Annotated in this window: 64 protein-coding genes, 2 tRNA genes and 1 pseudogene (1 of these 67 running past the window's edge); 16 read left to right on the plus strand and 51 right to left on the minus strand. The window is 72.9% G+C overall.

Features of this window, described 5'->3' with window-relative positions:
- Positions 1-226 precede the first annotated feature (226 nt).
- Positions 227-727, minus strand: a complete 501-nt coding sequence (locus ACFXMG_RS34665; RefSeq protein WP_383814193.1) for a hypothetical protein — start codon at positions 725-727, stop codon at positions 227-229.
- On the minus strand, positions 724-1,158 hold the full coding sequence (locus ACFXMG_RS34670; RefSeq protein WP_383814192.1) for an ATP-binding protein: 435 nt from the start codon (positions 1,156-1,158) through the stop codon (positions 724-726). Before ACFXMG_RS34670 ends, ACFXMG_RS34665 begins: the two co-directional genes overlap by 4 nt.
- Before the next feature lie 136 nt (positions 1,159-1,294).
- Between ACFXMG_RS34670 and ACFXMG_RS34675 the strand changes: the two genes are divergently transcribed.
- A complete protein-coding gene (locus ACFXMG_RS34675; protein WP_383814190.1) occupies positions 1,295-2,341 on the plus strand; it encodes a helix-turn-helix domain-containing protein in 1,047 nt (348 codons plus the stop codon).
- On the opposite strand, the gene ACFXMG_RS34680 is transcribed toward ACFXMG_RS34675, so the two are convergent.
- The 47 genes from ACFXMG_RS34680 to ACFXMG_RS34910 form a co-directional block, all read right to left on the minus strand.
- The gene (locus tag ACFXMG_RS34680; protein ID WP_383814188.1) at positions 2,338-2,586 is read right to left on the minus strand and encodes a hypothetical protein; all 249 of its coding nucleotides are present in this window, start codon (positions 2,584-2,586) and stop codon (positions 2,338-2,340) included. The genes ACFXMG_RS34675 and ACFXMG_RS34680 overlap by 4 nt on opposite strands.
- Before the next feature lie 92 nt (positions 2,587-2,678).
- Positions 2,679-2,945, minus strand: coding sequence for a hypothetical protein (locus ACFXMG_RS34685; RefSeq protein ID WP_383814186.1), 267 nt, complete (start codon positions 2,943-2,945; stop codon positions 2,679-2,681).
- Complete coding sequence (locus tag ACFXMG_RS34690) at positions 2,942-3,175, minus strand: hypothetical protein (RefSeq protein ID WP_383814184.1); 234 nt, start codon at positions 3,173-3,175, stop codon at positions 2,942-2,944. Before ACFXMG_RS34690 ends, ACFXMG_RS34685 begins: the two co-directional genes overlap by 4 nt.
- A gap of 37 nt (positions 3,176-3,212) precedes the next feature.
- A complete protein-coding gene (locus tag ACFXMG_RS34695) occupies positions 3,213-4,145 on the minus strand; it encodes an N-acetylmuramoyl-L-alanine amidase (protein ID WP_383814182.1) in 933 nt (310 codons plus the stop codon).
- A gap of 71 nt (positions 4,146-4,216) precedes the next feature.
- Positions 4,217-4,939 carry a hypothetical protein gene (locus tag ACFXMG_RS34700; protein WP_383814180.1) on the minus strand — a complete coding sequence of 241 codons (723 nt, stop codon included), beginning with the start codon at positions 4,937-4,939 and terminating at the stop codon, positions 4,217-4,219.
- 13 nt (positions 4,940-4,952) lie between these two features.
- Entirely contained in the window at positions 4,953-6,083 is a 1,131-nt protein-coding gene (locus tag ACFXMG_RS34705) for a hypothetical protein (RefSeq protein WP_383814179.1), read from the minus strand.
- Complete coding sequence (locus tag ACFXMG_RS34710) at positions 6,080-7,162, minus strand: hypothetical protein (RefSeq protein ID WP_383814177.1); 1,083 nt, start codon at positions 7,160-7,162, stop codon at positions 6,080-6,082. The genes ACFXMG_RS34705 and ACFXMG_RS34710 overlap by 4 nt, the downstream gene beginning before the upstream one ends.
- A gap of 14 nt (positions 7,163-7,176) precedes the next feature.
- Positions 7,177-8,073: a phage distal tail protein gene (locus ACFXMG_RS34715; RefSeq protein WP_383814175.1), complete on the minus strand. Its 897-nt coding sequence runs from the start codon at positions 8,071-8,073 to the stop codon at positions 7,177-7,179.
- A 6-nt stretch (positions 8,074-8,079) separates the two neighbouring features.
- Complete coding sequence (locus ACFXMG_RS34720; RefSeq protein ID WP_383814174.1) at positions 8,080-10,497, minus strand: phage tail tape measure protein; 2,418 nt, start codon at positions 10,495-10,497, stop codon at positions 8,080-8,082.
- A 259-nt stretch (positions 10,498-10,756) separates the two neighbouring features.
- Entirely contained in the window at positions 10,757-11,227 is a 471-nt protein-coding gene (locus ACFXMG_RS34725; RefSeq protein WP_383814172.1) for a hypothetical protein, read from the minus strand.
- Positions 11,224-11,697, minus strand: coding sequence for a phage tail tube protein (locus ACFXMG_RS34730; protein WP_383814170.1), 474 nt, complete (start codon positions 11,695-11,697; stop codon positions 11,224-11,226). Before ACFXMG_RS34730 ends, ACFXMG_RS34725 begins: the two co-directional genes overlap by 4 nt.
- A 12-nt stretch (positions 11,698-11,709) precedes the next feature.
- A complete protein-coding gene (locus ACFXMG_RS34735) occupies positions 11,710-12,123 on the minus strand; it encodes a minor capsid protein (RefSeq protein WP_383814168.1) in 414 nt (137 codons plus the stop codon).
- Positions 12,116-12,466, minus strand: a complete 351-nt coding sequence (locus ACFXMG_RS34740; RefSeq protein ID WP_383814167.1) for a hypothetical protein — start codon at positions 12,464-12,466, stop codon at positions 12,116-12,118. Before ACFXMG_RS34740 ends, ACFXMG_RS34735 begins: the two co-directional genes overlap by 8 nt.
- A complete protein-coding gene (locus tag ACFXMG_RS34745) occupies positions 12,463-12,783 on the minus strand; it encodes a hypothetical protein (protein WP_383814165.1) in 321 nt (106 codons plus the stop codon). Before ACFXMG_RS34745 ends, ACFXMG_RS34740 begins: the two co-directional genes overlap by 4 nt.
- Positions 12,780-13,196 (minus strand): hypothetical protein, encoded by a 417-nt coding sequence (locus ACFXMG_RS34750; protein WP_383814163.1) that lies wholly within the window; start codon positions 13,194-13,196, stop codon positions 12,780-12,782. The genes ACFXMG_RS34745 and ACFXMG_RS34750 overlap by 4 nt, the downstream gene beginning before the upstream one ends.
- A gap of 3 nt (positions 13,197-13,199) precedes the next feature.
- Complete coding sequence (locus ACFXMG_RS34755; protein WP_383814161.1) at positions 13,200-13,430, minus strand: hypothetical protein; 231 nt, start codon at positions 13,428-13,430, stop codon at positions 13,200-13,202.
- A gap of 20 nt (positions 13,431-13,450) precedes the next feature.
- Positions 13,451-14,305, minus strand: coding sequence for a N4-gp56 family major capsid protein (locus ACFXMG_RS34760; protein ID WP_383814159.1), 855 nt, complete (start codon positions 14,303-14,305; stop codon positions 13,451-13,453).
- 41 nt (positions 14,306-14,346) lie between these two features.
- A complete protein-coding gene (locus ACFXMG_RS34765; RefSeq protein WP_383814157.1) occupies positions 14,347-15,075 on the minus strand; it encodes a hypothetical protein in 729 nt (242 codons plus the stop codon).
- Positions 15,076-15,186: 111 nt separating this feature from the next.
- The gene (locus tag ACFXMG_RS34770) at positions 15,187-15,351 is read right to left on the minus strand and encodes an Rmf/CrpP fold protein (RefSeq protein ID WP_383814155.1); all 165 of its coding nucleotides are present in this window, start codon (positions 15,349-15,351) and stop codon (positions 15,187-15,189) included.
- Between the two features lie 3 nt (positions 15,352-15,354).
- Entirely contained in the window at positions 15,355-17,370 is a 2,016-nt protein-coding gene (locus ACFXMG_RS34775) for a phage minor capsid protein (protein ID WP_383814154.1), read from the minus strand.
- A 16-nt stretch (positions 17,371-17,386) separates the two neighbouring features.
- Entirely contained in the window at positions 17,387-18,865 is a 1,479-nt protein-coding gene (locus ACFXMG_RS34780) for a phage capsid protein (protein ID WP_383814152.1), read from the minus strand.
- Positions 18,862-19,095, minus strand: a complete 234-nt coding sequence (locus ACFXMG_RS34785; protein WP_383814150.1) for a hypothetical protein — start codon at positions 19,093-19,095, stop codon at positions 18,862-18,864. Before ACFXMG_RS34785 ends, ACFXMG_RS34780 begins: the two co-directional genes overlap by 4 nt.
- 12 nt (positions 19,096-19,107) lie before the next feature.
- Positions 19,108-20,346, minus strand: a complete 1,239-nt coding sequence (locus ACFXMG_RS34790; RefSeq protein ID WP_383814149.1) for a PBSX family phage terminase large subunit — start codon at positions 20,344-20,346, stop codon at positions 19,108-19,110.
- A 3-nt stretch (positions 20,347-20,349) separates the two neighbouring features.
- Complete coding sequence (locus tag ACFXMG_RS34795; RefSeq protein WP_383814147.1) at positions 20,350-20,883, minus strand: helix-turn-helix domain-containing protein; 534 nt, start codon at positions 20,881-20,883, stop codon at positions 20,350-20,352.
- An 89-nt stretch (positions 20,884-20,972) separates the two neighbouring features.
- Positions 20,973-21,389, minus strand: a complete 417-nt coding sequence (locus tag ACFXMG_RS34800; RefSeq protein ID WP_383814145.1) for a hypothetical protein — start codon at positions 21,387-21,389, stop codon at positions 20,973-20,975.
- 250 nt (positions 21,390-21,639) lie between these two features.
- Positions 21,640-22,077 carry a hypothetical protein gene (locus tag ACFXMG_RS34805; RefSeq protein WP_383814566.1) on the minus strand — a complete coding sequence of 146 codons (438 nt, stop codon included), beginning with the start codon at positions 22,075-22,077 and terminating at the stop codon, positions 21,640-21,642.
- Positions 22,078-22,161: 84 nt separating this feature from the next.
- Complete coding sequence (locus ACFXMG_RS34810) at positions 22,162-22,917, minus strand: hypothetical protein (protein ID WP_383814143.1); 756 nt, start codon at positions 22,915-22,917, stop codon at positions 22,162-22,164.
- A 65-nt stretch (positions 22,918-22,982) separates the two neighbouring features.
- A complete protein-coding gene (locus tag ACFXMG_RS34815; RefSeq protein ID WP_383814141.1) occupies positions 22,983-24,650 on the minus strand; it encodes a hypothetical protein in 1,668 nt (555 codons plus the stop codon).
- Positions 24,651-24,867: 217 nt separating this feature from the next.
- On the minus strand, positions 24,868-25,701 hold the full coding sequence (locus tag ACFXMG_RS34820; protein WP_383814139.1) for a hypothetical protein: 834 nt from the start codon (positions 25,699-25,701) through the stop codon (positions 24,868-24,870).
- Positions 25,698-25,934 carry a hypothetical protein gene (locus ACFXMG_RS34825; RefSeq protein WP_383814137.1) on the minus strand — a complete coding sequence of 79 codons (237 nt, stop codon included), beginning with the start codon at positions 25,932-25,934 and terminating at the stop codon, positions 25,698-25,700. The genes ACFXMG_RS34820 and ACFXMG_RS34825 overlap by 4 nt, the downstream gene beginning before the upstream one ends.
- The gene (locus ACFXMG_RS34830; RefSeq protein WP_383814135.1) at positions 25,931-26,713 is read right to left on the minus strand and encodes a hypothetical protein; all 783 of its coding nucleotides are present in this window, start codon (positions 26,711-26,713) and stop codon (positions 25,931-25,933) included. The genes ACFXMG_RS34825 and ACFXMG_RS34830 overlap by 4 nt, the downstream gene beginning before the upstream one ends.
- Positions 26,710-26,964, minus strand: coding sequence for a hypothetical protein (locus ACFXMG_RS34835; protein ID WP_383814133.1), 255 nt, complete (start codon positions 26,962-26,964; stop codon positions 26,710-26,712). Before ACFXMG_RS34835 ends, ACFXMG_RS34830 begins: the two co-directional genes overlap by 4 nt.
- The gene (locus ACFXMG_RS34840; RefSeq protein ID WP_383814131.1) at positions 26,961-27,101 is read right to left on the minus strand and encodes a hypothetical protein; all 141 of its coding nucleotides are present in this window, start codon (positions 27,099-27,101) and stop codon (positions 26,961-26,963) included. Before ACFXMG_RS34840 ends, ACFXMG_RS34835 begins: the two co-directional genes overlap by 4 nt.
- Positions 27,098-27,778 carry a hypothetical protein gene (locus ACFXMG_RS34845; RefSeq protein ID WP_383814129.1) on the minus strand — a complete coding sequence of 227 codons (681 nt, stop codon included), beginning with the start codon at positions 27,776-27,778 and terminating at the stop codon, positions 27,098-27,100. The genes ACFXMG_RS34840 and ACFXMG_RS34845 overlap by 4 nt, the downstream gene beginning before the upstream one ends.
- A gap of 80 nt (positions 27,779-27,858) precedes the next feature.
- Positions 27,859-28,341: a single-stranded DNA-binding protein gene (locus tag ACFXMG_RS34850; RefSeq protein WP_383814127.1), complete on the minus strand. Its 483-nt coding sequence runs from the start codon at positions 28,339-28,341 to the stop codon at positions 27,859-27,861.
- Positions 28,341-28,853, minus strand: coding sequence for an HNH endonuclease (locus ACFXMG_RS34855; protein ID WP_383814126.1), 513 nt, complete (start codon positions 28,851-28,853; stop codon positions 28,341-28,343). The genes ACFXMG_RS34850 and ACFXMG_RS34855 overlap by 1 nt, the downstream gene beginning before the upstream one ends.
- 295 nt (positions 28,854-29,148) lie before the next feature.
- Positions 29,149-29,709 carry a hypothetical protein gene (locus ACFXMG_RS34860; RefSeq protein ID WP_383814125.1) on the minus strand — a complete coding sequence of 187 codons (561 nt, stop codon included), beginning with the start codon at positions 29,707-29,709 and terminating at the stop codon, positions 29,149-29,151.
- Positions 29,706-30,419: a cell surface glycoprotein gene (locus ACFXMG_RS34865; RefSeq protein WP_383814123.1), complete on the minus strand. Its 714-nt coding sequence runs from the start codon at positions 30,417-30,419 to the stop codon at positions 29,706-29,708. The genes ACFXMG_RS34860 and ACFXMG_RS34865 overlap by 4 nt, the downstream gene beginning before the upstream one ends.
- Positions 30,416-31,321, minus strand: coding sequence for a hypothetical protein (locus ACFXMG_RS34870; protein ID WP_383814121.1), 906 nt, complete (start codon positions 31,319-31,321; stop codon positions 30,416-30,418). The genes ACFXMG_RS34865 and ACFXMG_RS34870 overlap by 4 nt, the downstream gene beginning before the upstream one ends.
- A complete protein-coding gene (locus ACFXMG_RS34875; RefSeq protein WP_383814119.1) occupies positions 31,318-31,602 on the minus strand; it encodes a hypothetical protein in 285 nt (94 codons plus the stop codon). Before ACFXMG_RS34875 ends, ACFXMG_RS34870 begins: the two co-directional genes overlap by 4 nt.
- 67 nt (positions 31,603-31,669) lie before the next feature.
- Positions 31,670-31,906 carry an aromatic ring-opening dioxygenase LigA gene (locus ACFXMG_RS34880; RefSeq protein WP_383814117.1) on the minus strand — a complete coding sequence of 79 codons (237 nt, stop codon included), beginning with the start codon at positions 31,904-31,906 and terminating at the stop codon, positions 31,670-31,672.
- Entirely contained in the window at positions 31,903-32,547 is a 645-nt protein-coding gene (locus ACFXMG_RS34885; RefSeq protein WP_383814116.1) for a hypothetical protein, read from the minus strand. The genes ACFXMG_RS34880 and ACFXMG_RS34885 overlap by 4 nt, the downstream gene beginning before the upstream one ends.
- Positions 32,544-33,635, minus strand: a complete 1,092-nt coding sequence (locus ACFXMG_RS34890; protein WP_383814114.1) for a Rad52/Rad22 family DNA repair protein — start codon at positions 33,633-33,635, stop codon at positions 32,544-32,546. Before ACFXMG_RS34890 ends, ACFXMG_RS34885 begins: the two co-directional genes overlap by 4 nt.
- Positions 33,632-34,165, minus strand: a complete 534-nt coding sequence (locus ACFXMG_RS34895) for a hypothetical protein (protein WP_383814112.1) — start codon at positions 34,163-34,165, stop codon at positions 33,632-33,634. Before ACFXMG_RS34895 ends, ACFXMG_RS34890 begins: the two co-directional genes overlap by 4 nt.
- Complete coding sequence (locus ACFXMG_RS34900) at positions 34,162-34,548, minus strand: hypothetical protein (RefSeq protein WP_383814110.1); 387 nt, start codon at positions 34,546-34,548, stop codon at positions 34,162-34,164. The genes ACFXMG_RS34895 and ACFXMG_RS34900 overlap by 4 nt, the downstream gene beginning before the upstream one ends.
- A gap of 60 nt (positions 34,549-34,608) precedes the next feature.
- The gene (locus tag ACFXMG_RS34905) at positions 34,609-34,794 is read right to left on the minus strand and encodes a hypothetical protein (RefSeq protein WP_383814109.1); all 186 of its coding nucleotides are present in this window, start codon (positions 34,792-34,794) and stop codon (positions 34,609-34,611) included.
- A complete protein-coding gene (locus ACFXMG_RS34910) occupies positions 34,791-35,009 on the minus strand; it encodes an XRE family transcriptional regulator (protein ID WP_383814107.1) in 219 nt (72 codons plus the stop codon). The genes ACFXMG_RS34905 and ACFXMG_RS34910 overlap by 4 nt, the downstream gene beginning before the upstream one ends.
- A gap of 260 nt (positions 35,010-35,269) precedes the next feature.
- On the opposite strand from ACFXMG_RS34910, the gene ACFXMG_RS34915 reads away from it, so the two are divergent.
- The 4 genes and pseudogenes from ACFXMG_RS34915 to ACFXMG_RS34930 all read left to right on the plus strand — a co-directional run.
- On the plus strand, positions 35,270-35,734 hold the full coding sequence (locus tag ACFXMG_RS34915) for an XRE family transcriptional regulator (RefSeq protein ID WP_383814105.1): 465 nt from the start codon (positions 35,270-35,272) through the stop codon (positions 35,732-35,734).
- Between the two features lie 25 nt (positions 35,735-35,759).
- Entirely contained in the window at positions 35,760-36,149 is a 390-nt protein-coding gene (locus ACFXMG_RS34920) for a hypothetical protein (protein WP_383814103.1), read from the plus strand.
- Positions 36,146-37,945: a recombinase family protein gene (locus ACFXMG_RS34925; protein WP_383814102.1), complete on the plus strand. Its 1,800-nt coding sequence runs from the start codon at positions 36,146-36,148 to the stop codon at positions 37,943-37,945. The genes ACFXMG_RS34920 and ACFXMG_RS34925 overlap by 4 nt, the downstream gene beginning before the upstream one ends.
- A 22-nt stretch (positions 37,946-37,967) precedes the next feature.
- Positions 37,968-38,933 (plus strand): annotated as a pseudogene (locus tag ACFXMG_RS34930) (AMP-binding protein); the annotation flags it as partial.
- A gap of 72 nt (positions 38,934-39,005) precedes the next feature.
- Here the strand turns inward: ACFXMG_RS34930 and ACFXMG_RS34935 are convergent.
- Positions 39,006-43,001, minus strand: coding sequence for a PAS domain-containing protein (locus tag ACFXMG_RS34935; RefSeq protein ID WP_383814100.1), 3,996 nt, complete (start codon positions 42,999-43,001; stop codon positions 39,006-39,008).
- A gap of 150 nt (positions 43,002-43,151) precedes the next feature.
- Entirely contained in the window at positions 43,152-43,607 is a 456-nt protein-coding gene (locus ACFXMG_RS34940) for an SSI family serine proteinase inhibitor (RefSeq protein ID WP_383814098.1), read from the minus strand.
- A gap of 285 nt (positions 43,608-43,892) precedes the next feature.
- Between ACFXMG_RS34940 and ACFXMG_RS34945 the strand changes: the two genes are divergently transcribed.
- The 11 genes from ACFXMG_RS34945 to ACFXMG_RS34995 all read left to right on the plus strand — a co-directional run.
- Positions 43,893-43,983: transfer RNA gene (locus ACFXMG_RS34945), tRNA-Ser, on the plus strand.
- 324 nt (positions 43,984-44,307) lie between these two features.
- Positions 44,308-44,380: transfer RNA gene (locus ACFXMG_RS34950), tRNA-Arg, on the plus strand.
- A gap of 137 nt (positions 44,381-44,517) precedes the next feature.
- The gene (locus ACFXMG_RS34955) at positions 44,518-44,883 is read left to right on the plus strand and encodes a PH domain-containing protein (protein WP_360315850.1); all 366 of its coding nucleotides are present in this window, start codon (positions 44,518-44,520) and stop codon (positions 44,881-44,883) included.
- A 151-nt stretch (positions 44,884-45,034) separates the two neighbouring features.
- Positions 45,035-45,856, plus strand: a complete 822-nt coding sequence (locus ACFXMG_RS34960; protein WP_383814096.1) for a BRO family protein — start codon at positions 45,035-45,037, stop codon at positions 45,854-45,856.
- Between the two features lie 57 nt (positions 45,857-45,913).
- Entirely contained in the window at positions 45,914-46,798 is an 885-nt protein-coding gene (locus ACFXMG_RS34965; protein WP_383814547.1) for a DUF2797 domain-containing protein, read from the plus strand.
- A gap of 227 nt (positions 46,799-47,025) precedes the next feature.
- The gene (locus ACFXMG_RS34970) at positions 47,026-47,907 is read left to right on the plus strand and encodes an amidohydrolase family protein (protein ID WP_383814094.1); all 882 of its coding nucleotides are present in this window, start codon (positions 47,026-47,028) and stop codon (positions 47,905-47,907) included.
- 100 nt (positions 47,908-48,007) lie between these two features.
- Positions 48,008-48,763, plus strand: a complete 756-nt coding sequence (locus ACFXMG_RS34975) for a response regulator transcription factor (RefSeq protein ID WP_383814093.1) — start codon at positions 48,008-48,010, stop codon at positions 48,761-48,763.
- 6 nt (positions 48,764-48,769) lie between these two features.
- Entirely contained in the window at positions 48,770-50,386 is a 1,617-nt protein-coding gene (locus tag ACFXMG_RS34980; RefSeq protein WP_383814091.1) for a sensor histidine kinase, read from the plus strand.
- A gap of 26 nt (positions 50,387-50,412) precedes the next feature.
- Positions 50,413-51,696 (plus strand): glycosyltransferase, encoded by a 1,284-nt coding sequence (locus tag ACFXMG_RS34985; protein ID WP_383814090.1) that lies wholly within the window; start codon positions 50,413-50,415, stop codon positions 51,694-51,696.
- The gene (locus tag ACFXMG_RS34990) at positions 51,693-53,834 is read left to right on the plus strand and encodes an ArnT family glycosyltransferase (protein ID WP_383814088.1); all 2,142 of its coding nucleotides are present in this window, start codon (positions 51,693-51,695) and stop codon (positions 53,832-53,834) included. The genes ACFXMG_RS34985 and ACFXMG_RS34990 overlap by 4 nt, the downstream gene beginning before the upstream one ends.
- A gap of 73 nt (positions 53,835-53,907) precedes the next feature.
- Positions 53,908-54,020, plus strand: the start of a protein-coding gene (locus ACFXMG_RS34995) for an MFS transporter (protein ID WP_383814086.1). The gene runs 1,396 nt beyond the window's last position; 113 of the gene's 1,509 nt are visible here — the first part of the coding sequence; its start codon is at positions 53,908-53,910; the stop codon falls past the right edge of the window.

The following is a 54,020-nucleotide window of genomic DNA, read 5'->3' on the forward strand; positions in this document are numbered from 1 at the left end:
CACGACAGTGAACCTAAAGGGGTACGACCACCATCGGTGGTCGTACGAGAACGGCCCCGGTACCTACCTCAGGTACCGGGGCCGTTCCATGTGGCCCGCCGTGTCTCGGGGGATGACGACGGCGGGCCCTTCCCGCCCCTACCGGTGTCGGCTCGGAGGGGGCGGGGCGTAGAGGACGCACGCGACGGCGCGGGCGGGCGTCCAGTGGTCTACAGGGGGCTGGCCGTCACCGCGCCCGAGCGGTCGTCGCGCCCATGTACGCGCGGCCCGTGGCAGTGACGCGGTCGAGGTACGACGAGATCGCATCCGGGCCCGCCCCGGGCGGGATCGGGTCGAGCCCCACGGTTACGCACACAGGCCCGCCCCGGCCGACGTGGGCCCGCCACTCTGCCCCGGTATTCGGTAGCCGCAAAAGGTACTCGGGGTGCCCGTAGTCGAGGGCCACAAGCGGCCCACGCAGAACTACGCGCGCGCCTAGGATCGGCACCCGCTCGGCGGCCGGCCGTAAGGCCATCCCGTCGACCAGGCCCATCAATCCGTCCTCGACCGACTCGGCGGTCTCCCCCGTGCGCCGCGGGGGCACGTGCCCAATCAGGATGTACGCGATCCGGACCTCGAAGAGCCCTTCGTCAACCCACGTGATCACGGAGCACCCGGCGGCGAAGCCAGGGCCGGGCACTGCCCGGAAGGACAGACCGGCGGAAGGCGTCGCGGAATCGGTCGTCACCGCGCCACCTCCACCCACACCGCTTTACCCATCGGTCGCTCGTCGACGCCCCAGCGCGTCGCGAGGGCGTCAACGAGGTTCAGGCCGCGTCCGCGGGCCCGCTCCCCCGACTCAACCCGGATCCGGGGGAAGGTGCGGCACGGGTCGTGCACCTCGACGCGCACGACGTCGGGAGTCGTCAGGACGACGACGAGAATCGAGTCGCCCGGTTCGGTCCCGTACCTGTAGCTATTCGTCACCAGCTCCGAGACGATCAGCAGGACGTCGTCGAGCTGGTTGTCGCCGAGGTGTTCGTCGTCGTGCACCAGGACGTCACGCACGTACACGCGGGCCGCGGCCGGCGCATCCGGGCCCTTGGGGAAGATCGCTTGCGCCGGGGGCCCGCTGGGCGGCGCGCAGCAGAGTGTCGTCGAGACCTGTAGAGAGTTCATGCCAACCTCTTTCGCGGGCGGGAGTCAACACCTCGAAGGGGCGCCCCCTTCCTCGTCTGCGGAGACGACGCCATCGTCTGGGCGGAATCCGGCCGATCCCATACCGTCTTGATATGGGCGGCCGTATGGTCGGGGCATGAGTCGTCGGGAACTCTGGACAGACGGCAGGCTTCGCGCGGCGGCTGCGTGCCAGGACTGGGCTGCCGTCTTTCGCCGGTATCGGCAACTGTCGGATCTGTCTCAGCAGGGGTTGGGCGAGCTGGTCGGACTGACGCAGGGACACGTTTCGAACATCGAGCGTGGCTTGCGGAAGGTCACAAGCTCCGAGGTCGTCGCGCGCATCATGCGTGGTCTTGACGTACCGACGGAGGTAGGACAGGCAGTGCACGACCGAGCGCTCTCCGAGTGGGGCCCCGACCCCGAACTGCGCGACCGTGTCGCCCGGGCACAGACGTTGGGGCGTACGGACTTGCGGACCGCCGAGCGGCTGCAACGCGTCCTCACAGAGCACCGACGAACCGAGGATGAGGTCGGCGGGCGCGTGCTCTGGCCCGTCGTACGGTCCCAACTCGACGCGATCACCCGGCTTATCCCGGAGTCGTCGGGCGAGACTGCCGACACTCTGCTACTTCTGGCGGCTGAACACGCGCACTGGCTGTCCTGGGTGGCGTGGCAGGAACGGCAGGGCACGGTCGGGCCGGCCCTTGCCTGGGCAGACACGGCGCACGGCTGGGCCGTCGAGGGCGGTCACGCCGACATGGCGTCCTGGGTGCTGCGCCTGCGGTCGTACTACATGCTGCAAGGCGGCGACCCTGTCCGGGCGCTGCGCACGGCTGAGGGGGCCCGGGCAGGCGGCGACCTGTCCCCGGCGGCGAGGGCCGCGGCCACGCATCAGACGGCCATGGCGGCGGCGGCCGTCGGCGAGCGGGACCGGGCTCGACGGCTCGCCCACGAAGCGCTGCGTCTGGCGCGGTTGGCTCCGGACGAGCAGGACCGGCCTGGGTGGCTGTACTTCCTCGACGAGACGCGGGCACAGCTCCAGTACGCCGCGACGGCCTACGCGTGCCGCCGCTGGGCGGACGCGGTGGACGGGTTCCGGGCGGCGCTTCCAGCACTGGAGGGGTACCCCAGGGACCACGCGCACTACGCGGCCCGTCTGGCGGACGCTGAGCGGCGGGTCTAGTCGTCGTCCGGGCGGCGCACCTTCAAGATGATGCCTTCGGCGCCGTTCCCCAGGTGCGTGCGGAGTGCTGCCTTCATGGCGCCGACCGTCGGGCCTACCTCGTGCACTCGGCCGTTGATGTCAGTCACCGGCTCTTCGGCGGGGAAGTCGAACAGGTCGGTTCGGGTTTCGAGGTCGCTCGACTCGTAGTCGTCCGGGCCGACGTGGGCGGGGAGGACTTGGTACGTGATGCGGTAGGTGGGCATAGCGGGGATCGTAGCGAGGCGTAGTGACGGCCCTGCCGAGGACGACGAAAACGCCCCCCGCAACGGCCGTGTGGCCGTGCGGGGGGCGTTGGTCATGGGCGGGCAGCGAACTGCCACAGGCTGAGTGCGAGGCCGACCAGGGCGACCAGGGCGGCGAGGGACGGCAGGGGCCACCGTGCGCGTTCGAGCTGGTCGAGGCGGGCCTCGTGGTCGGCGATCTGGCGGTCGGTCTGGTCGCCGCGCTGTACGAGCAGGGCGAGGGAGCCGTCGACGCGGGCGAATCCGGTCTCCATCGTGCCGCGGAGCCGCTCCAGCTCGACGGCGACGGCGGCCGGGTCGGACGGGGTGGGGATGGTCACCGGCCGTCCCCGTTGTCGTCGACCAGGCCGAGCCCGACGCGGTCGAGGAGGGCCTCGACGGACGGGAGCGCCATGACGCGGGCGAGGCCGCCGGCGACGGCGAGGGCGCCCGCGACGTACGGGAGCGAGGCGGGGATGCCGGACGCGGCGATGATGCCGGGGGCCGCGAGCGCGAGGGCGGCGGCGGTCTGGAGCACGGTGCGGACGGTGCGCTTGGTGGCGGCGGACATGCGGGGTTCCTCCTGTGGGGGGGGTGGGCGGAGCAAGTCAGGCGGTGACGGTGAAGCCTCGGCGGCGCGCGAGGGCGTCGAGCGAGGCGCGGCCGGGGATGCCGTCGGCGTCGGCGCCGCGGTAGCCCTGGCGGGCCTGCCACCGGCCGTAGGCGGTGCGGGTGGCGGTGCCGAAGTGCCCGTCAACGAGCGTGCGGTCGAGCAGGCCCTCGGCGGCGAGGGCCTGCTCGACGACGCGGGCGCCGGCGTACGAGACGGGGGTGCCCTTCTTCGCGGGGTCGCGGCGGGCGGCGGCGATCAGTCGGGCGAGGGATACGGCCGGCTTCTTGGGCGGGGTCGGCTTCGGCTTGGCCGGCGGCTTGGGCTTGGGCTTGGGCTTGTTGGCGAGGCGGGCCTCGACGCGGTCCCGCATCGCATCCATGGTGAAGCCGCGCGGGTCCGGCTTGCCGGGCTGCCACTCAAGGTGGCCGATCACGGAGCGCGGGCCCCATCCGTGCAGTCGGCAGACGGCGGCGGACGCGCGGGCGATGGCGTCGAGCTGGGCCTCGGGCCACGGGTCGGAACCATCGCCGAGGTTCTCGCACTCGAACCCGTAGAAGTGCCGGTTGCCGTCGGTGGTCGCCTCGTTGCCGGCCGGGGCCGGGCGCTCGGCGATGACGGCCCGGAGCACGTCCGGGTCACCGGATCCGGCATGGTTGGTGCGGCCGTAGCCGATCAGGTGAACGGTGCCGTCCTTGGCGATGACACCGTGACACAGCGGGCCCGGCAGGGTGCTGTGTCCCTCGCGGCAGATCCGCACCGTGGCGGCGGTGCCCCGGGTGACGGTGTGGTGCACGAGGACGCCGTGCACGGGGCCCCACGGGCCCTTGTGGTTCCTGTTGTGGGTCTCCCACCCCGGGTAGGTGACGACGGTCAGGCCCTCGGCGCGGAGCGCGGCGAGGAAGCGGGCGGCGGACGCGGGCGCGGCCATGGAGTACCTCCGAGAATGCAGGAGGGCCGCCCGGCGCGGTGCGCGGGACGGCCCTCGGGTGGGGGGTGGGGTTAGGACTGGATGCCGTACAGGTAGCGGGTCATCGCGCGGACGACACCGGTGCCGGCGGTGAGGCGTACCTGTAGTTCGAACTCGACCGCCTTGCTGAACGAGTAGCCGGGGACGTTCGCGCTGCCCGTGAGGTTCGCGTTCGCAGCTCCGACAATGGCGGGCGTGCCGTCGACGAGTAGCTGCATCTGCGCGGTGACGCCGGCCGGGCGGGTCATGACGGCGTAGACCCGGATCTTCGGGTGCTGCACGATTCCGCGGGAGCGGCCGATCGTGGTCCATGCGGTGGACGCGGTACCCGGCCACGTGGCGGTGTTCTCGTCCTGGGGAATCGGCAGGGGAAGGTACGGGCGGGCGAGGCCGCCCTCGGGCGAGACGGTCTCTTCGGAGACGATCTCGTTTCCGGCCGCGTCCATCATGCGAACGGCCTGCGCCTGCGAAGGGTCTGCGAGAGGGGTTCGGGCGACGTTGAAGGCGGTAGTGCCGTCGTCGCGGCGGATCCATGTCCCGAACTCGCCGGTGCTGGCGAACAGTTCCCCCACGCGGAAGGTTGTGTGCCCGTTGCTGGGGTCAAGGACCGACAGGGCGCCGCCCTCGCCGACCACGACGTCGCCGCTGTGGATTTGGTCCATGGCCGGGCGGATCTGTGCACGCCCCTCCACCATGCGCAGACGGTTTTCCAGGCTCCGAATGCGGTCGAGGAGGTCTTGTGGGATTGCGGCCATGCGGGAGGGCCTCCTAGGCGGAGAGGGCCGCGGGGGCGGCGCTGGGTTCGAGGAGTAGATCGGCGGTCTCGGGCCGGCCGCGCTCAGCCGGGGTGGTGGCAAAGCCGATCAGGCGGTATCGGGCGTCGAGCCCTTCGGGGTGCCACTCGTCCCGGATCCGGAGCCGGATCGTCGAGCCGAGCAGGCCCGGGGAGATGCCGGATCCGTCGAGGCGCACGACCACGGTGGGGACCTGCGTTGTGGTCCATGCGCGGGTGAGGTCGGCGCGCGCGTGCGCGTCGAGCGTCGCCTGTTTCTCGACGCTGGTGTAGTCGCTGGTTCCGTCGAGGCGGGGCCATCCGCCCGGGTCGACGGCCCCGTCGATGGACACGGGGGCGGACATGAGCGGGTACGACGCCTCGGTCTGGTTGCGGTTGGTCGAGGCGCCGCGGGAGTGCCAGTGCGTTGCGCGAGCGCTGCCGTCCTCGGGCAACCGATAGTCGATGACCGGGCCCGGCGAGGAGAGAACCAGCTCGGTACGACTGCTCCGGATGATGGGGTATCCGAGCTGCAAGCCCTTCACGCGTCGGCCCGACGCGTCGCGGTACGCCCTGATCCTCCACTCGAACCCGCCTTCGACGTTGGCGAGTTGGTCGAGGACGTCGCGCACGACGTACAGGTCATAGCGGGAGTACGCGCGGTCGCGGAGCACTCCCGATGTCTGCGACCAGTCCAGTTCGATGCCGATGTCGCCGCCCTTCGTCGACTGCGTCCAGTCGACGAGCTGCCGGGCGATGTCGAACTGGTCGACGCCGGTCCCCGTCCATCCGTCCGTGAGCAGGCGGTGAGCGAGGTACGAGTCGAACGTCGCAGCCTGGACGGCGAGGCTGCCAGCACGGCCCCGGGACGGCGGGGTGATTTCCCGCGTCCATACGATGCCGCCCCACCACACCTCGCCGGCGCGCTCGATCCAGACGGCCGTACGGGCCGGTAGGACGGCGGCGCGGGCCCGGCGCGCCATGGTCGCGTCTGTGACCGGAATGGAGAACTGGGCGGCGCCGGTCCGGCCGATGTAGTCGTCGCACGTGATGCCCTGCGCGGGCAGGACGTCGAGCACCTGGTCGGAACGCAGGTCACAGAGGATGACGCGGTACAGGCCGCTCACGCGGGCCCCTGCCAGACCATGGCGGCCGTGGTGCCGGCCGCGGGGATACCGGACATGGCCGCGCTCGTGTAGACCTCCATCTCTACGAAGTCGCCCGCGGCGAGGACCAGGGCGACGGCGTCGGACGATCCCTGTGCGCCGGACGACGACGGCATGTAGGACATGTGCCGAACGTTGTTGTTGTCGCCGTTGATGCGGACACGGGTCCGGGCCTGCTGCGCGCCAGACGGCCACATCTGCGACGTGTAGACGACGTAGAGGCCGGCGACCGGGGCGACCAGCCGTGTGGATTGCGCCGCTGACCACATGACGGAGTCGGTACGGACAGGCGCAGAGTTCCACACGATGGGCGTGTAAACGCCACCGGACAGCGAGTAAACCCCCGTCTTCACCGCAGTGACGTAGTGGCGCTCCTCGACCGGGGCCCAAGAAGTCCCGTTCCAGCGTTCGACGTTCCGCCCGCCGTCCCGGTACTGGCCCGGATAACTTCCCGGCGCGGTCGAGGCGCCAACAAGGATGCCGCCGACGGCGACGGTGCCGGTGCGGCGGTCGGTGACCGCAGTACCCCAGTCGATGCCGCCGGTACCCGCACTCGCCCCCGCGGCGACGCGGACGTGCGCGAGGGGGATGGCGGCGGTCGGAACGGGCGGGACGACCGGGGAGGCGGCCGCAGCTCCCTCGACCACCTCGATAACGGCCTCGGTGCGTGTGCCGCCTTCGACCGCCTGGTCGTAGACGCGCAGGAGCACCAAGTCGACGCGCGGGTTGGCCGCATTGCCGTCGGTGAAGACGAGCGTGGCCGCGGTGTCGAGGCTGATGGGGTAGGCGCCGGCGGAGTCGGTCGACTGGACGACGGCACGTCCGGCGGCGACCGACGCGGTCATGGCGCCGGTCGTGCCGGTGAGAGCGAGGCCGCTCAGCACCTCGGTACCGCTGTTCGACCCGGGGATGACTCCGGACAGGGTCGCGAGGCGACGGGTGGGGGTCATCGTGCCAAGAGGCGCGAGGCGGGTGTCGACGCGGGTCTGTCCGCCCACACTGTCGCCCCGGTTGGTCAGCCATGCGGCGCGCACGGGCATGAGGGGGGTCCTTCCTACCAGTAGGCCGAACGCCACTGCACGGAGCAGCGGGCGGCGGGGGAGTTGGTCTCGGCGCGGAACGCGACGCTGGTTGTGCCGGGGGCTAGGGTCCACGCCTGTTCGGGGATACTGCGGGCGGTCGCGGTGTAGAGCCGGGAGGCGGACCCGTTGAGGGTGACGGTCCCGTCGCGGGTGTCGATGACGAGGGTGTCGCCGGCGGCGAGGACGATGTCGTATTCGAGTTCGCGGCCGTCCTCCTGGGTGATCCGTGGGGTGGTCACCGGGCCGGTGATCGTCACGACAGGGGCGGAGGGTGCGTCGCCACCGTTGACGACGGTTGTGTTGCCCGTCGCGCCGCCGACTCCCCAACCGAGGTCCGGGGCCCACTCCAGGCCCGCCCCGCCAGCCCATTCGAGGCCCGGCTCGGGCGCCGGTAGGCCGGTCTCGACGTGCTGTTCGTCGACGCCGTACCGGCGGGGGTCGGATGCCTCCCACTGGATTGCGGCGCCGAGGATGGTCCCTACCGTGTAGCCGACGGCGACGGGCACGTTGCGGCGGACGGCGCGCGCGTGAACGAGCAGGGGCCCGCGCTCGTCCAGCCACACGACGAGCGGTATCTCGTCGACGCGGGGCACGGTGCCTGCGTTCAGCGCGGCGACTGCTCCGCCGATCTGATCGCGGGGGGCCCGCACCATCAGGGAGAGATCGATGGTGCGGGTTTGGGCGAGCAGGACGCCCGGGTAGGCGCCGTGCGCGTCCGGGCGCAGCGCCGAGGAGGAATCGAGCGCGGGAAGCTCTTCCCATCCGCTCAGTGCGCGCCACCGGTACGGGGTGCCGGGGCCGAGCAGTAGGTCGCCGTACTGAATTTGTCCGGGACCGGTGATCAAGCTCCCGAGATCGCTAGCTCCCATGCCTGATCACCCCCGCCCCTTCGCCGCCCACGCGAGCGCGCGCGCGTTGTCGTCCGGCGACCCGTTTTCGGCGGCGTGCCAGTGCTCGATGTGGACTCCGGCGCCCGGCGCGGTGCCGCCGACCGTTCCGTATGGCGAGGCGCCGGCGAGGGCCGGGGCGCCCATGCCGCCGAACTGAGGCAGGCTCGGGGCGGGTACGAGCGTCTCCATCGCGCGGGCGACCATGCCCTTGGTGCTGTCGATGCCGCGGACCAGGCCCGGCGGGATCCACCGACCGAGCCGCGCCATCACCTTGGAGGGGCTGGCAATTCCTAGGGCCTTGGCGATCGGCCCCGGAATAATGGTCTTTGCGAAGCTGATTAGCTGGCCTTTCAGCCAACTACCCATTGACTTAATGCCATTCCAAAGGCCCTGGACGACGTTTCTGCCCTTCTCGACGAGCAAGTTGCCGAGATTTCCAATTCCGGATGCGATCGAGGCAGGCAAGCCCCGCGCATAGTCGACCAGTTCACGGCCCTTTGCTTTCGCCCCTTCCTTTGCCCGGTCCCAATGCCCAGAAATCGTCGAGGCGATGTTCCAGCTACTGAAATACCCGACGATCCGGCCGGGGATCCCGCGGACCCACTCCGTGATGTCGTTCCACAGGCGCTTGGTGCCGTCCTTCGTGGCCTGCCATTTCTGGGCGATGGCCGTCCAGATCTTCCATGACGTGAACCACTGGACTGCGGCCGTGCCCGCTCCGGTGACGGTCTCGACGATCCAGTCCCACGCGGCCGTTGTGGCGGCGGTGATCTGATCCCAGTACGTGACGATCAGGACGACCAGGCCGACGACGGCGGCGATGACGAGACCGATAGGGCCCATGGCGATCAGCCACGCCCCGGCCATGCGGGCGGCCTGGATGAGGGACTGCGTGGCCATCAGGACCCACTGACCGACGACAACGGCCCCGGCCCATACGGCCCGGCCGGCCATCGCGACCCATCCACCGATCGTCGCCCACGACGATGCAACCTGTGTAGCGGCCGAGGTCACGGACGCGGTCGCGGTGGTGACCCATCCGGTGACGACGGCCGTGGCCGTGATGCCCTGCTGAATCGCCCACTGAACCAGGGCGGGCAGGATGACGACCGTGATCGCGGTAGCGATGCCGAGGAAAACTCCTTGGTTGTCGGCGACGTACTGCCCGGCGGCGGCGAACCCGTCGCCGACGGCGACGGCGGCGTCGGCGCCGGTCATGAGTGCGGGCACGACGTAGGCGCCGATCACGTCGACGACGCCCTGCATGAGCCCGCGCTTGAAAGCCTCGAACCGGTGCGCGGCGGTGTCGCGCATCATGGTGCCGGCGGAGTCGGTGGCTCCCTCGATCTTGCCGAGCGCGTCGACCGCGTTCGAGGGGTCGAGGCCAAGGATGGCTTTCTGCATGTCCTCGGATTTGGTTCCGAAAAGTCCGAGGGCAATTTCGGATTGCTTCGCGGGGTCCTTGATGGCCCGGAGTCGGTCCATGACCTGATCCAGGGCGGCGCCCGCTTTCGGGCCGCCCTCCTGAAACACCTTTTGCATTTGCTCTGCGTTCAGGCCAAGGGCCTTGAAAGACTCCGCAGTTGACTCGCCCATGCCCTGGGCCATGAGGGTAAACTCTTTGAGCGAGTCGGCGACGGTATCGGCGTCGCGGGCGCCGCCCTGGAGACCCTGGGAAAGCAGGCCCATCGCGGTTTCGGCGTTAAGGCCGAGCTGACGGAACTCAGTCGGATACTCCGAGAAAGTGTCGAGCAGGTCTTCGGCCGCGTCGACGCCGGTCTGAGAGCCGCGGGTAAGTACGTCGAGGGCCTCCTCGGCACTGTCCGCTAGGCCGTTCTTCATCATCGTGCCGACGGCCCTGGTCACCTTGGACACGTCCTCGCCCATGACGCTCGCCGTGTCGGCGACGCGACGCCCGAGCGTGGACATCTGTTCCTCGGTCGCCTCGGGCGGGAGCAGTCCATTCCTGGCGATGCCCTTGATGATGTCCGCGCCCTGCTCGACGCTCTCGACGATCGCGCCGGCGTACAGAGAGCCCGCGATGTTGCCGTACTTGGCGGCCTCGGCGGGGGTGGATCCGAGCTGGGCGCCGAGGTTGGCCTCGATCTGCCCTTGCTGCATGGCCTCGGAGATGCCGACCATGAGCGCGGCGCCGACGGTGGCGCCGACGGCGGCCCACCCGAACGCGGCGAGGGCGCCGCTTCCCTGCTCGGCTCCCTGCTCGGTGCCGTCCTGGATGCCCTCGGCGAGGGCGTCTCCTGCCTCGGCTCCGGCCTGCTCGGCCTCGGCGACGATGCTGTCGCCGGTCCGTGCCATGGCGGCCTCGGTGCGCTGCATACCGGCGCGGGCCTCGGAGTCGTCGACGCTGATGGTGGCGAGCAACTCGCCCACGGTCAGTGCCACGCCGGATCACCTCCTATCGGGGGTCATCCGGCGACGTGCCGGGGGTGCTTGGTTCAGCCGGCGGGGTTGCCGGTGAGAGCTGCGATCTCGGCGGGGTCGGTGACGCGGCGCGGTGTCCGCTGCCACGCGCGGGCGAACCGCGACTCGGGGGAGAGACCGCCGATCAGGACCAGGAAGCGGCGCGTGGACAGGGCGGCGACCGCTTCGGCGTCGAGGCCGTACTCGCGGGCGAGGTCAGCCTCGACCGATGTCCAGTTGCCTAGGACCGCTTCCCAGAACTCGCGGCCCTCTTCACCTTCTTGCTCCGTCGGGCCGCCCGGTTCGGGCCCTGTGCTTTTCCCGCTGCCTGCTCGTAGTAGAGCTCGGCGGCGCGGGCCATCGAGACCTTGCCGGGGGACCGGATTGCGGCGGCCGACCAGATCAGGAGGGTGCCGAGCTGGTCATCCTCCATGCCCTTCTCGGCCCACTCGTCGAGCACGTCCTCGCCGTAGAGCGCGGTCAGCATCCTGCGGACGTCCTCCGGGTTGTCGGAGTTCTGGAGCCGCTCGGCCTGGAGCGTGAACAGGATCGGGAGGGACTCCGGCAGGGTGTACTTCCGGCCGAACAGGCGGAGGGGCTGCCGCCTGCTCGTCCGGCCCTTCCGCTGCTCGGCGAAGAACGCGTCGAAATCCGCGGACTTGGGCGCGTGGTCCTGGTGCTCGACGTCGAGGTCGAGGTCGATGTCGGTCACGGGGTCACCGCCGCTGAGGTCGCCTTGCCGGACTTGCGGAACGTGGCGCTCCAACTGGTCTTTTCGTTGGTGCCGCCGGACTGCTCGCCCGGGGTCATCGTGGCGTCCCATATCGCCCACGTGGTCTGCGTGGTGTGCCGGTAGCGGATCCGGTTGTGCGAGTCGATGCCGAGGCGCGGCGTCCAGTCGTCATCGATGTACGCCTGGCCCGGGTCGCGTGCTTTGGTGGTCTTGTCGATGCGGTACTGGCCCTCCAGCGTGATGGCGGATCCTCGCTGCATGACGTCCTCTTCGTACGCGCCGTCGCTGTCGAACGACGTGATCTCGGCTACCTCCTCGTTCTCGCCGGGGGAGTACGACCAGGAGTTGAGACCGGCGATCGGGAGCCACGTCTCGGTGCCGGCGCCGGTGTCCTCGACCTCGAAGAGCCATCCGCGCGCGTCGATGGACCTGCTGCTGTTGCCCGCCATGGGCGGACCTCCTTACGGGGTGGTGGGGGAGGCCGTGGCGACGTCGTAGTTGGTGACGTGCTCGTGACGGCCGTTGCTGTCGGCGCCCATGGGCGCGGGGATGCCGCGTGCGGCGATCAGGACGGCCCAAGTGCCGTCCGGGAGTTCGGTGTTGGTGAGCCCGTGCAGTGCGGTGTAGATGGCCTGCGCGCGGGTGCGGGAGACGCGGGGGTCCGGGCCGCCCCGGACGCGGACCTGTAGCCGCTGGTCGGTGTCGTCGTCGCGGGCCTGCTGCGGGCCGGCGTCGTACAGGGCGAGGGCGACCGCCGCGTCGGGGGCGGGCGGCATCGTTTCGACGAACGCGTCGCCCGTGATGCCGTCGGGGTCGTAGGTGAGCAACCCCTCGGCGGCGAGGTACCGGGCGATGCCGTCGAGCAGGTCAGCCACGGAGGGCCCGCCTCACCTGGGCGGCGATGATCTCGTTGATCGGCCCGGCCTGCTCGACGAGCGGCCGTTCGAGGTACTTCGCGGTACGGCCGGCGTCGTGCCGCAGGTCCATGTCCTCGTGCTGGCGGACGGCGTACGGGGTGTCGTACGAGACGCCGGCGGTCATGCTGGCTTCGTCGACGGACGCGACGCCGGAGCGTTCGAGGTTCGCCTCCTCGATGGGGACGACGCGGCGGGACTCGGCGAGCAGGTGCTCGCCGCCGAGCCTGAGCCCGAGCAGGGCCCCGGCGCGCTCGGCGGCGAGGACGGCGTCGCCGTTCCATCGGATCCGGGCACGACTCACTCGCACATCACCTCCAGTGACTCGGGCACGGGTAGGCCCGGCGCGGTGTGAGGGGCGGCCGACAGAACGCGCGTGATGCGGCCGGTCGGCAGGGTGATGCGGGACTCGGCCGGGCACACGGTGCCGGGCGCGGTGATGACCTGCGCGGTGGAGACGGTTTCGCGGCCCTCGCGGTCGCGCACGGTGCGCACCTGCTCGGCGACCAGGGCGCGGACGCCGGTGACGGGCGGGCCGTACCGGGGGCCGTATGCGCTGTCCCCTATATAGGGCTCGATGCTGATGCGGTGGCGGAGTAGCCATCGGGGGACCTGGCTCACCAGTTCACCCCCGGCGGGTAGATCTCCCCCGGGGTGAGGCCGGCGCGGGCGAGGGCGCGCCATGCCTGCTCGCCGAGGTCGACGGATCCGGCGCCGGTCCCGCCCGCGGACTGCCGGGGGCCGGACATGGACACGGGGCCGATGGACACGGACGACCAGCGGCCGGCCGCGCCCGTCCCGGTGTCGCCGGACTCCTCGCGGTACGCCACCTGGGCGCACGTGGCGTCGGCGAGGGCCTCGGCGACGGCGGGGTCGGTCGGCTTCCCTGCGGCGTCGACGTCGTAGACGGCCGTCAGCAACGCGTCGTCGACGTCCTCGGATGCGCGGGTGAGTAGCCGTTCGGCGTCCGCCGGGGCGGGCTGGCCGGTCCACTCCGCGAGCTGTACGGGTGTGGCGTAGACGCGGCGAGCCATCGGCTACCCCTCGCTGCCGTACTGCTCGGCGAGCTGGTCGCGGGTGAGCTGCTCGGCGGCGTCCTGCTCGGTGCCGCGGGCGACCGCGTAGGCGACCCAAAGGGCCTTGGACGCGGAACGGGCCGGACGCTCGATGTCGTCCGGCCCGTTGCCGTTGTCGTCCCCGCTCGGCGGCGGGGGCCCGTCCGGCTGCTCGTCGGCGTCCGGGCGGGCGTGGTGGCGGCGCAGCATCATGCGGCGGCCTCCCTTCCTGATCAGGTGGCGGCGAGGGTGCCGACGCACACGCCGCGGTCGTTGAGCCGCTTGACGGCGTAGTGCAGGGTCGTGGTCACGACCGTGGAACGGGCGAGGATGTCGCGGTCGGACTCGACCAACGGGCGCCGCTTGTAGAGCAGGCCGAGGGCGCTGCGCTTCATGAGCAGGAACTTCTTCGCCGCGACCCTGTTCGTGACGATCACGGGGACGCCGGCGACCGTGCCGATCATGCCGGTGCGCACAGGGGTGTCGCCGCCGAGCTTGGACGCGTCGATGAACTGCGGGTCGGCGAACACGTCGGCGAGCTGAGCAGAGTTGATCCACAGTCCAGCGAAGTCGGACGGCTCCCACTCGTCACCGAACGCAGCGATCGCCGGGACGATGCCGCTCGCCCACGCGAGCTTCGTGGTTCCGGCCGGCGCGGTGAAGGTGAGCGGCGTACCGCCACCCTGCGCGGTCTCATCGGCCTGCGCCTGGGCGATCAGGGCCGCATCGACCTTGCGGGCCGCGAGGACGCCGAACTGCCTGCGCGCCTCCGCCTCCGGGTCGCCGATGCCGACCAGGCGCGCGCGGTCGGTGATCTCGACGGCCTTACCGGCCTCCTTGATCGTCGCCTCCGAGGACGACGTCGACATCGCTGCCGGCGTCATCGGCGTGCCCTCGGTAAGGTCGTCCAGCTCGCCGAGCGCGCCCCACTTGGGGAAGTTGATGGTGTCGCCGGGGACGCCCTCAAGGGAGCTGTCCTCCAGCACTGCGGCGGATCCGGCGACGCGGACCTTGCCGAGGAACTCGGCCTGCGACATGTCGCCCCAAACCTCGGGGACGATCATGTTCGCGGACGTGGTCTGAGCCATGGGGGGTGCTCACTCTCTCCGGCCGGGGGCCGGGGGGTTGGTCACCCGCCGGCGAGGCGCCGGTAGGTGTCGGGGTCGGAGCCGTACAGCTCGGCGCGCGCGGCGTAGTCCATGGCGGCGAACTGGGCGGCGGTCACGGCCTGGGGGCTGCTGGTGAAGTCGGCGCCGCCGCGCTGCGGGCCGCCCTGCTGCTGGGCGGCGAGGCGCGGATTGGCCGTGATGGCGGCGGTGATCGCTGCCGTGACGGCGGCGGTGTCGGCCGGGTCGAGGTCGGCTGTGGCGTCGGCGAACGCCCGGGAGTCGGCGAGCGCTGCCGCGTCGGCGCCGGCGGCCGGGGCGAGGTTGTAGACGGCGAGGCGCAGCTCGGCGGAGCGGGTCCGGGCCTGCTGCGCGGTGAGCTGCTGCGTGAGCTGCTCGGGGGTGGCGGGCTTGTCGGCGGCGTCCGGATCGATCACTGCCATGAGCTGCTTGATCAGATCGGTGCGGGCGTCGTCGGCGGCGCGGTGCTTGGCGGTGACCCTCTGGTTTCCCGCCTCCTGGCGGGCGCGGGTGAGTTCGTTCTGCAACCGGGCGATCGTGGCGGCCGGGTCCTCGCCGGGGGCCGGCGCGGCCGGGGCCGGGGCCGGGGTGGGCGTGGGGTTCGGCGGGGTGCCCTGCGGCGCGGTGGTCGGGTCCTGCCCGCCCGGCTGTGCGGTGGGGGTGCCGCCCTGGCCCGGGTCGCCGGTCGGGCCGGTCGACGGGGCGGTCGAGGTGGGGGTCGGGGTGCTCATGGTGTCGCCCTCCTGGGGTGACTCGGGGGCCCGCTCCTGGCGGGCTCTGGACATGCGAAAGGGGCCCCTGCGCCTGGCGGGGGCCCCTTCGGGGTGGTGCTGGTGGTGCTGCTACTCGTCCGGCTCGGTGACCGGGCGGGCGCGGGCGTAGCCGCGGATCCACGCGGTCCGCAGGATGTCCGTACGTGGGTACGGGCACCTGCTCGGCGGCTCGCCGTTCCGAGCGGCGAGGTCGCCCTCGATGATGGCGCGGGCGATGTCCTCGCGGGCTCCCACTGCTCACCTCTTGTTCTGCTGGTCGCTCTCGTTGTGCCGGGCGCCGGCGGCCCATCGCTGGGTCTTGCCGGTGACCTGCTCGATGAACTCCGCCTGTGTGAGGCGGCCGTGTTCGGCCCACCACTCTTTCAGCTCGTCCGATGCTCGCGCGTACGCGATACGGGCGGGGCCGCTGAACAGGCTTCCGGGGTCCACCCCGGCCGCCTTGGCCTTCCGGTTCAGGAGGTAGCCGTTACAGGCGTCCTCGGCGTCTGCGTACTGGCGCCATACGTACTCGTCGTAGAGGGCCCTCGCTTCGCGTCGGGTGATCAGGTGCCGCTCGTCCTGGTCGCCGTCCTCTCCGCGGGCGCGGGCGGCGGCGGCCTTCATGACCGCGTCCCAGAATGCTTCGTCGTGGGCGGGCTGCTCGTCGGCGAGGGCGCCCCACCCGGCCGGGTCGGGGGCGGGGTCCATCGCCTCGGCGAGGGCGTCGCGGTCGGCGAGCAGGTCGTCGACGGCGTTGCCCGTGGCGGCCGGCGGCGGCAGGGGGATGCCGTCGCGGCGGTCCATCTCCGCGGCGATCCTGAGTACCTCGTCGGCCGTGGCGTGCTGAATCGCCCATGCGAGGTCGTCGTCGCCGACGTCTGCGAGGTCCCCGGCGAGGTGCCCGCCGGGAAACAGGCGATCGGCGCGGGCGGCGAGGTCGTCGAGGTCGCGGCGATCGGCCTCGGCCTCGACGCGGGCGAGGGCGCGGGCGTCCATGGGGCCCGACCCGACGGCGCCGGCGAGCTGGTCGTCGGTCATCTCGCGTATGGTGCGGTCGTCGCCGGACCACACCCGTGCGTTGTCGAGCTGCTCGGGCGTGACCTCGGGCCGCTGCTGCGACGCCTGCCCGCGCTGCGGGGTGCGCTGCTCGGGCGGGAGGTTCCCGGCGCCGTCCTGCTCCCGAACTCGGTTGCGGCGCAGGTCGGGGTGATCGGCGAGATGCTGGCGCATAGCCGCTTGCCACTGGCGCGTCTTGGCCTCGGCGGCGGCGCGGTCGCGGTCGTTCAAGGCGGTCGCGGCGCGCCGCTTGTACTTGCGGATCGTGCGCTCGATCTCCCGCTGACGCTGTCCGGCCTCGTACCCGTCGGGGTCGGGCTCGGCGTCGTCCACGCGGGTAAGGCCCGGGGTGTATGCGCTCACGCTGTGGCGGCAGTTGGGGTGCTGCAACCCCTTCTGGCGGGCCTCGTCGAGAGATCCGGCGACGTGCACCGTGACCATCTCGCCGTCGCGGGTGGCGTGCTCGACCTCGACGTCGCGCGGGCCCGGCGGGCCCGCGACGGTGAGTACCTGCCTCTCCCACGGGCGGCAGAGCGGACACTCGCGCGGCGAGTTGGAGACGACCACTAGGTCGACGCCGGCCGTGGTGAGGGTCTGCATGTGGGCCTCGGTCGCAGCCCGGCCGACTGACGTCCGCATGGCCATCTCCGCGTATGCGGTGAGCGACCAGGGGCGGCCGGAACGGTCGCGGAATCCCGTGATGCCCCGGTCGGCAAACTGCCTCATGGCGTCCTGGGCGGCCTGGCGGCGGGTGGCTGTGCCGAGGAGAGGCTCGGCGCTGGCGGCGGCCACAACGGCGCGGTATCCGTCGTCAACGGCGCGCAGGATGCTGCGGTGCGTCGCGGTGAGGAGGTCGACGGTCTCGGCGGCGAGGCGGTCGACCGCCTGCGCCTGGGGCAGGACGTCGTCGACCAGGCGCACGGCGTCGTCGGACAGGGCCCCCAGCTCGGCGACACCCGCGCGCGCGCCGACGTTGTACGCCTCGGCGATCACGTCGTGCACGTCGAGGGTGACGGCCTGGCCAAGCTCGGTGACGACGGCCTGCGAGGCGCGTCGTACCTGCTGGATCGCCCCGAGTTTCCGCTCGGCCCACGACGGGGCGTCGAGGCCGGCGGCGAGCTGGCGGGCGATGATGCCGAGGAGACGGACCTCCGCGGCGGCGTACAGGTCGCGTACCTGCTCGGCGAGGGGCTCGACCATGCCGGGGTGGATGGGCACGGGCTCACCCCCTGGCCTACATCGGGAAACTACCGACGGGGTCCTCGACGGCGGTCTCGGCGAGGATGGCCGCGACCTCCGCGTTCACGCGGGCGTCGTCCCAGTCGGGGCGGCGCATTCTCACCTTCTCCGGGGTGCTGATCGCCTTGGCGCGGTCGAGGATCTCGATGGTGCTCGCGGTCTGCATCTCGGACTCGGCCACGCCGTCCCCGAAATCGACGCTGACGGGGTCCAGCTTGTTGCGGCCTCCGAAGTGCGCGTTGTCGAGGGCGAGCAGACACACGGCCTGCTCGCGGATCCCGTAGCGCCAATACCCGGACTTCTTCCGACGGGTGACGATGGACCGTTGGTCGCGGCCCTCGTACTCGGTGGCCGTGATCGGGGCCCGGTCGCCATCCATGCCGAACGACTGCGCGTTGTACCCGGCCGACTGCGCGCACTGCCGTACGAGTGCCTCCGCCGTGCGCTGGTGCTGCTCGACCCGGATGTCGGGCTGGAACAACTCCAGTGACGCGCCGCCGTCGGTGGGCGGGATGTTGAGCGCGTCGTAGATCTCGCGGTCGAGGTCGAACGTAGCGCCAACCCCGGGGCCCTCGTTGCGCAGGTAGCCGCGGGGAACGGTGAGGCGGGCGCGGGCGAGCACGATCTCGCGCATCCAACTCGTCCACGTGGTGTCCAGCGCGGCAAACTCGTCGTACAACGGGGCCGCGTAGTCGCTGCGCCCCAGGGCGCTCCCCCTCATGAGCCGGTTGGGCAACATGTTGGGCACGTACGAGGCGGAGAGCATCTCCACCCCTGTGGCAACGGTAGTGCCGTCGCCGGAAAGGTCGAGGGCCTCGACCAGGGCGCGGGTGTCCGGGTGCTCGGGGAGCGGAACGCGGCGACCGAGGTTGTCGGCGGTCCCTTCATACAGTCCGTGCTCGACCTCGCCGACGGCGTGCCGTTCGAGGTGGCGCCACACGGTGGACGTGGTCGACCCGGGAAGCTCGCGCCAGAAAACCACCGACGCGAGTAGCCCATGGCGAAAGGTGGGGATGGCCTGGTCGGGCTGTACAACGGTGAGGATCGGGCGGTCCTTGACGACGGCGCGGTCCCACGTCGAGCGCAGGAAGACCCCGGAGAGGGCCGCGGCCTGCTCGCCGCCGGACAGAAGTACTTGCTGCACGCGGCACTCGTCGAGGAGCGTCGTCAGCCGGTCCATGGTCGCCGTGTCGGCGGCCGTGATACCCGGCATGTCGGCGAAGAGCAGGTCCGCGCTCGTGCTGGCGATGTCCCCGGCGAGGGGAACGTGCAGCCGGACCTTTCGGGCCCGGGGCGCGGACGCGGAACGGCCGATCAGGCGCCGCACGGACGGGGCCGGCGCGGTGCCGTCCCCGTACAGGGTGGCGAGCTTCCGGGGGTCCCCGGAGTACCACGCGTCGTCGACGCGCATCTGCGCGTATACCGGGGCCCACTCGGGAGGCGGCCACGGCGCACCGTTCTCGGGCAGGCTCACGACGTATTCACCTCCTGGCGCTCGTCACCGCACGGGATGTGCACGGTGGTCGTGAGGGGGCCGTCACCGTGCCGGATCGTCCGGCCTTCGCGGTCCTTCACGAACAGGGTGGCGGTCACGCCCTGGTCGGCGTCGACGGTCACGGTGCGGAGCAGGGCGGCGGGGAGGCCGAGGGTCCGGGCGACGGCGCGCCGCTGGTCGAGCGAGACGCGGGTCGGAATCGTGGTCATGGGGGTGCCTCCTTACGCAGAGCGGGTGAGCAGGTGGCGCCACTCGTGCGCGGTGGAGTGCACGGCGTACCTGAGCGCGTCGACGCTGTGGTCGTCGATCTTGAGCGGGGCGTCCTCGCCGCGGAGGGTGGCGGCCGGGTCCCATGAGTAACCGGGCATCTCGCCGAGCAGGCCCTCGCACGACCGGTGTACGAGCAGGCGGTCGGCGGCGAGCAGGCTTGCGACGCTGCGGATTCCGTCGGCGACGGCGTTATCGGCGCGGGCGACGCCAGGGTGCCCGTCCTGCCATAGCTGGGTGCTGAAACTCTTCGCCGACGGGTCGATGAACGTCCACTCGGGAACGACGTCCACCTCGTCGAGCCACGCCCGGACGGCATCGCTGTACTGCCTGTCGGTCATCGGGCGGTGTGTCCGACGGCCGTCGTACCGCCACTCTGCGCACGCGTACAGGCGATGGTCGGTACCGATGCCGAGCAGGACGGCGGAGAAAGGATTCGTCGTGCCGTAGTCGATGCCCACGAAGTGCCGGCGCATCGTGGGCAGCTCGGCGACAACGTGCCGGCCTTCGTCCCACTCGGAGTAGATGGCGCCCTCAGCGACGACCCATGCGCCGTCGATCATGCGTCGACGCCACAGGCCCGTGTACTCCGCGTGAAGCGACGCGATGTACTCGGCCGACAGGCTCGGATTGTCCGCCAACCGGAAGTGCCACGCCCTCATGTCCAGCTCGTCGAGCCGGTCGAGGTACTGCGTCCGCAGCCAATGGCGGGGGCTGTCCGGGTTGGTCGTGGCGTACAGCCTTGCCCCGGGGACGGACAGGCGGGCGAGTAGCTGCGTCCACATCGCCTCGGGCAACAGGGTTGCCTCGTCGACGTAGGCGAGCTGGGCGGTAAGGCCACGTAGGCGGCCCTCGGCCCGGGCGTCGGCGGCGCCGATCAGGTGCACGGTGCGCCCGAGGACCGTCGCCGTGGTTGCCCCGCGGGTGTGCACGACCAGCCGTGCCAACGGCCCGAACAGTGAGGCGTCTTGGAGGGGTTCGAGAACGTTGCGTTCGATCGTTTGCAGGCTGCGCCCGACGATGATGATCAGGCCGGACGGCCCGGCCGTGGCGACGGCGATCACGAAAGCGAGCAGGCTCGCGATGGTCTTACCGCTGCGGACCGACCCGTGCCAGAGGTTGATACGGGCGGTCGCCTGCCCGATCGACAGGAGTTGCTTTCGGGACAGGGGCAGGCGGTCGAGGTCGAGCAAGGCTCACCCCCCGCCGGCGCTCCCGTCGTCGTCGAGGGCCTGGTCGTCGTTGGCGGCCTGCGTCAGTGCCTCGCCGAGTGCGCCGAGCATCGAACGGACCTGGGTAGCGTCGTCGCCGCCCTCGGCGGGGGCGAGGCGTAGCGAGGTGCCGACGGCCGTCTGCACGGCGGCGACGATGGCGCGCTGGTCGGGGAAGCGGGGGCGGTCGAGGTCGGCCGTACGCCATTCGCCGTCGCGGCCGGCGAACTCGCCGTGCGTCGTCTCCTCCCAGAGCTGCGCCCGCAGCTTCTCGGCGTCGGTCTGTAGGTCGAGGGCGAGGGCGGCGCGGCGGGCGGCAAGGTCGGCGGCCCGGACGCGGGTTGCGGCCTCGACCTGCTCGGCGCGGTCGAACGTGAGGGGCGGCTCGCACTGTGCGGCGATCTTCGACACGGTCGACGGGGAGCGTGTGAGGACGCGGGCAATCTCGTTGCGGGACTTCCCCGCGGCGTGCAGCTCGCGCACCTGGCGGCGGTCGGCGTCCGTGATGGGGCGTGCCATCGGCGGTCACCTCCTCGCCGGGGGCGGTCTTGGGCGGGGTACGCCGACGGCCCGGCTCCCAGTACGGGGCCGGGCCGTCGAGGCGAGGGTTAGGCGGTCTTGCAGAACGGGCCGAGGGCGGCGTTGATCGCCTTCGCCTCGGCCGCGGTCACCTCGTGGTCGCCCGTGCTGAACCGCTGTTGCGCCACGCTATCCACGGTCTTGGATCCGCCGTTGATCGCGGAGCACTGGTTGCGGGCGCGGTCGATGGCCTTGTCCTCCTTGGCGACGATCGCGGGGTTCACGGCGCGCAGTGCGTCGAGGAGCGCGGTGCGGTCGGCGCCGGTCGGCTCGGGGGGGATGCCGGCCTTCTTGGTGTCGGCGGTCGCGGTGGCGGTCGCGGTGGACGCTTCGGCGCCGTCCTTGGATGAGGGCTTGGCAGGCGGGTTGTCGGCGGTACCGCACGCGGTGAGGGCGAGCAGGGCGGCGGCGGCGGACGTGGCGAGAGTGGCGGCGGTGCGGTTCACGGGTGGATTCCCCCTGGGCGTGCGGATGGGTCACGGGTGTGACTCGTGGGGGGCCCGGAGGGTTGTACAGCAACGCCCTCGCTACCGGGGAAGGGGCGAGGGCGTCGGGGTGGTGTCCGTTTCCGGGCACGCCGGGGACGCCCTCAACATTAGGTCACAGATTGATAACGGTGCAAGCGTGATCGCCTCGCGTGCGCGCGGGCGGGCCCGCGTCCGGTCGTCCGCGTCCGACAGTCGGGGGCGTGGTGTCCTACGGCTGTCGGACGGGCAGGCCGGGGATCGGTCCGGCGCGACGGAACAGGCGGCGTCCGCCGGGGGCCGGTGCCGACGGCGGTACGGCGGGGGCGGGCGGGCGTGCGACGGCCGGGGCCGGGGGCGTCCGACGGGCGTCATACGCGCTGGTCACGGGGGGCGCGGGTGTCGGACGCGGCGGCTGCATGGCGGGGTCCTGGTGGAGCTGGTAGGCGAGCAGGACGGGCGCGGTGCCGACGGGCACAACGCCTTCGGCCCATGCGGTCCGGTACATGTCGGCAACCTGTCGGACGGCGAGACGGATCGCGTCGGACAGGTTGGCGCCCGTACGCATGACGACGGCGAGGTCGGCGGCGAGCTGGTCGTCGACGCGGACCGACGGGCGGGTGCCGGCCCTCGGCGGGGTGGGCTGCTGGTTACTCTTGGCGGTAGCCATCGTGTGGGGTCGCTCCTGTTCGGTGGTGAGGGCCCGCCCATCGGTTGTGAGGACTGGGGGCGGGCCCGTTTCTGTTGTGCGGGCCTACTGGGCGTCGCGCTCGGCCGTGTGCACGGCGTCGGCGTCGGGGCCCTCGTCGCCCTCCCACATGACGATGCGGGCGCGCTGGTCGTGGGCTCCGGTCTCGGCGAGCAGGCGTTCGGCGAGCTGGTCGAGGTCGGCTGGCGTCGCCTCGTCCTCGCCGGACTCGCGGCCCGTCCACGCGTGCCCGTCGGCGTCGAGCGTGTCGATACGCCACGTGTACCGGCGCAGCTCGCCGGCGGCGGCGCGGTACTCCTTCCCTTGCCGGATGAACTGGGTAACCCTGCTCGCTCCGTAGCTGGTCTCCCGTGCGATTTCGTCGGGGCTCCACCCCTCCTCGCGGGCCTTGTGGGCGATGCGGGGCATCGCGTCGGCGAGGGCGACGGACACGCGCCGGATGATCCCGACGTCGGCCGGGTCGACCTCGGCGGCGAGGCGGTCGAGCAGGCGGTCGAGGTCGCCGGTCCCGGCGTTGCGCGGGTCGGTGGCGTCGCGGTGCGCGCGGGCGATGCTGCGCAGGTTCGCGCGGTTCAGCGGGTCCACGGGGCCCGGGGTCGAGGTGGGCAGGACGCGGCCGGCCCGACGGTCGGCGACGTACTCGTCGATCATGCCGAGGATGCCCGCAAGGATGCTGGCCTGGTGGGTGCCGAGGGCTCCGCCCTGGGCAGCCGTCCGCCCGGCGTCGGACAGGTACGCGCGGAACTCGGCGAGGGTCTCGACGTCCTGGTCGTCGTCGTGGGGCGGCCGCTCGTTGCTCATCTGTAGTGCTCCTGTCGGGAGGGGCGGGGCCCGCCCCCGGGCGGGGGCGGGCCGGTCGGTTTTGGCTACTCGGGGCGCCACGCCATGACGCAGCGGCGGGTGTTGGCCTCGATCTTCCACCCGGCCTTGCGCAGCTTGTCGGCGCCGATCTCCAGCTCGACGGCGAACGGCGCGCCGTCCGGACGGACGTAGCGGCCGGCCTCGACCCAGTACAGGGCGAGGCGGCCCTGTCCGCGGGGCTCGACCAGGAATCCCCATGCGGACGGCTCGTGGTCGAGGTCGCCGGGCTGGCCGGCAACGTCGGTGTGGTCGGTGACCTCGGCGAGGCGGAGGGGCGCGAGGACGGCGAGGGCGGCGCGGGCGTCGGGGTCGGTCGAGTGCTTGGGGGCGCTCCCCTGCGTGCGGCCGTTGTGCTCGACGATGACGCCCTCGACCACACGGCGGGCGGGTGCCTGCTCGATCCGGCACACGCTGCGCTGCGCCCACGTGCGGCGGGTAAGGCGCGCGGCGGCGCCGAGTCGGTTCGAGGTGCAGTCGACGACGACCGTGTCGTCGGTCTTCGTGCGCACGGTGCCCGTTCGCATGAACGGGTGTCCGTCGCCCCCGTAGCCGTTGTTCGCCGTCAGAAAGGTGACGACGTCGCCCTCGGCCACGTCGCGGAAGTCGACGGGCTCGGCGGCCTGCTCGGCGGTCCGGGCGTCGATGCGGGCCTGTACGGCGGCCGGGACGGGGGCGCCGTAGGTGCGGTGTTCGGCGGCGATCCGGTCGTCGGTCTTGGCGCGGTACGCGGCGCGGTCGGCGTCGGCCTTGGCCTTGATACGGGCGAGGGTGTCGTCATCGAACGACACGCGGACGACGACCGGCTCGGGGGCGGTGGTGGTGGCGCGGCCGTCGAAAAGTGCGCCCTGCTCGACCGTGGGGTCGGCGACGAACAGGATCTCGTCGGCCGGGGTGTCGCCGATCCACTCGCCCCGCCACGTGCCGTCGGTGGCTTCGGCCTCGGTGACCAGGGCGGCGGCATGGCGCAGTTCGTCGTCGAGCAGGGCGTCGGTGGCGCGGTGAGCGTCGTACAGGGTGACGGCCTCGGCGACGGTGGCGACGCCGGCCTCGGCCTGCTCGGCGTGCTCGACGGCGTCGACGACATCGGTGGCGTCGGCGAACGCGTCGGCGGCCTGCTGCTCGGCGCGGTCGAGGCGGGCGGCGGTGCGCTCCTGCTCCTGGTCGTGCTGCTGGGCGAGCTGGTCGGCGGTGAGTTCGGAGACGTACAGGCGGCGGCGGGAGAAACCGCGGTGCTTGCGGATGATGGCGCGGACCTCGGGCAGGGCCTCGGCGCGCGGGGTCATCTCCTGGTAGGTCTCGCCGTAGACGCGGGCGGCCTCCTTGCCGGTGACCGGGTCCATGATGGTCCACCAGCCGGACGGCTCGTCGCGGACGGGGGCCGGCGCCTGCTCCTGCTCCTCGTCGACCGGGGCCGCGGCGGCGGGGGTGTGTCCGGCGCGCTGCATCCACAGGCGGGCGGCGCGGGCCTCGGCGGTGGTGTGCAGGCCGCGGTTTTCGAGGATGGCCTCGGCGTACGCGCTGATCACGTGCAGCACGCGGGTGCTGGTCGGCTTGATGACCAGGGTCCGGCCCCGGCCGCGGCGTGCGGCGTCGAGGACGGCGGTCGTCTCGGTGTCGGCGATGGTCTGGCGGGTGAGGTGGTCGGCGAGGGCGCCGGGGATAACGGTTTCCACAGTGTCGCTCCTGTGTCGGTTGGTGGTGCCGGGTGAGGGCCGGCGGTCCGTCCGGGGTGAGGGCCCGTTGGGAGTGCCTACGATGCCATTGCAGCAACCGTTACCGCAATCATTACCGCAATGATTGCGGTAATCGTTACTCAACAGTGATGGGGTGCGCCCGGAAACGACAACACCCCCGAGGGACGGTGCTCCCCTGGGGGTGTGCCTGCCGTGCCTACGCGGCCGGGGCGGTGCGCCCCTCCTCCAGCGCGGCGAGCAGGCCGACCAGGGCGGGCCCTCGCCACGCCCGGCGCCCGCGGTCGGTGTCGACGGGGGCCGGGCACGACGGGCCGGTCGAGCAGGTCGCGACCGCGGCCCGGGGGTCGCCCCCACCGTTGTGCACGGTGATCCGGCCGGCCGTGCAGAACGGGCACGGCTCGTCGAGCGTGATCGTCCGGGACTCGCGCCCGAGCGCGGCCTCGACGCGGCGGCGCGCGGCGCGGGCGACGTCGGCGAGCTGGTCGACCAGGGGCGCCGGGGTGGGGGCGAACAGGGCGCGGTCGGCCGGGTCGTCGTCGAGGGCGCGCCCCTCCAGCCACACGCACGCCCAGTGCAGGCCGTACACGCGCGACCCTGTCGAGGTGATCGCCCCGGGGCCGGCGTCGCGGTGCGTGGGCAGGCGCCACAGGCGGGGGTCGTCCGGGGCGCCGATCGACCATGTGCCGCGGGGGTCACGGGTGGGGAGCTGCACGCGCTCGGCGACGGCGTCGCACATGTCGAACACGTCGCGCTCAACGGCGAGGGCGGCGTCGAGGGCCCGCAGATCGGCGGGCGCGGGGTGCTCGCGCAGGATGAGCGGCAGGCGGCCGACGACGGGCTCGACGGCCTGGTCGTCGTCCTCGTGGTCGGCGGCGGCGAGCTGGTCGAGGAACCCGCGGCGCTCGTACGGCATCCACTCGGCGCGGCGCGGCGGCTCGCCGATGGCGGCGAGCAGGTCGCCCCACTGCTCGCGCACGGCGGTGAGGTCGGCGGCGGCCTGGGCGCGCACCTGGGCTATGGGGCTGCTCATCGGTCCTCGCACGGGTCGTCGTCGACGTCGAGGTCGACGGGTACGGGCAGGACGGTGCCGGGCCGGGTGATCTTCGGCGCCTTCGGGGTGCTGGGCGCCTTCGGGGCGACGCGGGGAGCGGGGGCCGGCCGCGGGGCGACGGCGGCGCACGCCGACCCGGTGTCGCACGCGACGACTGCGGCGGCGCCGATCACGACCAGGGCGACGGTGGCGGCGGTGGTGCGGGTGCTCATATGGCGCGGTTCTCCTGGGACGGGTGGGCGAGGGCGCGCCGGATGGTGTCGGCGAGGGCGTGCCGCCCGTCGGCGTACGCAATGGTGCTGACGGTGCCGAGACGGGGCCGGGGTTCGGTGGGGAGCGCGGCCCGGACGGCTCGGCGGGCGCGGCGGGCGGCGAGCCATGCCGTCCGGTACCGGTCGGCGCGGTGGCGCTCGGCCCGGATGTCCTGCGTCGCCTCGACGACGTTGCGGCGCTCGGTGGCGAGGGCGATGTCGTGCCCGCGCTTCTGCTCGGCGAGCAGGGCCTCGGGCGAGTTGGCGGCGGCGAGGAACGGGGCGCGGGCGCGGCGGTCGGCCTGCCAACGGTCGGCGAGGTCGCCGGCCTTGCGGTGCTCGGCGGGGGCGGCGTCGACGGCGGCCCATACGGCGTCGGCCGGAACGGCGGCGCGGCGGCCGACCAGGGCGAGGACGCGGGAGACGGCGGCGCGCTGGTCGGCGGCGGTCCGCTCCTGGCGGGCGCCGTACTCCTTGGCCTCGGCGAGGTAGCTCTCAGCGGTCCGGGCGCGCTCCTCGGCGGCGGCGAGGGCGGCCTCGGCGGCGCGCTGCTCGCGGGTGCGGGCGCGCTTGGTGGTGGTGAGGGTGGCGCGCTGCTCGTCGGCGAGGCGCTGCTCGGTGAGTACGTGCTCGCGCAAGAGGGCGGCCTCGGCGTCGGACAGGCGGTCGAGGCGGGCGAGCAGGACGGCGACAACCTTGCGGCGGTCGGCGCGGTCGCGGTCGCGGCGCTTGGGGGTCATGCCTGCTGCTCCTTCGCTTCGGCGCGGGCCACGTCGGCGATCGTGTGCAGGCGCGCGATGAACTGGTCGAGGTGGTCGAGGGGGATGGATGCGCCGGCGGGCGAGGTGTGGAAGTAGATCCCGGGGCCCTGTCCGGGGATGAGCGAGGCGGCGGCGAGGAACTGGTCGCCGTCGGGGTCGGTGTGCCGGTAGCAGGGCGTCCCGTGCTCGTCGGTCCGGTACTGCTCGGGCTCGGTGGTTGGGGTGCTCACTGCTCGGGCTCCGTGTCGGTGGGCTCGGTGTGGTGGGCCCGCCCGGGCTCGCCGCGCAGGGTCCACGCGATCAGGTGGACCCCGGCGGCGAGCAGGGCGGCTGCGACGGTGAGGGTTGCGGCGAGGGCGAGGGTCACGGGGTGTGCTGCTCGGCGAGGGCCTGGTCGCGGTCGAGGCCGGCGGCGTACGCGGCGACCAGCTTGCGGGCGTTCTCGTAGCCGGTGAGCAGGTGGCGGGACGATCGGGTGAGTCGCCAACGGGTGCGGATGGCGCGGTAGTCGGCTTCGATCAGGGCCTCGATCTGGCGGGCGTGGGCGGCGAGCAGGATGCGGCTGGCGGCGAGGGCCTGGGCGGGGGTGCGCGACAGGGCGGTGCCGAGCAGGACGTCGCGGAGTGTGGCGAGGGCCTGGTCGTGCTCGCCGTCGTTGAAGTCGAGGGCGCTGCGCACGAGGGTGGCGTCGAGGTCGCCGTCGGGGTCCGGGGCCGAGCTGGGCGCGGGGGCGGTGTCCTCGCCGGCGAGCTGGGCGGCGAGCTGCTCCGCGAGGGCCTGCGTGTACGTCTTCTCCGCCTGGGCGACGGCCTCGGGGGTCGGGTCGAGGGCGTCGTGCAGGGGGCACGGGTTGCCGGTGCGCTGGGCGGTCTCGCATCGGCCGGCGGGGCTGTCGAGGCGGTCGGCGAGGCGGCGCAGCATGGCGGCGGCGTCCGGGCGGGGGAGGTTGCTCAGTACCTCGCCCGGGCCGGAGTTGGGCACGGCGACGATCAGGCGGTGCGTGGCGAGCGAGGCGACGGCGAGGCGGGCGGGGGTGCGGGTCATGGTGGGGTCGCTCCTGTCTGGGGGTGCGGTACGCGTGTGCGCCCGCGCGTGAGGGGGTGCGCGTCCGGTCGCGCGGGGGGCTAGAAGGGGGGTTCGTCGGTGTAGCGCTGGGGCTGCTGTTGGGCCCACGGGTCGCCCTGGGGGCCGCGGTGGGGCTGCTGGGGGGTCTGCTGGCCGTATCCCTGGGCGGTGTTGCTGCTGGTGCCGCCCTTGGTGACGGTGGCGGTGGCGTTCTTGAGCGCGGGGCCGACTTCCTCGGCCTTGACCTCGTAGGACGCTCGGCGTTCGCCGTCCTTCTCGTAGGTGCGCTGGGCGAGGGTTCCGACGACGATCACGCGGTCGCCGCGGCCAATGGATCCGGCGACGTTCTCGGCCTGCTGGCGCCACACGGAGACGGACAGGAACAGGGTCTCGCCGTCCTTCCACTCGTTGGCGGTGCGGTCGAAGGTGCGGGGGGTCGAGGCGATGCGGAAGTTCGCGACGGCTGCGCCGGCGGGGGTGAATCGCAGCTCGGGGTCGGCAACGACGTTGCCAACGACGGTGATCGGGGTTTCTCCGGCCATCAGGCGGCGGTCCTCTCGGGGGTGGTGCGGGTGGGAAGGGTGGCGACGGGGGCGAGCTGGGGCTCGCGGGTGCGGCGGGCACGGTCGCGGGCGCACGCGCGGCACTTGCGCATCCCGTTCGGGTGCGACGGCGGGTAGGCCACGTGCACGTTGGTGGGGTCGGTGAGGTCGTGGCCGTGCACGCATCGCGTGCGGCGAGCGTTGACGGCGCTGGGGCCGGTCGACCGCAGGACGTTGGTGCGGTGGTCGACGGCGTCGAGGTGGTCGGCGGCGACGCAGTGCCGGACGCTGCACGTGTGGTCGAGTTCGAGGCCGGCCGGGATGGGGCCGCGGTTGTGCTCGTACGACCAGCGGTGCGCGGGTACGACGCGGCCGTCGACCCAGAAGCGGCCGTATCCGTCGCGGTCGAGGGATTCCTCGGGCCAGAGCAGGCACGGGGTGTCGAGGCCGGCCGGGACGGGTCCGGGGGTCGTCTTGGCGGCGAAGCGCTCGGCCGGGGCGGTGCGGGCCATTGGGGACGTACCTCCGGGGGATGTGAGGCGGGGCTCGGGACGTGTGCTCGGTAACTAACAACCGAGGTAGAAAGTTAGCAGGCGGGGGGCGCGCTGTCTCCGGGGATGCGCCCCCCCTGCTGTGCTGGTCAGGGCCGGGAGCCGGGGACCTTGACCCCGTACGCGGGCCTGACGTCCCACCCGCAACGTTCCAACTCGGCAGCAACTCGTCGGGCGGTGTCGGCCGGGCCGTCGACGACGTCGCGGGCGGCGTCCTCCAGCGCGGCACGGATTACGGCAACGGCGGCCGGGGCGGTCATCGCTGCGCCCCGGTGATATGCCGGGCGCGCTGGCGGTTCTCGGGCCGGACGATCGCGGGCGGCATCATCAGGGCTCGGGCGTCGCGGGCGGCCTCGGCGGCGAGGCGGTCGCGGCGGCGGCCGGCCTCGACGGCGGCCCGGGCGCGGTCCTCCCACTTGGCCTCGACGGCGGCCCGGGCCTCCATCCATGCGAGCCACGTGCGGTGCCGGTCGTCGGCGTCGGGCCGGTAGTCCGCGGGGGTCGGCGGGTGCCCGGCGGCGGCGAGCTGCTGCTCGGCGGCGGCCTCGGCGAGCCGGGCGGCGCCGTTGATCTCCTCGACGGTGGTCCAGCGGTCCCACCCGGCGTGCTCCTGGACGATCACATACGCCCCCTTGGCGACCAGCTCGCGCACGACGCGGCGGGCGTGCTTGCGGTCGGACGTGCGGACGACGACCGGCACGTCGGGCCGGTGGTCCCAACTGCCCTCGATACGCCACGCGTTGGTGTTGCGGGTCGTGTCGCCGCTGTTGGCCTTGCGGCGGTGGGTGCGGGCCCTCTTCGGGGTGGCGTGGCTCATGCGGCGGTCTCCTGGGCGGCGTAGTGGCGGGCGTTCGCGTCGTCGAGGCGGGAGGGGTGCGGCTTGGCGCGGCGGCGGGTCGCGACCGCGGACGTCTTCGGGTTGGTCCGTACGTCGCGGCAGGGGGCGCCGGGCTCCGCCTTGCACCACCCGCACGGCACCGACAGGGGGTCGGGCATGCCTGCGGTGGCGAGGCGTTCCCGCTCGGCGCGGACGGGCCGGTAGGCGGCAAAGGTCTGGGCGACGGTGCGCGGCATGTACGTCCCCAGTGCGGCGAGGCGCCGCTCGACCTCGACGGCGGGCGGGCCGGACGTGAGGGCGCGGTGCGTGACGGGCGGCCGGTGCCCGGCGGCGACGGCCTGGCGCTCGGCGCGGAGCGCGGCGACGTACGCGTCGCCGGTCTCGTCGTCCGGGTTGATCTCCGGGTGCGCGGTGGGCTCGAACGTGCCGACGTGGCGGCTCATCACATCCGTCTTGTGGGCGTGCCACGGACGGGACACGTCCGACGGCTGGATCCGGTAGGGGTTGCGGGCGATGTAGTCGCGGGCGACGCGGGCGGCGTCCCACCCGTGGGCCTGGGCGGGCACGTCGCTGAGCAGGTCGCACCACTGGGCGAGGCGTTCGCCGGCGGCGGCCTGGTCGTCGAGGGCGAGGCGGGGGTCGAGGCGGACGACGTAGGCGATCAGGGCGGCGACTTCGCGGGGGTTCACTGCTGGGCCTCCATGGCGGCGAGGGCTTCGGCGAGGTAGTCGGCGGACTGGGCGACGCGTCCGCGGGGCTGGGAGCGGTCGAGGGGGATCACGTTCGAGCGGGCGGGCCCGGCCGGGGCGGTGGCGGGGATGGTGCCGGGCTCCGGGGCGGGCGGTAGGGCCTGCCAGCCGCGCAGGAAGTACCGGGCGTGGGCGACGCCCTTCCGGGCGCGGTGGGCGGCCTGTACGGCGGCCTGGGCGAGCATGTCGGCGCCGCTGCGCTTCATCAGGGCGTCGACGACCAGCCACTCGCCGGGGGCGAGGGTCCACGCGACCAGGACGCCGGCGGCGGTGATCTGGTCGACCAGGGGGCGGGCCTTCGCCGGGATCGTGGCGACCTCGGCGCGGTACTCCCCCCTCCCTCCTTCATTCACTCCGTCTATGGGTGAGTGATGGGGGCCGGATTCCGGCCCCATAGGGGGCCGAATCTCGGTCCCAAAGAGGGGCGCGGGGTCCTGTACGGGGGGACCGGACTCCGGCCCGGTAGAGGGGCCGGATTTCGGCCCGGTAGCCGTTAGGGGGCCGGATTCCGGCCCGTGGGCCTGCGGGGCTATGGGGCCGGATTTCGGCCCGGTACCGCGGTACCGGCGGACGTAGTTGACGGCTCCGGGGATCTTGTAGCGCGTCGCCCGGCTGCCCTTGGCGGGCTCGTCCTCGACCAGCTCGTCGGATGCGAGGGCGGCGTCGACGGCGGCCCGCGCGGTCGACCTGCTCACGTTGAGCCGCTGCATGATCTCGGCCGTGCCCATGCTGGCGAGCGCGTCGGGGCCGGTGATCGCGTCGGCAATGGCGAGCATGACCAGCCGCGCGTTTCCCCGCGTCCGGGAGTGCTGCCACACCCAGTCTTGTGCGTCGAGGGTCATCGGGCGGCCTCGGCGGCGAGCTGGGCGGCCCACTGGTCGAGCAGGCCGGTACGGGCGGCGGCGAGGCCCACGCAGCGCGGGCACCATGCGAGGCCGGCGGGCGGCGTCTGGGGGGCGGGGTCGAGCAGGACGGCCGGGGAGTGGGTGACGTCCCATCCGGTGGTGCCGCACTCGCCCTGACGGCCGGGCATCGGCCCGTCCTCGCGCATGATGTGCAGACGGCGCACCTGGGCGGCACGGCGGCCGGTACGGACGCTGTATCCGCGGTAGAAAGCCCTCATCGGGGGTTGCTCCTGTTGCTGGGGGCGCCCGGGGCGAGGGCGGGGTGTCACCTCGCCCCGGGGCCGGTCACGGGGTGGCGCGGCGGTGGGTGCGTGAGGGCTGGTGCTCGTCGCATCGCCACCCGCACGGGTAGGGGCGGACCTGACGGGCGCCGCACTGGGGGTTGCCGTGCTCGCACACCTTCGGCGGCTTGCGGGCGGTGGCCGGGGCGTCGACGGCGAGCTGCCCGGGCACGGTCTCGGGCGACGGCTCGTCGAGGCGCCGGCGCATGGCGGCGAGCCTTGCCGTCGTTGCCCGGGTCACTGCTCGGGCTCCGTGGGCTCCGTGGGCTGGGCGGCCGGGGCGAGGGCGGGCAGGAACCCGAGCAGGGCGCCCGCGCGCCATGCGGCGGCGACCAGGTCGCGCCCGCTGGCGGGCTGCGCCTTGCTCCCCCGGGTGTAGGTGAGCCGGTGCGAGGCGGCCCGGGACGGTCGCAGCTCGACGCCGGGCACGTCGTGCACGACGCCGGACGTGGTGTCGACGTACCGGGACGCGCCGGCCGCGGTCGCCTCGGCGAGCACCTTGCCCGCGAACCCGGGGCGCACGCTGGTGAGTACCTGGGCGGGCACGAACTCGACGACGTGCTCGCTCGGGTAGTGGTCCCGTACCCACTCGCGGAACGCCTCGACGTCGACGACCTGGGCCTCGCGCTCGCCCTCCGCCCTGCTCGACGAACCGACCTTTGTCCCGTCGGGCAGGCGGGCCTCGACCTTCGTCGTCCCCCCGGCCGTGTGCGACTTGTCGAGCAGGTCGTCGGCGGCGGTCTTAGCGGTGGTGTACGCGGCCTTGACCTCTGCGAGCAGGGCGCCGAGGACGGCCTGTCGGGTCACGGCCTCGCGGACGGCGACGGGGTCGGGCGCGGTCGGCTTGCTCGCGGCCTGCTCGGTCTGGGGCTGCTCGGTCATCGGCCGGCCCCGTTCTCGATCATGGCGCGGAACGAGTCGAGGGAGGCCACGGGGGCCTGCTCGATGGGCAGGCCGTGCACGCGCTCGAACGCGGCGTCGAGGTCGGCGAGGTGGGCGCGGCTCGCGGCGACCCTGAGCGCGCTCTCGGCCTGGGCGGCGGCCTGCTCGGGGTCGACGGCGGCCGGCGGGGTCGGCGGCGGCGCGGTCGGCCGGGCCGTGTCCTTCTTCCGGGGCCGGGCTCCGGGCTTGCTGGCGCCGATGTTGGCGACCTCGGCGAGGACGGCCGGGGCGACGCCTTCGGCCTTCGCGGTGTCGTAGAGCACGCGGACGTCGCCGGCGGTCCGGGCGGCCTTGGCCTTCGTGACGTAGCCGGACACCGTGGGCTCGCTCTGCTCGGCCCGGGCCTGTTCCCACGGGCCCGGCTCGGCGCGGTCGCTGCGGCGCGGCTGCTGCTCGGCGGCCGGGGCCTCGACGGCCTGCTGCTCGGGGGCGGGCTCGGGCTTCACCGGCTCGTCCTCGGCGGCGGCCTGCTCCGGGTCCGTCGGCGCGGTGTGCACGGCCGTCCACTGCACGACGGGTCGACGGCTGCTGTCGTTGTAGAGGGACAACCCGAACTGGTCGCCGAGATTCACGGCGCAGCGCTTGAGCGCCTGCGACAGCGCGGTCTTCATCGCCATGTCGTGGGCGTCGCCCAACGACGGCTGGTTGCGGCTGTCCCCCATGGCGGCGTCCTCCCACAGAGACAGGGGGCGGCCGTCGGGCGTCTTCACGGTGAGGCGCACCTGTGCGCGGTAGATGACGGTCCACCGGCCCTTGCTGATCTCGCGCTCGGAGATGCAGATCAGTTCGGATGTCTCGACGCTCCATCCCGCGAACCCGAAGACACGGTTGAGCCACCGACGGACGTCCCACGCTTCGACGTGGCTCTGTCGGTTGAGGGTCTGCACACGCGAGGGGTTGATCGGGGCGAGCAGGGTCGCGACCTGCTCGGGCGTGAGGTCGCGCGGTCCGGCGAGCTGCTCGACGGGGGGCTGCGGTACGGCGGCGAGGTGCCCGGTAAGGGGGGTGGCCAGGGTCGTGACGGTCATGCGGCGGGGGTCTCCTCGGTGAGCGGGCCGAACCGGGCGTCGACGGCGTGGAACGTCCACGGGTACGACGGACCGGTGCCGGCCTCGTGGGGGTCTCGGGGGGCAGGGCACGCGACGATCGGCTCGCCCCGCGGCGTGGTCTCGCCCGGGAAGATCCACCGCTCGCCCTCGCGGTCGACGTAGGCGGTACCGGTGGCGCGGTGAGCGAGGGCGACCAGTCGCCCGGCGAGCTGGTGAGCGGCGCGCGGGGTGAGGCGTACGGGCCGGGTCGCCTCGCCGTCGAGGTGATCCTCGACGGCCTCGCGGGTCTCGTCGGCCTCGGCGGCGGCGACCTCGCGGGCGTGCGGGGAGTTGTCGCGGCCGAGGTGGTCGCGGTGCCCGACGGCGGCGGCGTGCTCGACGAGCAGGGCGCCGATGGTGGCGGGGTCGTCCGCATACGCGGCGGCGAGGGCGTCGAGCAGGGGCGCGGTGATCCGGTCGAGGGGGACCTCGACGGCGCGGTTGTCGCGGGTGGGCTGCGGGCTGATCACGCGGTCACCGCCGGCGCGGTGTCGATGCCGAGCTCGGCCGGGACGCCGAGGGCGTCGACGGCGAGGTCGCCCGTTGCGGCGTTGTACGTACGGGGCCGGGACCAGTCGGCGGACGGGAAGGCGCGGCGGAGCAAGCCGTAGGCGGCGCGGCACGCGGCCGGGGTGGTGGCGATGGCGCGGCCCGTGGCGTCGACCAGCTCGACCCACGTGCGGGGCCGGTCGTCGACCAGGACGCGGACGGTGCGCACGCGGACGGTGCCGGGCTCGATCGCGTGGAGCTGGCGGGCCATGACGCCGATGAACCGGGCGCGGGCGGCGCCGCGGTGGGCGCCGTTGATCGCCTGGGCGGCGGGGGTGGTGCGGTGGTTACCCTGGTGCTGCATGTTGATCTCCTTCGGGGGATGAGGGCCGTCCGGGTCGCTTCCGGGCGGCCCTCTTGCGTTTCAGGCGGCGGCGCGGCGGGGGGTCTGCGCCTGCTGGGCCTGCTGCCGTTCGAGGCGGCGGCAGATCAGTTCGTGCTCGGGGGAGAGGCGGCCGGCGGCGCGGTCGCGGGCGATGCGGAGCCGGGCGCGGTCGAGGACGGCGCGGGCGTTCGCGATGGCCTGCTCGTACGGGATGACGTCGCTCATGCGGCGGCCTCGGTGACGGTGGGGGTGTAGAGGCTCGACGCGGAGATGCCGACGGTCTCGGCGACGCGGGCGGCGAGGTCGCCGCGGGGGGCGCCGATGCCGTTCCAGATCCGCCACGCGGTGGGGACGGAGAGGCCGGCCTCGCGGGCGAGCTGGGCGGGGGTGGTGATGCCGCGCATGTGGGCGGCGGTGTGCAACAGGGCGCGGTCGTACACGGGGGCGCTTCCTTCCGGCTGAACTAACTACCGAGACAGAAAGTTAGCACCTAATTTTCAAGGTTGGAAGTTAGGTCTTCAACGGGTCGGCGTAAACATCCGTCGACGTGGAGTAGTGGGGCGTACTAGAATCGGACACACGTGCGAACAGTGGGGTTCGTTCGAGCAATGCCATGCGCCAAGGGGGGCGATTATGAGCCAAAACCGGATCTTGCGGCCTCGCCCTGCCCACATGACAGAACGCGCGCTATCTTTCAACCGTGAAAAACAACAAGAGCCGTACAACCAATGGCACCACTCACGCGTCAGGGGCTACTGCCGAGTTCGGCGGTTGGCTCGCCGCCAAACTGGAAGGACTGGGCTACGACCTGTCCGGCCGACGCAGCGGCGGGCGGACAGCCTTCGCCAAGGACTCCGGCATCAGCATGGCCACGGTGATGCGCCTACTTAACAGCGAAATCCCAACGGATGTACGCATCCTGCGCACCCTCGCCGACGCCATCCACGAGCCCTACGCCGACATCCTCGTGCGCGCCGGCGTCCTCACCCCAGAGGAACTAGCCGCCGTCCGACGACCTACCGCGCCCCCGGGCGACCGCATCACACCCGACCAAGCCGCCGACGAACTCGGCATCACCGACCCCACCGAGCGCCGGCTGTTCCTGAAAATGACGGACACCCTGCGCCGCAGCACCCCACCCGGCGAACAGAGAGTCGCCGACTGAACCACAAACGGAGGACTCCCACCCCATGACCCGACAGCTCTACATCCCGTCGGCCACCGTGATCGTCCTGGGCACACTCGGCGCCCTGGCCGGAGTCCTCACCAACACCGTCCCCATCTGGCGCATCGGCGTACTGCTCGCCATCGTCGCGCTCCCCCCACTCGGCTACGCCCTGCTGCACCGCGCCAACCAGGCCACCGAGGAACAGCTCGACCACGCGTACCGAGCCGGCTACCACCGCGCGCTCACCCACGTGTCACAAGGACTTCTCGACGCCCCGGCCGCACCGCCGGACGGTGGCGAGGAAGCCGGGCACGGCCCGCATGGGGCCCACACCCCGTGCGACGACCCGCTCGGCAACGTGCGGCTGATCCGGCCGCACGGAAAGGACAACAACCCACGGAAAGCGGTATGAAACTAGACGTACCAGGCACATTTCGCGGCTCGCTCACGTTGGGCGAGCCGTGGATCGCGTACATCCGGGTCTCAACCTGGAAAGAGGAGAAGATCAGTCCGGAGTTGCAGCGAGCAGCGATCGACGCATGGGCCGAGAGCGTCGGCGTCCGGATCATCGACTACGTCATCGACCTTGACGAGTCCGGCCGGCACTTCAAGCGGAAGATCACGGGATGCGTCGAGCGCGTCGAGGCCGGCGGGGCCCGCGGCGTCGTCGTCTGGCGATACAGCCGATTCGGCCGCAACCGCACCGGCAACGTCATGTGGCTCGCCCGGTTGGAGGCCGCCGGCGGACGCCTGGAGTCGGCCACCGAGCGCATCGACGCCACGACGGCGATCGGAAAGTTCCAGCGCGACATGGTGTTCGCCTTCGGTAACTACGAGTCCGACCGCGCGTCGGAGCAGTGGAAGGAGGCACACGCCTACCGCGTGAAGGAACTCAAGCTTCCTGCCACCGGACGCCCGCGGTTCGGCTACATCTGGCACCCCCGCAAGATGGTGGACCCCGCCCAACCCACCGGGTGGCGCCTCCAACAAGAGCGCTACGCCTTCCACCCCGAGACGGCATCGGTCGTCGAGGAGATGTACGAGCGCAAGACCGAGGACCACGACGGCTTCAACGCGCTCACGCACTGGCTCAACGAGACGTTGGGGCTTCAGACCATGCGCGGGAAGGCGTGGGGGATGTCGAGCGTGGCCCGCTACCTCGACAGCGGATTCGCGGCCGGCCTGTTGCAGGTCCACGACCCCGAATGCCCGTGCCCGTACAGCTCCGGGACGATCAGCCGGTGCAAGAACGACCGGATGATGTACGTCCCCGGAGCACAGCCCGCGATCATCCTTCCCGACCAGTGGAAGGCGTACCGCGCGCACCGCGCCGAGACGAAGAAGACACCCCCGCGGGCCCGGAAAGCCACCTACCCGCTTACCGGCCTCATGGCCCACACCCGGTGCCGTTTCCACGTCAGCCACGCTTCCGGCACGGACTCCGTCACCAAGGAACAAATCCGCGGCAAGTGGGCGGTTTGCTCACGTCACAAGTCCGCGAACCGGCTCGACTGCCCGAAGGGCATCAACGTTTCGCGCGAAGAGGTCGAGGACGGCGTAAAGGCGTGGCTACAGCGGGAAGTCGTCGACGCGGTCGACGCCCTGGAGACGACCCCCGAGGAGAAGCAGGAGCGGCCGAAAGTCGAGGACCCGCGCGAGCGGGCGAAGCGCGAGCGGGCATGGCTACAGCGCGAGTTGACCAAGATCGAGGGGGCCATCGACCGTCTGATCGAGGACAACGCCATGGACCCCGACAAATACCCCGGCGACTCGTTCGCGCGCGTGCGCGACAAACTGGTCGGCCGCAAGGGATCGTTGGTCGCCGACCTGAACAAGTTGGGCAAGGAAGACGAACAGGAGGAGGCACCGCGCCGCGAGGACTTCCGCCCCCTGGTCGTCGGCCTGCTCGCCGAGTGGAAGTTGCTGAACGCGGTCGAGGCGAACGCCTTGCTGCGCCAGGTGATTCGGCGCGTCGCCCTGTACGACCACCGCAGCCCCGAAGGGTACTTGCGAGGCGTCACGGTCGAGGTTCACCCCGTGTGGGAGCCGGACCCATGGGCCCCCGTCAAGATCTGCCGCGGCCCTCTCGGGACTCGCGCGGGTTGGTCGCTTGACTTCCTGTGGGAACGGCCCGTCGAGGCCGCCGTCGAGGCTGAGGTCGACCAGGCCCTCGCCGACGGACCCGCCACCCTGGCCCTGATTAGGTGAAACAGGCCGTACCCCTTTAGAGCCACAGACTCACGTCAACGCCTGGGGCCTGCCGCACGCCACCTTCATGACCGGCATCAACATGCTCATGCCGGACCGTTTCCTCCAGCCGGCCCCGCTCGCCGAGATGATCGAGCGCGAGAAGCCGAGCCACGCCGCCGCCGTCCCCACCATCTGGCAGGGCCTGCTCGCCGAGGTCACCGCCAACCCGCGCGACCTCTCCTCCATGAAGCAGGTCACCATCGGCGGCGCCGCCTGTCCGCCCTCCCTCATGGAGGCGTACGACCGGCTGGGCGTCCGCCTCTGTCACGCCTGGGGCATGACGGAGACCTCCCCGCTCGGCACGATGGCGCACCCGCCGGCCGGGCTGACCCCGGAGGAGGAGTGGCCGTACCGCGTCACGCAGGGACGTTTCCCCGCCGGCGTCGAGGCCCGCCTGGTCGGTCCCAGCGGCGAGCACCTGCCCTGGGACGGCGCGTCGGCCGGCGAGCTGGAGGTGCGCGGCACCTGGATCGCGGGCGCGTACTTCGGCGGCCGGGACAGCGAGCCGATCCGGCCCGAGGACAAGTTCAGCGAGGACGGCTGGCTGAAGACCGGCGACGTCGGCGTGATCAGCCCCGACGGCTTCCTCACCCTCACCGACCGGGCCAAGGACGTCATCAAGTCCGGCGGCGAGTGGATCTCCAGCGTCGAGCTGGAGAACGCGATCATGGCCCACCCGGCCGTCGCCGAGGCCGCCGTCGTCGCCGTCCCCGACGAGAAGTGGGGCGAGCGCCCGCTCGCGACCGTCGTCCTCAAGGAGGGCGAGAGCGCCGACTACACGACCCTGCGGGACTTCCTCGCGACCGAGGGCGGCATCGCGAAGTGGCAGCTGCCGGAGCGCTGGGCGATCGTGCGGGCGGTCCCGAAGACCAGCGTCGGCAAGTTCGACAAGAAGGTCATCCGCAGGCAGTACGCGGAGGGCGAGCTGGACGTCACCCAGCTCTGAACAGCTCTGGCCAGCACTTAGCGATTGCGGCGGGGGGAGGGCTTCGAGCCCTCCCCCCGCCGCCTTATGCCGTCAGTTGGTGCCGATCTTCGCCAGCAGGTCGACGATCCGGGCCTGCACTTCGCCGCTGTTGGAGCGCTCGGCCAGGAAGAGGACCGTCTCGCCGGAGGACAGCTCCGGCAGCTTCTCGTCGTCGAGGTCGGCCGAGGTGTAGACGACGAGCGGGGTGCGGTTGAGCTGCCCGTTCGCCCGCAGCCAGTCGATGATCCCGGCCCGCCTGCGGCGTACCTGCATGAGGTCCATGACCACCAGGTTCGGCCGGGTCTCGGCGGCCAGCGCCACCGCCTCGGTGTCCGTGGCCGCGCGCACGACCTGCATCCCGCGCCGCTCCAGGGTGGCGGCGAGGGCGGCCGCGATGTGCTCGTTCTCCTCGATGACCAGCACCCGCGAGGGGTGCTGCTCGCTGTCGCGCGGCGCGAGCGCCTTGAGCAGGACGGCGGGATCGGCGCCGTACGCCTCCTCCCGGCCCGCCTGCCCGAGTCCGGCCGCGAGCAGCACCGGCACCTCGGCGGCGACGGCCGCCTGGCGCAGCGACTGGAGCGCGGTCCGGGTGATCGGCCCGGTCAGCGGGTCGACGAAGAGCGCGGCCGGGAAGGCGGCGATCTGCGCGTCGACCTCCTCGCGGGAGTGCACGATCACCGGCCGGTAGCCGCGGTCGCTCAGCGCCTGCTGGGTGGACACGTCCGGCGCGGGCCAGACGAGCAGCCGGCGCGGGTTGTCGAGCGGCTCCGGCGGCATCTCGTCGTCGACGGGCAGCGGTGCGGGCCGGTTGACGACCTCGACCGCGCCCCCGGGACCGTCCAGCGGCTCGGGCCCCTCGGCGGACCCCTCGGCGGGCGCCCCTATCGCGTACGCGCGCCCCCGCCCCTCGGACACGGGCGGCGGTACGGGCGCGGCGGCGGCGGGCAGCGGCGCCGGGGCCGGTGTCGGGGCGGGCGGGTCGAGCTCCGGCGGCGTCGCGAGCTTCCGGCGCCGGCCCGAACCGTTCGACGGCGCCGCGACGGGAGTCCCGGCCTGCGCCGGTGGCGCGAACGGCACCCCCTGCCCGAGCGTCCGCACGCTGAACGCCCGCCCCTGCGTCGAGTCCTTCGGCAGCGGAGCCGCCGGGGGGACCGGGGTGGCCGGGGTAGCAGGGGTGGCCGTGGGGGCGGGGGTCGGTGCGGGGGTTGGATTCGGGGTCGGCATCGGGAGCTCGGGAGGCAGCGGTACGGAACCGGTGCCGTTGCCGGAGGCCGTTCCGGTGCCGTGCGCGGGCGTCGCCGCCGGGCCGGCCGGCGGTACGGCCGTCGGAGCGGTCGGCGGTACGGCCGTCGGAGCGGCCGGCGGTACGGCCAGGGGGGCGGCGACCGGCGCCAGACCCGTGGCCGGGACCGGCGTGGCCGACGGGGCCCCGGGCGCCGCCGGTGCCGCCGGAAGCGGATGCGGATGCGGCTGCGGGGGAGTGTGACCGAGCGCGGGTACGTCTCGTACCGCCTCGTGATCCCGCCCGGGCGTGGGGCTGCCTCCAGGCTGGGCTCCGTGCCGGTCCGGGTGCTGGTCCGCGGGCTGGCCGGGGTGCCGGTTCGGGTGCTGCACCCCGTCTGAGTCCGCGTGACTGCCCAGGTGCGGCTCCCCGCGCCTGTCCGGGTGCTGGGCCCCGTGTCCGTTCGCGTGCTCGTCGGGGCGCTGTCCCTCGTACCGCTCCGGGTGTTCGGTCCCGTCCTCGTCCTGTACGGCCGTCGGGTCCTCGCGGTCGGCCTCGGCCGGGGGCAGGGCGAACGGTGTGCGGGGGCCCGCTTCGGCCGCGGCGGCGCGCTCCTGCGCGGCGGCGAGCGCACGCCGCCGGCGGCCGGTCGGCCGCTCACCACCCTCGGCGCCCTCGGCGCTCTCCAGGGAGGCCACGGCGAGTACACCCTGCGGCGCGGCCGGCAAGGCGGCCTGGGCGGGGACACCGGCCGGGTCGACGGCGACGCCCTGCGGCGGCACGGCGGCACCCAGCGCGGGCCGCTCCTGCGCGCCCTCGGCGGCGGTCACGACGGCGCCCTCGGCCGGGCGGCCCCGGCGGCGTCCGGTCGGCTCGACGCCCGTGGACTGCTGGGCGGGGATCAGTTCGGCGGGACCCGCGGTCTCCTCCGTACGGGCGCGGCGGCGTCCGCCACCGGCGGCCGGCACGGCCACCGCCCCGGCACCGCCCTCCGGGGAGACCGGGCTCTCCAGGAACGCGTCGGTGGACCCGCGCCGGGCCCGCCGCCGCCCCGGACCGCCCGAGGCCCCACCCAGGGTCTCGCCGTCCACGGGCCCGGACGCCTGCGCGGGCAGCGCGGGCACGCCGCCACTTCGGGGTGCCTCCGGCCCGGTCTTCTGCCCGGCCGGGGGAACGGGAGCGGGCTGCTGCCCGGACCTCACCTCAAGCTCAGACCCAGACCCGGGCTCAGACTTCGCCTCAGGCTTCGGTTCGGCTGCGGGAACGGTTCCCCGCCCTGCCCCGATCGGGACCTCCAGGACGTACGCGCCGCCGCTCGTCCCCGGTACCTCGTGGGTCTGTACGACGCCGCCGTGGGCGGCCACGATGCCGCGCACGATGGGGCCGTGGACGGGGTCGCCGCCCGCGTACGGACCGCGGACCTCGATGCGGACGACCTCGCCGCGCTGGGCCGCCGCGACCACGATCGTCGAGTCGGCGGGGGTGGCGGCGCCCTGCGCCGAGGCGCGGGTCTTGCCGGTGGCGTCGACCCCGGCCACGTCCGCGACGAGGTGGGCGAGCGCGGTCGTCAGCCGGCCGGCGTCGACCTCGGCCTCGATCGGCGGCGCGTGCACGGCGAACTGCGCCCGGCCCGGGCCGATCAGCTCCACGGCCGCGTCGATGCCGCCGGTCACGATCCCGTCGAGCAGCGCGACCTTCCGGTCCAGCTCCTCCTCGCCGGCGTCCAGGCGCTGGTAGCCGAGGACGTTGTCGACGAGGGCGGTCATCCGGGCGTACCCGGCGACGAGGTGGTGCAGCACCTGGTTGGCCTCGGGCCACAGCTGCACGCCGTCGTCGGCGGCGAGCGAACCCAGCTCGCCGCGCAGCTCCTCAAGGGGCCCGCGCAGCGACTCGGCCAGGACGGCGGTCAGCTGGGCGTGCCGGGAGGCGAGGGCGGCGTACTTCTCGGCCTGCGCCTCGCGTTCGGCCGCGTGCCGCTCGGCCCGGTCGGCGAGCTCGACGGCGTGCTTCTCGACCAGCTCCTCGTGCGGCCTGCGGTCGGTGAAGGTCATCACCGCGCCGACGAGCTGGTCGCCGTCCCGCACCGGAGCGGTCGTCAGGTCGACCGGCACGCGGTCGCCGGCCTTCGACCACAGCACCTGACCGCGCACCCGGTGCTTGCGGCCGGACTTGAGCGTGTCGGCGAGCGGGGACTCCTCGTACGGGAACGGGGTGCCGTCGGCGCGCTTGGCGAGGATCAGCGGGTGCAGCTCGGCACCGCCGAGCTCGCCGGCCCGGTAGCCCAGGATCTGGGCGAAGGCGGGGTTCACGAGGACGACCCGGCCGTCGGTGTCCGTGCCGACGACGCCCTCGGAGGCGGCCCGCAGGATCATCTCGGTCTGGCGCTGCGAGCGGGCCAGCTCGGCCTCGGTGTCGAGGGTGCCGGTGAGGTCGCGGACGACGAGCATCAGCAGCTCGTCGCCGGTGTAGCTGCTGTACGAGTCGTACGCCTCACGCCCGTCCTCCAGGCTGGCGCTCGTCACCTCGACCGGGAACTCGCCGCCGTCCGTGCGGCGGGCCATCATCCGGGTCGGCGTGGTCCGGCCGCGCTCGTCCGCCGGATCGGGGCGGCGCATGGAGCCGGGGATCAGGCGCGAGTCGAAGGACGGCAGCAGATCGAGCAGCCCGCGCCCGACGAGCGCGGTGCCGGGGGTCTCGAACATGCCGAGCGCGATGGTGTTGGCGTTGACGACCGTGCCGTTGCAGTTGACGAGCACGAGGCCGTCGGGGAGGGCGTCGAGTATGGCTGCGAGGCGAGCAGCGCCTCGGGATGGCCTGCTGCTCACGACGACGTTTCCTCCCTGACGCCTGCAATTGCCCCCGGGCTGTGCCCGCGGTGTGCGCCGTCCGGCATGTGCCGTGACGGCGGGCCGGCCCCATCTTGCCCCTCGGGCGGCGGCCCTGTCACTGAGGGAGTCTAACGACACCCCCGATCGTCAGGCCCGGATGCTCGGAAGGAGAGGTTCCACGTTCTCCCAGCGCTCGATCTCGCAGCCGTTCGCACGGGAGAAACGGGCGTCGATCCGCCGCCCCTGCCAGGTGCCCGTCACCTGGGCCGTCACGGGCCCGCCGTGCACCTGCGCGCAGAACGCGTCCTCCGGCACCGGCGCGAAGGGGTTCCCCCCGGCGCGCGCGAAGTCCTCCAGGCGCTCGCAGGCCCGCTCGGCCGCCGGATGGTCGCCCTGCGGCCGTGCGTCGCAGGTCAGCTTCCAGCTCCCGTCGGCGTCCGGATTCCCGCTCCCGGAGACGGTCACCGTCAGCGAGTCCGGCGGCGAGATCAACGGCAGCGGCGGCAGCGGCACGGCCGAGGCGGCACCGACGGCGGTACCGACGACGGTGCCGGCGAGCCCGGCGGCGAGGAGGGCGGAGAGAACGAGACGGCGCAGCGGCATGGAACGACTCCGGATACGTACGGCAGGGGAGGGGGGAGAAGGGGCGGGTGAGGCGGGAAGGAGGAACGGAGGGGGAAAGGGCGGAGGGGAGCCTCCGCCTCCCCTAACGCTCCGGCCCTCCGGGCGTTGCGCAACCGGGGTGCGCCGGGCGGGGGCGGGGGTCCCGGGACGCGCCGGGGGCTTTGCCCTGGGCCCCGCCCGCCTAGTACGGTGAAAGCGATTGGTGACACCAGGCTCGCCTGTGTCATCATCTGCACGCACCTTCCGCGCATGCGCGGGGTGCGAGGAGGCGTCGCCTAGTCCGGTCTATGGCGCCGCACTGCTAATGCGGTTTGGGTTTTACCGCCCATCGAGGGTTCAAATCCCTCCGCCTCCGCCCTCAGAAGAAGCCCCGGCCCCACGGCCGGGGCTTCTTCCGTTTCCCGACCGTGGTGCCGGGGCCAGGGGCCCTCTTGTGCCCCGCCCCGATCCATGCGCCCCGCGCATGTGACCCCGGTCTCTTTCCGCCCCTCCGCCCCCGTTTCCACCCCCGGAAGCCCCTGCTCCGCCCCTCCGCCCGAGACCGCCCCTGACGGCGTTTTCGCAGGTCAGAGGGGGTGGTCTCATCGGATTTCACAGGACGGCGGCAGTCATGTAATGTTCTTCCTGTCGCCGCGAGCGGGCCGAAAGGCCGGGGAGCGAAGACAAGAAAACAGAACAAGCACTCGTAGCTTAACGGATAGAGCATCTGACTACGGATCAGAAGGTTGCAGGTTCGAATCCTGCCGAGTGCACATAGGTGAGAGGCCCCGGACGTGAGTCCGGGGCCTCTTGTGTTGTGGTTCCCGGGAGAGACCGTTGCCAGGGGCGGGGTGGGTGGGGTTAGGTTCGGGTGATCATATTTTTTGTCTGAAAAGTGGGGGGTAGAGCCATGGCGCTCTTCGGGAACGCGCACGCGATCGATCCGGCGCAGGCGCAGCAGGACTACGCGCGGCTGCTCGGGCAGGGGGAGCAGGTGCACGCCGCTTACCTGCTGATCCGCGACACCATCTTCTTCACCGACCGGCGGCTCGTGCTGGTCGACAAGCAGGGCATCACCGGCAAGAAGGTCGAGTACCACTCGATCCCGTACCGGAGCATCACGCACTTCGCCGTCGAGACGGCCGGCACCTTCGACCTCGACGCCGAGCTGAAGATCTGGATCTCGGGCCAGCAGCTGCCCGTCACCAAGACGTTCACCAAGGGCGTGGACATCTACGAGGTGCAGGCGATCCTCACGCAGTTCGTCGCCCGCTAGGCGTAGCGGAACGAGGACCGAGGTCCGCGCGCGGAGACTCGTACGAAGGCCCCGGGTTTGCCCGGGGCCTTCCCCTTTTGGGTGAACCCATCTGATTTGCATGTCAGTTGAATATGCCTTCGGCCTAGCGTGCGGGTGGAGGTGATGATCGTTGGACGCGATCGACATCGATGACTTCGTACGGGCCGCCGCGGGGGGCCGGTTGAGGCGGCTCACCGCCGTCGACGGGGCGCACTGGTTCCCCGTCGTGGACGTGGCCCGGCGGCTGGGGTACGCGGGGGCGCGCGAGGCGCTGCGGAGCGTGGCGCTGCCCGCCTGGTGCCTCGCGCCGGCCCGCGAACTGGCCCCCAGCCCGGACATACTCGCGCGCAGCGGCATCCGAGGCACCGCGCGCATGGTGAGCCTCCCCGGACTCGTACAGCTCGTCACCGCCTGCCGCTCGCCCGAGGCCGGGCCGTTCCGGGCCTGGGTGGGCGAGCTGGTGGCCGAGGTGCAGCGGCACGGCGGCTACGGGCTCGAACCGGCCCCGGCCCACAGCGGGTCCCTGCTGCCGCCCGAGCTCGTCGACGTCCTCGTCCGGCTGGAGGGACGGTTCGACGAGGACGCCGCCGACCTCCTCGGGTACGCCGAACTGCTGCGCGAGACGCGGCACAGCCTCTCAAGGGTCGCCGACTCCCTTGAGCGGACCTTCGCCGTCCCCCGCCAGCGGGGCGCCGAGGCCCCGCCCGGGCTCAGCGCGCAGGAACTCGTCGAGTCCTGGGAGATCAGCGGCGACATGCGGGCCGTCGCCACCTTCCTCGCCCCCGCCCTCGTCCGCGGCGGCGTCCGCTGCCGCCCCCAGGACGTCACCCGCCGCACGGGCCTCTCCGGCGAGCGCGTCCGCGACTGCGTCCGGCTGCTCATCGAGCGCGGCTGCATGCGCGAGGTCGGCGATCCCTGCCCGGACGGGACCCGGATCTACGTCCTGCCCTGAGGGGGCACGTCTGAGGTGTCGGAGACTGGAGGGGCGGAGCGTGGAGTGGGAGGTGGCCTGGCCGTGTGGCGGAGTGGCGGCGTCGGGTGGCGCGGGGGATCGGCCGGGCTGCGGTGGTGGGGTGGGCGGGTGAGCCCCGTCGTCTACGGGCAGGCGCTCGTCTTCCGGGCCGTGGGGGGTCGGGCCTGCGCGGGCGTGCGCGGGAACGCCTGTCCGGTCGCCGCTGCCGTGCCCGGACGCTCGACCGGAGGGCTCTGCCCCGAGTGCGCGCGGCTCGACCGGGCCCATTCGGTCGCCGCCGACACCTTCGCCGACGACCCCCGGCCCTACCGCGTCTACCTCGCCTGGTTCGGGCCCGGCACCGTCAAGGTCGGGATCACCGGGGAGCACCGGGGGGACGCGCGCCTTCTCGAACAGGGCGCCGTCGCCTTCTGCTGGCTCGGACGGGGTCCGCTGATGGCCGCCCGGAGGACCGAGGAAGTACTGCGGCAGGCGCTCGGCGTGCCCGACCGGGTCTCGTACGACCGGAAGAGGGCGCTGCGGGTGGCCCTCCCGGACGCCGGCGCCCGGGCCGTGGAGATCGAGGAGCTGTACGGGCGAGCCCTGGGCGTCGCGGGCTGGGGGGAGACCCTGGAGGCGCTGCCCTTCGCCGCGTACGACCATGGGGAGGTCTTCGGTCTGAGCCCTTCCTCCCTGTTCACCTCCCTTCCGCCGCTCGACGGGAGTGTGAGCGAGCTCGTCGACGGCGGGGTCGTCACCGGGCGGGTGCTCGCCGCCGCCGGGCCCGACCTCCATCTGCTCGCCCCCGACGGACGTCACCTCGCGCTCGACGGGCGGCTGCTCGGCGGCTGGGGGCTGGAGCGGGGCGGGGACGGCGACGCCTGGAGCGTGCCCGTCGGCGCGGCCCCCGAGAGCCGGAACGAGCAGGCCGGGCTGTTCTGACGAGAAGTCGGGCGGACTGCGTAAAGTCTTGGATCCCTTTGCCTGCGACCCGTGGACATCGTCCGACCCGCCCGGCGAGGGTGATCACATGACCCAGTCGCTGATCTCGGGGCTCGAACCGCCCTCCTCCTGGTACGACGCGTACAGCATCCACATCGGGAAGGCCGAACGGGGTGACAGCCATGTGCGGGCATGAGGCCGAGGCCATCGCGGCCCAGGGGGCAGGCATGGAGACCGAGGCCGCGGCCGTGCGGGGGCTGGCCGCGCGGCTCGGGCTGCCCGGGCTCGTCGACGTACACACGCACTTCATGCCGAAGAACGTCCTCGACAAGGTCTGGGCGTACTTCGACGCGGTCGGGCCGCTGACCGGGCAGCCCTGGCCCATCACCTACCGCGAGGAGGAGGAGCGCCGCGTCGAGCTGCTGCGCGGCTTCGGGGTGCTCGCCTTCACCTCGATGCTCTATCCGCACAAGCCCGGGATGGGCGCCTGGCTGAACTCCTGGGCCGCCGAGTTCGCCGCGCGGACGGCCGACTGTCTGCACACCGCGACCTTCTTCCCTGAGCCCGGGGCCGCCGCGTACGTGCGCCAGGCCCTCGACGACGGGGCACGGGTCTTCAAGGTGCACCTCCAGGTCGGCGGCTTCGACCCGAACGATCCGCTGCTCGACGAGGTGTGGGGGCTGCTGGCCGACAGCGGGACGCCGATCGTCATCCACTGCGGCTCCGGGCCCGCGCCCGGCGCCTTCACCGGGCCGGGACCGGTCGGGGAGCTGCTCGCCCGGTATCCGCGGCTGCGGCTGGTCGTCGCGCACATGGGCATGCCGGAGTACGAGGACTTCCTCGGGCTCGCGGAGCGGTACGAGGGCGTGTTCCTGGACACCACCATGGCGTTCACGGACTTCAGCGAGCGGCTCGCGCCCTTCCCGCGCGACGCGCTCAAGCGGCTGGCCGACCTCCAGGACCGGGTCCTGCTCGGCTCCGACTTCCCGAACATCCCGTACCCGTACGTCCACCAGCTCCACGCCCTCGAACGACTCGGGCTCGGCGACGACTGGCTCCGGGCGGTCCTGCACGACAACGGCGCCGCGTTGTTTCACGTGAAACGCTGAGCCGGGAGGCGTCGGGAGGCGTCAGGAGACGTACGGCTTTCTCAGGGAATTCACAGGAAAGCGAAAGAGGGATCTCAGCGGCGGCGGCGAGCGTGAAGCCATGACCGTCACCACTCGCAGCACTTCAGCCCGCCGCGGCACCCGCGCCGATCTGCTCCGTGCCGACGGCACCGCCGTCCGCGTCCTCGTCGTGGACGACGAGGCATCCCTCTCCGAGCTGCTCTCCATGGCCCTGCGCTACGAGGGCTGGCAGGTGCGCAGCGCCGGCGACGGCGCCGGTGCCCTGCGGGCGGTGCGGGAGTTCCGGCCCGACGTCGTCATCCTGGACATCATGCTTCCGGACGTCGACGGGCTCAGCCTGCTCGGCTCGATCCGGCGCGAGCTGCCCGAGGTGCCGGTCCTCTTCCTGACGGCGAAGGACGCCGTCGAGGACCGGATCGCGGGGCTCACGGCCGGCGGCGACGACTACGTCACCAAGCCGTTCAGCCTGGAGGAGGTCGTCGCCCGGCTGCGCGGCCTGATCCGGCGCTCGGGCGCGGCGCAGGCCCGCAGCGAGTCGGTGCTCGCGGTCGGCGACCTCACCCTCGACGAGGACAGCCACGAGGTCACCCGGGGCGGGGACTCGATCCACCTCACCGCCACCGAGTTCGAGCTGCTGCGGTACCTGATGCGCAACCCGCGCCGGGTGCTCAGCAAGGCGCAGATCCTCGACCGGGTGTGGTCGTACGACTTCGGCGGCCAGGCCAACGTCGTCGAGCTGTACATCTCCTACCTGCGCCGGAAGATCGACGCCGGGCGCTCGCCGATGATCCACACCCGGCGGGGGGCCGGTTACCTCATCAAGCCGGGGGAGTAGGCCCTCATGCCGCTCCGCTCCCGGCGGCCGTGGTCGCTGCGGACGCGGCTGGTGGTCTCCGCCGTCGCGCTGATCGCCGTCGTCGCGGCCGTCATCGGCACGGTCACCACCATCGCGTACCGCTCCTACCTCTACGACCGGGCCGACGAGCAGCTGACCGGGCTCGCCCAGCGGGCCGCCGGGCCGCCGGACGCGCCGCCCGGCGGCGACCCCGGGGGCCGGGACCGCGAACGCCTCGCCTTCCTCGGCTCGCCGGGCTCCCCGATCGGGACGCTCGGCGCCGTCGTGGACGGCGGGGAGATCACCGAGGCCGGGTACTCGACGGAGGTGGCCGGCAGCGGCACGGGCGACCGGCCGCTCTTCCCCGTCAGGGAGCTGGACGCGGCGCAGGAGACCGCGCTCGCCGCCGTCCCCCGCGACGGGCGGGCACACACCGTCGAACTGCCCGGCGGGCTCGGCTCGTACCGGGTCGTCCACACCCAGGGCATCCACGGCACCTTCCTCACCGGCATCCCGCTCACCGAGGTCGAGAGCGCCCTCTCCACCCTCGTCCTCGTCGAACTCAGCCTCACCGGCGCCTCGCTCGCCGCCGCCTCCCTCGCCGGGACGGTGCTCGTACGGATCGCGCTGCGGCCGCTGCGCCGGGTCGCCGCCACCGCCTCCCAGGTCGCCCGGCTGCCGCTGCACAGCGGCGAGGTGGCGCTCCACCAGCGGGTCCCGGAGGCCGAGGCCGATCCCCGGACCGAGGTCGGGCAGGTCGGCGCGGCGCTCAACCGGATGCTCGACCACGTCCACGCGGCCCTCGACTCCCGCCAGCGGAGCGAGACGCAGGTCCGGCAGTTCGTCGCCGATGCCAGCCACGAACTGCGCACCCCGCTCGCCTCCATCCGCGGCTACGCCGAACTCACCCGGCGCGGACGGGAGGAGTGCGGGCCCGACACCCGGCACGCGCTCGGCCGGATCGAGTCCGAGGCCGCCCGGATGACGGGCCTGGTGGAGGACCTGCTGCTGCTCGCCCGGCTCGACGCCGGACGCCCCCTCTCGTACGAGAGCACCGACCTCGTCCCGCTCCTCGTGGACGCCGTCGGGGACGTCCGCGCCGCCGGTCCTGACCACCGGTGGCGCCTTGAACTGCCCGAGGAGGCCGGGCCGTCGGCCGTACGCGGCGACGGCACCCGGCTCCAGCAGGTGCTGCTCAACCTGCTCGCCAACGCCCGGACCCACACCCCGCCCGGCACCACCGTCACCGCCCGCGTACGGGCCGAGGGCGCGGCGGTCGTCGTCGAGGTGGAGGACGACGGGCCCGGCATCCCGCCGGAGCTGCTGCCCGCCGTCTTCGAACGCTTCGCGCGCGGCGACGCCTCCCGCTCCCGGCAGGCCGGGTCGACGGGGCTCGGCCTCGCCATCGTCCGGGCCGTCGTCGTCGCCCACGGCGGCGAGGTGACCGTGGACTCCGTCCCGGGACGGACCGTCTTCAGCGTCCGGCTGCCGGCCGAAGCACCCGCCGAAGCACCCGCCGAAGCACCCGCCGAAACGCCCGATGAGGCACCCGCCGGAATCGCTGTACAGACGCACTCACAGACGCACTCACAGGCGGACCACAGGCTCAGCACACAGGCGTGACAGCGGGCCCGGTGAGGGTCGTGGACATGCGAACCCACACCCTCGCGGGGCCCGCGACGCAGGCCCCCGGCTCCCTCCCCGCCCGGGAGCACCTGCCGGTGAGCGACGCGGGACGGCCCGTTCTGGACGTGGTGATCCCCGTCTACAACGAGGAGAAGGACCTGGAGCCGTGCGTCCGCCGGCTCCACGCGCACCTGAAGCGCACCTTCCCGTACGGCTTCCGCGTCACCGTCGCCGACAACGCCTCCACCGACGCCACCCCCGGCATCGCCGCCGCCCTCGCCGCCGAACTGCCCGAGGTGCGGTCCGTACGGCTCGAACAGAAGGGGCGCGGCCGGGCGCTGCGCACCGTGTGGTCGGCCTCCGACGCCCCCGTCCTCGCCTACATGGACGTGGACCTGTCCACCGACCTCAACGCGCTGCTCCCGCTGGTCGCGCCGCTGATCTCCGGCCACTCCGACCTGGCCATCGGCTCCCGGCTCGCCCGCTCCTCGAGGGTGGTGCGCGGGCCCAAGCGGGAGTTCATCTCCCGCGCCTACAACCTGATCCTGCGCGGCTCGCTCGCCGCCCGCTTCTCCGACGCCCAGTGCGGCTTCAAGGCGATCCGGCGCGATGTCGCCGAGCGGCTGCTGCCGATGGTCGAGGACACCGGCTGGTTCTTCGACACCGAGATGCTGGTGCTCGCCGAGCGGGCCGGGCTGCGGATCCACGAGGTGCCGGTCGACTGGGTCGACGACCCCGACTCGACCGTGCACCTCGTGAAGACCGCGACCGACGACCTCAAGGGCGTGTGGCGGGTCGGGCGGGCGCTCGCGACCGGCTCGCTGCCGCTGGACCGGCTCGCCCGGCCCTTCGGCGACGACCCGCGCGACCGCGAGCTGTCCGGCGTCCCCGGCGGACTCGCCCGCCAGCTCGTCGGCTTCTGCGTGGTCGGCGTGCTCTCCACGCTCTTCTACCTCGCGCTCTACTCCCTCTTCCGGCTCGGCACCGGCGCCCAGCTCGCCAACGCCGCCGCCCTCCTCGTCTCCGCCGTCGCCAACACGGCCGCCAACCGGCGGCTCACCTTCGGCGTCCGCGGCCGCGACCGGGCCGTCCGCCACCAGGCGCAGGGACTCGTCGTCTTCGCCATCGGCCTCGCCCTGACCAGCGGCTCGCTCGCCGCGCTCGGCGCGGCGAGCGGCGACCCCGCCCACTCCACCGAACTCGCCGTGCTCGTCGTCGCCAACCTCGCCGCGACCGTGCTGCGCTTCCTGCTCTTCCGGCTCTGGGTCTTCCCGGAGCGCCGACACCCCACGGGGGCCGACCGATGACCGCACTGACCCCTCCCGCGAACCCCGCGAACTCGGCCGACGCCGGACCGGGCGCCCACGCGGCCCCCCAGACCGCCGGGCGGCTCGCCCGGCTGTGGCGCGGCCGGCCCGAGGACGCGCCCTGGGTGCGCCCCGCCTTCCTCGGCCTGCTCGCCGTCACCACCGCGCTCTACGTCTGGAACCTGAGCGCCTCCGGCTACGCCAACTCCTTCTACTCGGCGGCCGTCCAGGCCGGCGGCGAGAGCTGGAAGGCGTTCTTCTTCGGCTCGCTCGACGCGGCCAACGCCATCACCGTCGACAAGCCGCCGGCCGCGCTCTGGCCGATGGCGCTCTCCGTCCGCCTCTTCGGCCTCGGCTCCTGGCAGATCCTGCTGCCCGAGGTGCTGATGGGCGTGGGCACGGTCGCCGTGCTGTACGCGGCCGTCCGCCGCCGCTTCGGGGCGGGCGCCGGCCTGATCGCGGGCGCGGTGCTCGCGCTGACCCCGGTCGCCGCGCTGATGTTCCGCTTCAACAACCCGGACGCGCTGCTCGCGCTGCTGATGACCGTGGCCGTTTACGGCGTGCTGCGGGCTCTGGAGTCGGCCGAGGGCGGGACGAAATGGCTGGTCGCGGCGGGGGTCGCGTTCGGTTTCGCGTTCCTGACGAAGACCCTCCAGGCGTTCCTGATCCTGCCGCCGCTCGCGCTCGTGTACGCGGTGTGCGCCCCGGCCCGGCCGTTGCGGAGGTTCGGGCAGCTGGGCCTCGCGGGCCTCGCACTGATCGTCTCCGGCGGCTGGTGGGTCGCGCTCGTCGAGCTCTGGCCGGCGGCCTCGCGCCCGTACATCGGCGGCTCGCAGAACAACAGCTTCCTGGAGCTGACCTTCGGCTACAACGGCCTCGGCCGCATCAACGGCAACGAGGTCGGCAGCGTCGGCGGCGGCGGTGGCGGCGGACGTGGTGGCGGCGGTGGCGGCGGGCAGGGCGGTGGCTGGGGCGAGACCGGGCTGCTCCGCATGTTCAACGACTCCATCGGCGGCCAGATCTCCTGGCTGCTCCCCGCCGCGCTGATCCTGCTCGCCGCCGGACTGGTCGTCACCTGGCGGGCGCCGCGCACCGACACGGCCCGCGCCGCGTTCCTGGTGTGGGGCGGGGCGCTGCTGATGACGCTGGGCGTCTTCAGCTTCATGGCCGGCATCTTCCACGAGTACTACACGGTGGCCCTGGCCCCGTACCTCGCCGCCCTGATCGGCATGGGCGCGGCGGTGCTGTGGGAGGAGCGGACCCGGCTCCTCGCCTCGGCGGGGCTCGCGGTCGCGGTGGGTGTGACGGCCTGGTGGGGCTGGGTGCTGCTCGGCCGTACGCCGGACTACCTGCCGTGGCTGCGCTGGACGGTGCTCGGCGCGGGCACGGTGGCCGCGCTCGGCCTGCTCGCCGCGGGCCGGATCGACCGGCGCCTGGGCCTCGCCGCGGCGGGCCTCGGCCTGGCGGCGGGCCTCGCGGGCCCGTTCGCGTACACCCTGGAGACGCTCTCCACCGGCCACCAGGGCTCGATCGTCACAGCGGGCCCGTCGGGCGCCGGCTTCGGCGGCCGCGGCCCGGGCGGCCAACGCATGGGCGGCGGCCAGGGGATGGGCGGCGGTGGCGGCCCCCAGAACGGCGGCATGCAGCCCCCGAACGGCTTCCCGGGCGGCGGCCAGGCCCCCGGTGGCCAGGGCGGCCAGCCCCCCACCGGCCAGGGCAACGGCCAGCCCCCCACCGGCGAGCGCGGAGCCATGGGCGGAGGCGGCGGCATGGGCGGTCTCCTCAACGGCGCCACCGTCGGCGCGGAGGCCAAGGCGAAGCTGCTCCAGGAGGCCGACGCGTACACCTGGGCCGCCGCCGCGATCGGCGCCCAGAACGCGGCCAGTTACCAGCTCGCCACCGAGAAGCCCGTGATGGCGATCGGCGGCTTCAACGGCAGCGACCCGTCCCCGACCCTCGCCCAGTTCAAGCAGTACGTCGCCGAGGGCAAGATCCACTACTTCATCGGCGGCGGAGGGATGGGCGGCGGCGGCATGGGCGGAGGCTCCGAGATCAGCAGCTGGGTCCAGGAGAACTTCACCGCCACCACCGTCGGCGGAACGACCTTCTACGACCTGACCACCCAGAAGGAGAAATAAAAGCGCTATACAGCGTACGAGACCTCTTATACGGTGTACGAGCTTCTGCCTCGTACACCGTATAGGAGTGCCCATGACGGCTACCGGCGGCCACCCACAGCGCTGGCTGATCCTCGGCGTCATCTGTCTCGCCCAGCTCACCGTGCTCCTCGACAACACCGTCCTCAGCGTCGCCATCCCCTCGCT

Source organism: Streptomyces sp. NPDC059201 (assembly GCF_042754585.1).
Lineage (GTDB): Bacteria > Actinomycetota > Actinomycetes > Streptomycetales > Streptomycetaceae > Streptomyces.

What these genes read in the sequence shown, in the direction of transcription:
- ACFXMG_RS34670 (WP_383814192.1), bottom strand. Translation starts at nt 1,158, where the DNA reads ATGAACTCTCTACAGGTCTCGACGACACTCTGCTGCGCGCCGCCCAGC.
- ACFXMG_RS34675 (WP_383814190.1), top strand. Translation starts at nt 1,295, where the DNA reads ATGAGTCGTCGGGAACTCTGGACAGACGGCAGGCTTCGCGCGGCGGCT.
- ACFXMG_RS34680 (WP_383814188.1), bottom strand. Translation starts at nt 2,586, where the DNA reads ATGCCCACCTACCGCATCACGTACCAAGTCCTCCCCGCCCACGTCGGC.
- ACFXMG_RS34690 (WP_383814184.1), bottom strand. Translation starts at nt 3,175, where the DNA reads ATGTCCGCCGCCACCAAGCGCACCGTCCGCACCGTGCTCCAGACCGCC.
- ACFXMG_RS34695 (WP_383814182.1), bottom strand. Translation starts at nt 4,145, where the DNA reads ATGGCCGCGCCCGCGTCCGCCGCCCGCTTCCTCGCCGCGCTCCGCGCC.
- ACFXMG_RS34700 (WP_383814180.1), bottom strand. Translation starts at nt 4,939, where the DNA reads ATGGCCGCAATCCCACAAGACCTCCTCGACCGCATTCGGAGCCTGGAA.
- ACFXMG_RS34710 (WP_383814177.1), bottom strand. Translation starts at nt 7,162, where the DNA reads ATGCCCGTGCGCGCCGCATGGCTGACCAACCGGGGCGACAGTGTGGGC.
- ACFXMG_RS34715 (WP_383814175.1), bottom strand. Translation starts at nt 8,073, where the DNA reads ATGGGAGCTAGCGATCTCGGGAGCTTGATCACCGGTCCCGGACAAATT.
- ACFXMG_RS34730 (WP_383814170.1), bottom strand. Translation starts at nt 11,697, where the DNA reads ATGGCGGGCAACAGCAGCAGGTCCATCGACGCGCGCGGATGGCTCTTC.
- ACFXMG_RS34750 (WP_383814163.1), bottom strand. Translation starts at nt 13,196, where the DNA reads ATGGCTCGCCGCGTCTACGCCACACCCGTACAGCTCGCGGAGTGGACC.
- ACFXMG_RS34755 (WP_383814161.1), bottom strand. Translation starts at nt 13,430, where the DNA reads ATGATGCTGCGCCGCCACCACGCCCGCCCGGACGCCGACGAGCAGCCG.
- ACFXMG_RS34760 (WP_383814159.1), bottom strand. Translation starts at nt 14,305, where the DNA reads ATGGCTCAGACCACGTCCGCGAACATGATCGTCCCCGAGGTTTGGGGC.
- ACFXMG_RS34765 (WP_383814157.1), bottom strand. Translation starts at nt 15,075, where the DNA reads ATGAGCACCCCGACCCCCACCTCGACCGCCCCGTCGACCGGCCCGACC.
- ACFXMG_RS34785 (WP_383814150.1), bottom strand. Translation starts at nt 19,095, where the DNA reads ATGACCACGATTCCGACCCGCGTCTCGCTCGACCAGCGGCGCGCCGTC.
- ACFXMG_RS34795 (WP_383814147.1), bottom strand. Translation starts at nt 20,883, where the DNA reads ATGGCACGCCCCATCACGGACGCCGACCGCCGCCAGGTGCGCGAGCTG.
- ACFXMG_RS34805 (WP_383814566.1), bottom strand. Translation starts at nt 22,077, where the DNA reads ATGGCTACCGCCAAGAGTAACCAGCAGCCCACCCCGCCGAGGGCCGGC.
- ACFXMG_RS34810 (WP_383814143.1), bottom strand. Translation starts at nt 22,917, where the DNA reads ATGAGCAACGAGCGGCCGCCCCACGACGACGACCAGGACGTCGAGACC.
- ACFXMG_RS34820 (WP_383814139.1), bottom strand. Translation starts at nt 25,701, where the DNA reads ATGAGCAGCCCCATAGCCCAGGTGCGCGCCCAGGCCGCCGCCGACCTC.
- ACFXMG_RS34825 (WP_383814137.1), bottom strand. Translation starts at nt 25,934, where the DNA reads ATGAGCACCCGCACCACCGCCGCCACCGTCGCCCTGGTCGTGATCGGC.
- ACFXMG_RS34830 (WP_383814135.1), bottom strand. Translation starts at nt 26,713, where the DNA reads ATGACCCCCAAGCGCCGCGACCGCGACCGCGCCGACCGCCGCAAGGTT.
- ACFXMG_RS34845 (WP_383814129.1), bottom strand. Translation starts at nt 27,778, where the DNA reads ATGACCCGCACCCCCGCCCGCCTCGCCGTCGCCTCGCTCGCCACGCAC.
- ACFXMG_RS34850 (WP_383814127.1), bottom strand. Translation starts at nt 28,341, where the DNA reads ATGGCCGGAGAAACCCCGATCACCGTCGTTGGCAACGTCGTTGCCGAC.
- ACFXMG_RS34855 (WP_383814126.1), bottom strand. Translation starts at nt 28,853, where the DNA reads ATGGCCCGCACCGCCCCGGCCGAGCGCTTCGCCGCCAAGACGACCCCC.
- ACFXMG_RS34860 (WP_383814125.1), bottom strand. Translation starts at nt 29,709, where the DNA reads ATGAGCCACGCCACCCCGAAGAGGGCCCGCACCCACCGCCGCAAGGCC.
- ACFXMG_RS34870 (WP_383814121.1), bottom strand. Translation starts at nt 31,321, where the DNA reads ATGACCCTCGACGCACAAGACTGGGTGTGGCAGCACTCCCGGACGCGG.
- ACFXMG_RS34875 (WP_383814119.1), bottom strand. Translation starts at nt 31,602, where the DNA reads ATGAGGGCTTTCTACCGCGGATACAGCGTCCGTACCGGCCGCCGTGCC.
- ACFXMG_RS34885 (WP_383814116.1), bottom strand. Translation starts at nt 32,547, where the DNA reads ATGACCGAGCAGCCCCAGACCGAGCAGGCCGCGAGCAAGCCGACCGCG.
- ACFXMG_RS34890 (WP_383814114.1), bottom strand. Translation starts at nt 33,635, where the DNA reads ATGACCGTCACGACCCTGGCCACCCCCCTTACCGGGCACCTCGCCGCC.
- ACFXMG_RS34900 (WP_383814110.1), bottom strand. Translation starts at nt 34,548, where the DNA reads ATGCAGCACCAGGGTAACCACCGCACCACCCCCGCCGCCCAGGCGATC.
- ACFXMG_RS34905 (WP_383814109.1), bottom strand. Translation starts at nt 34,794, where the DNA reads ATGAGCGACGTCATCCCGTACGAGCAGGCCATCGCGAACGCCCGCGCC.
- ACFXMG_RS34920 (WP_383814103.1), top strand. Translation starts at nt 35,760, where the DNA reads ATGACCCGACAGCTCTACATCCCGTCGGCCACCGTGATCGTCCTGGGC.
- ACFXMG_RS34925 (WP_383814102.1), top strand. Translation starts at nt 36,146, where the DNA reads ATGAAACTAGACGTACCAGGCACATTTCGCGGCTCGCTCACGTTGGGC.
- ACFXMG_RS34940 (WP_383814098.1), bottom strand. Translation starts at nt 43,607, where the DNA reads ATGCCGCTGCGCCGTCTCGTTCTCTCCGCCCTCCTCGCCGCCGGGCTC.
- ACFXMG_RS34955 (WP_360315850.1), top strand. Translation starts at nt 44,518, where the DNA reads ATGGCGCTCTTCGGGAACGCGCACGCGATCGATCCGGCGCAGGCGCAG.
- ACFXMG_RS34970 (WP_383814094.1), top strand. Translation starts at nt 47,026, where the DNA reads ATGGAGACCGAGGCCGCGGCCGTGCGGGGGCTGGCCGCGCGGCTCGGG.
- ACFXMG_RS34975 (WP_383814093.1), top strand. Translation starts at nt 48,008, where the DNA reads ATGACCGTCACCACTCGCAGCACTTCAGCCCGCCGCGGCACCCGCGCC.
- ACFXMG_RS34980 (WP_383814091.1), top strand. Translation starts at nt 48,770, where the DNA reads ATGCCGCTCCGCTCCCGGCGGCCGTGGTCGCTGCGGACGCGGCTGGTG.
- ACFXMG_RS34985 (WP_383814090.1), top strand. Translation starts at nt 50,413, where the DNA reads ATGCGAACCCACACCCTCGCGGGGCCCGCGACGCAGGCCCCCGGCTCC.
- ACFXMG_RS34990 (WP_383814088.1), top strand. Translation starts at nt 51,693, where the DNA reads ATGACCGCACTGACCCCTCCCGCGAACCCCGCGAACTCGGCCGACGCC.